The organism is Bradyrhizobium sp. I1.14.4 (assembly GCF_050435825.1).
Lineage (GTDB): Bacteria > Pseudomonadota > Alphaproteobacteria > Rhizobiales > Xanthobacteraceae > Bradyrhizobium.
Genome location: NZ_JBNDLA010000014.1, coordinates 56712 through 110967 on the forward strand (window position 1 = coordinate 56712; position 54256 = coordinate 110967).

Consider the following 54256-nt stretch of genomic DNA (forward strand, 5'->3'; position numbering starts at 1 on the left):
GGAACCGTGTTGGCGCAGAGCTCCGGTCCTTCGGCCGGTTCAGCGGGGGCCGGGCAGGCCGCCAACGTGACCACTACCGGTCAGTCGCTGAACAACAACAAGAAGACCGGAGACAGCGGCCCGCCGATCGAGAAGGCTGCGCGCCCGGCGAAGCCGGATGCCGGCACTCCGGGCAGCACGGTCGGCGCCAGCCGTCCGCAAAAGCCCGACCGGCGCCTCGAGCATTACCCGTAATCGCCATCCGTAACTATCGGTTATCTCTGGGATCTCTTGGAGACCTCCTGGGGATCTCGCCGCGCCCGAACCCGGATCGGGCGGCGCCGGTCATGATATCGTCATGCCACGTCGGTTAGCCAAAGCGTTTGGTTGAAACGCGGTGGGCGGCAACGGCGGTGGCGGACCGGGCACGGTTCCTGGGAATGGACAGGCAGATCGCCGGAGTCCTGCTCGTGCTTGCGATTGCGCAGTTGTTCGGGTGGGGGGCCTCGGCCTGCCGGCGATCGTCGGCAACCGGATCGCAGCCGACCTCCAGATCGCCCCTCCGACCGTCTTTGCGGGCAGCTCGATCCTCTATGTGACGATGGGCCTATGCGGGCCGCTGCTGGCGGGGCCGTTCCGCCGCGTCGGCGCCCGGCACGTCATGATGATTGGCACCGTGATCGCCGCGCTCGGCTTCGTCATGCTGGCCTGCGCCCCTGAGGCAGTGCTGTACTTCATCGCCTGGATGGTCCTCGGTGCCGCCGGAAGCGCCGCGCTGAGCACGGCCGCCTACATTATGCTGAACGAGGTGGCCGGGCGGAACGCGAAGGGCGCGATCGGCGCGCTTATGCTGGTCACCGGACTTTCCAGCAGCATCTTCTGGCCGACGACGGCATTCCTCGCCGAGGCCGTGGGCTGGCGCGGTACCTGTCTGGTCTATGCCGTGGCGATGATCCTCGTCTGCCTGCCGCTCTACACGTTCGGGCTGCCGCGCCGGGCAACCGGCAAAGCCGAAGCAACATCCTCGTCGGCCGGCGCGGCCGCGCCGCCGCGGGCGGGCAGGGGGACGTTCCTTCTAGTGGTCGCGGCGCGGCGCGAGGTCGCGATCACCGCGGGACCTAGGATGGGTCGACCGTGTGCTCCACCCATCCTGGACCTTCTTGCATGCAGCGATGTCAGGCATGCATCTTGCTTCGCACGAGCTGCGCAGTCGCATGACGCATGGGATTGCCATGACCCAACAGACAATCGGCTTTGTCGGCTTCGGAGAAGCGGCCCGGTGCTTCGCTGCACATCTGACGGGCAAGGGTGTTCCGGCGCCGCTGGTGTTTTGCGAGGGAAAGACCAACCGTCCACCCTATTCGGAAGCTTTCCGGGGTCTCGCCGCCACGCACGGCGTCGAGCTGGCGGATAGCCTGCAGGAGCTTATGGCGCGTGCCGACGTCGTGTTTTCGGCGGTCGTGGTCGCAACCGCGGTATCGGTCGGTCAATCGATTGCCGCTCTGGTCCGGCCGGGGATGCTGGTGGTCGACGTCAACGCCTCCACGCCGAGGGCCAAGCGCCTGGTCGGCAATGCCGTCTCGGCGAACGGTGGCAGTTTCGTCGATGCCAATCTGATGGGCGCAGTCAGCATCTACGGCGCGGCGGTGCCGCTGTACTGCTCGGGCGATGGCGCTGAGCGCTTCGCCGCATTGTTCGCGCCCTTGGGCTTCACGATCGAGCATGCCGGTCCCGAGGCGGGCACGGCGGCCGCGGTGAAGATGCTGCGCAGCGTGGTGACGAAGGGCATGGAGGCGCTGATTGTGGAGGCGCTGACCGCCGCCTCGCTCGCGGGGGTTCGTAGCGAAGCGCTGCGCGGCATTTGCGAACCGATGGACGCGACGCGCTACAGCACGTTCGTCGACATGTGCGTGCGCACCGACGTCCTGCACGCCGAGCGCCGCGCGGTCGAAATGGATGGCGTTGCGGAAGGACTGCGCGAGATCGGCCTGCAACCCATCATGACAGAAGCGACCGCCGCGCGGCTCAGGACATCGGCGCGGCTCGGCCTGCGCGATGATTTCGCGGCGCGCCAGACCTACAGCGCCGCCGACGTGCTCGACGCATATGCTGCGAGAATGGCCGATCGGTCACACCCGTAGCTCGCAGCCGTTGGCTCACCCATCCTGCGGCAGCAAAAAGCCGGCGCAGTCGTCGTGACTGCGCCGGCTTGATAGGCCGCGTGCCTTAACTCAGTAGACGAGGCCGGTGCCCGGGGGCTTTTCCAGCGCTGCGGCGAGCGAGCGGTATTCGTCGCTGTTGGTGCCGGCGAGCTGGGCGATGCGGTTCAGATGGTATTGCGCCTGATCGCGATTGCCCTGTTCGACCTGCCAGAGGCCGTAATACTGCCAGGTGCGCACATGGGCCGGGTCGGCCTTGAGCGCGCGCTCGTACCAGACCTGCGAGACCTTGTAGTCGCCGAGCTTGCGATAGGAGTAGCCGATCAGGTTGGCGACATCGGCGCGGTCGTCCTGACCGAGCGCCTTCAGCTGCTCGATCGCGGCGGTATAGTCGTGCTTGTCGTAGATCGTGGCGTAGGCGGCGTGATAGCTGGCCAGGAACTTCTGATCATCGATCGCGGAGCTCTTGTCCTTCTTCGCCTTCTTGCCCTTGCTGCTGCCGCTGTCGGACGCCGGCGGCGAGGGATTGTCGCTGCCTGCGGCGTAGGCCGAGATGACCGGCCCGGCGACGAGCGTCGTCGAGAGCACTGCGAGGCCCAAAAATTTCCAAAGAGACTTCGGCGTCTTGCTCATTCCTGGTTGCTCCTGATCGTTCCTGATCGTGCTCGGCAATCCTACACCGAGGCCTGCTGACTTGAACACCCAGGGCTGTAGAACATTCCCGGCCGATCCCACGATTGCGTGATCCCCGCAATCGGCCGGCCAGCGCGGGCAACATGACAAAGATGTCATTCACATGAATGAATTCCGTCAGGGTCCTTCAGAACGGGTTCAGTGCGCGGCTCCTAAGGTCACGTGCATTGATCGGTGAGGCCGACCATCCGGCCGGAGACCTCTCGATCCCGCAGAGGAGGACCACCATGCTGAAGACGATTTCCGCCGCGCTGCTCGCCGTGTCCGTGATCGCGGCGCCCGCGCTCGCCACTGAGTCCGGCAAGGCCGCAACGCCCGCGCCGGCGACCACGACCGCCCCGGCCAGCAAGGCCGCGCCTGTCATCAAGAGCGAGCAGCTGCCGTCGAAGGCGCGCAACGCCAATGCCAAGATGGGTCACCAAGAGCACTATCGCCATCACCGCCACCACAAGCACATGGGCATGCTGAAGGTGAAGGCGCCGAAGCATGCGACCAAGCACGTCCACGCGAAGGTCGCGATCAAGCACGTCGCGCCGGCCAAGCGCGGCTGAACCTGATCCGAGGGGCGTAGTTCGATCCACATTGCCCCGCTGCGCCCTTGGGATGCAGAACCGGCCCGTCCGTCCATTGCTTCCCCAATGGCGGCGGGCCGGAGTGCGTTCGGGCTTCAGTTGGGACCCGGTCGCCCCGGCGCCCAGGCCTCGCTGGGATAACCGAGTTGCGAATTCCCCGCCGAGCGGTCTATGAGACGCGACCGGGGACTCATGGAACAGCGACGGTTGGCGATTTCAGCGAAACTGGCGGCGATCCTGCTGCTCTCGATTCCGCTCGCCGGCTGCCTCACCAGCGATGACAGCAGCGGTCCGACCACCTTCACGGATGATCGCGGCGTCGCCAACCAGCCGTTTCCGGACCGGTACCGAGACCAGATCCTCGCCTTCATGCGGACTTATCTGAACAACCCGGTCGGGGTCCGCGAGGCTGCGATCGCCGAGCCGGCGCAGCGCACGGTGGGCGGCCGGCTGCGCTACGTGGTGTGCCTGCGCTACAGCGCGAAGGATACAGACGGTAATTACCGGCCGGCCCGGGAGCGCGGTGTCCTGTTCGTCGACGGCCGGCTCGACCGCGTCCTCGACAACGCCGCCGAGCCCTGCGCCGGCGCGTCCTACGCGCCGTTTCCGGATCTGGAAAAGATGTCGCGCTGAAGCGCGTGGCGGCTTGCCGCAACCTGATCGAATCCTTAGCGAACTCCGATCACTTTTCGGGGAGCATTGAACTTCACCTTAGCCGTTTGCGACTTACATACAGCCGAAATGCGGCTGTTTAACCGGTGAAAAAACCTACTGTGCCAAGGAACAAACGGGCGTTGTTGCGACCCTGTCACAGCTCGGAAACATCACAGGTCGGGCATTGCCCCAAAGCAACCTAATTGATGTCACGTTGTTTGGCTTAACAGCGCAGCGTTAGTAACGGGGATCAGAGATGAAGAAGTTTTTGCTCGGCTCAGTCGCGCTGGCTGCTTTTGCGGGCCCGGCGTTCGCGGCTGACATGCCGGCCCGCACCTATACCAAGGCACCGCCGCCCTATACCGCACCCGCGGTCGTCTATAACTGGACCGGTTTCTATATCGGCGGCCATGTCGGCGGCGCGTTCACCGACGGCACCAACTTGATGGGCAGCGATGCGCGCTTCATGGGCGGCGTGCAGGGCGGCTTCGACTATCAGTTCGCCCCCAACTGGGTGATGGGTGTCGAGGCGCAATACTCCTGGCTGCCCAGTTCCTCGAACAATGGCGTGCTGTTCCCCGGCGGAACGCTGGTGACCGGCAACACCGACCAGCTCGGTTCGGTGACCGGCCGCCTCGGCTACACTTGGGGTCCGGCGCTGCTCTACGCCAAGGGCGGTTACGCCTGGCGCGACAACAACAACATCACGGCAACGGTCGGCGGCGTGCCGGCGGCGTTCACCACCGACAGCAACCACAAGGACGGCTATACGGTCGGTGCGGGCCTCGAATACATGTTCGCACCGAACTGGTCGGCCAAGGCCGAATACCAGTACTACAATTTCGGCAAGACCAACGTCACCAGCGGTCCGGCCGACATTGTCGGCGCGAGCTTCCGGAACGACGAGCATACCGTCAAACTCGGGGTCAACTACCGCTTCGGTTGGGGCGGCCCGGTCGGCTCCCGCTACTGATCGCGCGTTCGTTTCATCGAGATCGAAAGGCCGGCCCTCGGGTCGGCTTTTTTTGTTGGCCCGACGTTTGCTTGTTCAGCCGGTATTCACGCCTGATCGTGCAATGCAAATAATAATTCCTGCGTTGCACGGAACTTTCATCGTGATGCGTTATTATGCGATCGCCGGGCTGGTGGACAAACGAACATGCGTAGCTTTGCGTTAGGGCTGATTCTCTCTGCGGTCTCCGTGCCGTGCCTTGCCCAGACGATCCTCAAATCCGAACCCTTGGTCCTTGCGCCTTATGAGGTCGTGTTCGTGCAGGACTCGTCCTGCTCGGCCGGCAAGGTGCTCAAGGTGACCGGTGCGATCCGGGGTCTGCATCGGCGGAAGATCTGCGTCTCGCTCGCCGCCGAACAGGCCTCGCTGGCGACGGCGACGCCGTAGGGTGGGACGACCGCACCTGCAACCGGCCCGCCTGCGCTCGCCGGCCGACCTGCCGTCTTTAGTTCAATCGCGGCTCCAGACGCGCTTCGCGGTCGGCATCGGCTTTGTTCTTGACCGGATCCTCGTTCGGCTCGGGCTGGCACGGCCGGATCTCGTACTCATTATCCAGCACCGGACGGGGCGAAGACTTTTCCGCGTCAGAGACGGCATCCACCACCAGGCCGGATTTCTTGGCGAGCTTCCAGACGTCAGCCTCGGTCGGGTACGCCTTGCTGAGCTTGGCGTCTTGATAGAACAGCGCATACGGCATTCGTCGTTTCCCCAAACAACCGACAACGCCAGGGCCTGTCCCGGGTTTCAGGGCAGATCGCCGTCCGGATCACGGAGCCGTGAGCGGGGATCCGGGCAAGCATCTGAAAACATGAGTCATTTCGGACCTTTCGCCGGAGGGGCCTGAGTCCTTAATGGGCGGTAAACCCCGGAAAAAAGAATCCCCGGGACTCGTTGGATAGAATCGCCGGATGCTCCGAGGCATGAGAGCGATCCACCAGCCCCCCTACGAACGCGTGCAGCTCGCGCTTGCGGTTGCGCTGCTCGTAGCCTGCGCCGCGAACGTGGCGCTGGTCTGGTCCTGGCTTTAGGGAAAATTTGGCTTTAGGGAAATTTGGCTCATAGGGAAATTTGGCTTGGGGGCATTGGCTCCAGCCAAAATCCGTATGTAGCGGCCTGCGAAAACGCCGTGGCCGCGCGACGCCTGTAGCGATTGACGGCCCAGCCATTCCTTCCATCATTGCCGGCAGGACAAATGCCCGCTGCGGCCTGCGCGGACGGGTCGCTATAGGGGGGAGCGAACATGATGGAAACGCTGAAGGAACGGGTCAACGGCGACGCCGGCCTGGTGCGGCGCGGCCGCTATCTCACCACGACCTTCCTGCTCGAGATCGGAAAGACCAACTGGCTGATCGCGATCCATGAGGGCCGGATCGTCGCGGTGACGAAGGGCCCGTTCGTGATGCCGTCGTCGTCGTTCGCGCTGCGCACATCGGAGCAGGAGTGGGACAAGTTCTGCGAGCGGCGGCCGCCGCCGGGCTCAAACGACCTGATGGCGCTGATCAAGCGCCGCGTGCTGAAGGCCGAGGGTGAGCTGCAAATCTTCATGGCGAACCTGCGTTACTTCAAGGAGGCGCTCGGCAAGCTGCGTCGCGAGGGAGCCGCCGCATGAGCGCAAAATTCGAACCGATCATCGGCCGTTACATGCATCTCGAGCTGTCCGGTCGGGCGCACCGTCTCTATGTCGAGGAGGCGGGTGAGGGCACGCCGCTGCTCTGCCTGCACACCGCGGGCGCCGACGGGCGGCAATATCGCGGCCTGATGAACGATCCCCGCGTTACGCACAATCACCGCGTCATCGCCTTCGACATGCCCTGGCACGGCAAGTCGTCGCCGCCCCAGGGATGGCACGACGAGGAGTATCAACTCACCTCGGCGCAATACACGGCGACGATCCTGGCTGTGATGGACGCGCTCGGCCTCGAGCAGCCGATCGTGATCGGCTGCTCGATCGGCGGCCGGATCGCGCTGCATCTCGCGCTCGAGCATCCCGAGCGCTTCCGCGCCATCATCGGCCTACAGGCCGGCGCGCATGTCGATCCCTATTACGACCTGAATTTCCTGCACCGGCCGGATGTGCATGGCGGCGAGGTTGCCGCCGCCATCGTCTCGGGCCTGGTCGGGCCCGACGCGCCCGACAAGGAGAGGTGGGAGACACTGTGGCACTACATGCAGGGCGGGCCCGGCGTGTTCAAGGGCGACCTCTATTTCTACAAGATCGACGGCGATATCCGCTCCCGCGTCGCCGAGATCGACACCAAGCGTTGTCCGCTGTTCCTGCTGTCAGGCGAGTACGATTATTCCTGCACACCCGAGGAGACGCTGGCGGTCGCGAACAGCGTTGCCGGCAGCGAGGCCACCATTATGAAAGGCCTCGGCCATTTCCCGATGAGCGAGAACCCGGGCGAGTTCTTGAAGCATCTGTTGCCGGTGCTGGAGAAGATCGGCGGTCGCTAGAGGCAGCTGCTTTTGTGCTCGCGAGCGTAGCCGCGGTTTGGTCCTCGACCGCGGACGGTGCGGTATGACAGACTGCGCATCCACGCGGTTGGCGTGGACCGGTTGTGCGGGAGGTCTCCATGCTTCCTAAGGCTGAAGCGGCATATTTCGCGATTGCCGATATTTCCGGCTATACCAACTTCCTCGCGGCGGTCGAGCTCGACCACGCGCAGGATATCATCGCCGATTTCATGGACGTGGTGGTGAAAGGGCTGCGCCCGCCATTTCGCCTCGCCAAGTTCGAGGGCGACGCCGCCTTCGTCTACTCGACCGGGACAATCGACGGCTCGCTGCTGCAGGACGCGATCGAGGGCGCCTATTTCAAATTCCGCCGGCGCCTGCGCGACGTCCGCCAAGCCTCGACCTGCGAGTGCAAGGCCTGCGTCGCGATGGGCGATCTCGATTTCAAATTCGTCGTCCATCACGGCGAGATGGTGAAGCAGAAGATGGGCGGCCGGGAAGAGCTCGCCGGGCGCGACGTCATTCTGGTCCACCGGCTGCTCAAGAACACGGTTGGCGAGAAGGTTGGCGGGCGTGCCTACGCGCTCTACAGCGACGCCGCGATCCGTGCCATGGGCGTCGACCCGGTGGCACAAGGTCTGATCCCGCATCAGGAAACCATCGACATCATCGGCGATGTGACGCTGTGGGTGCGCGATCTCGAGGCGGCGTGGCAGCAGGACGACGCGCAAACGCGGCTGGAGGTGACGCGCGAAGACGCCTACGCGATACTGGAGTTCGACATCGCCGCGCCGCGGCAGACGGTGTGGGAGTTCATCACCGTGCCCGGGCAATGGCAGAAATGGTGGGACGCCGACGACATCGTCGAGGAGTCAGGCAAGGGGCGACGCGGTATCGGCACCAAGAATCATTGCGCGCACGGCAACCATACCAACGTCGAGGAGACGCTCGACTGGCGTCCGGTCGATTACTTCACGGTCGGGATCACGCTGCCGGTGCCCGGAGCCCCGCGCATCATCATGACCCGGGCCGTTCTCGACGGCGCAAACGGAACGTCCCGTTTCGAGCTACGGATCGCCAAGCCGAAGCCGAAGGATAGGGCGTTCCTCGATGGCGCCGCGGCCAAATTCGCCGAACGGATGACCCAGGCGGTGGCCGGCCTCCGATCGATGGTGGAAGGCAAGCAGCCCGCCGTTGACGCTGTGGAGGTGGAGGAGCCGACGCCGGCGCGATCGCGCGGACGCTTCCTGAGCGAGCCGGTGAAACCGGGCGCGCGCGGCTGAAGGTCAGCAAACGGTCGGGAGATAAAGGGGGCCGGTTACTTGCCGGAACGCGGCAGCTCGCTGTTGTCGCGGATTGCGGCGCGGACCTTGGCCATGGTCGTGGTGCAATATTCCTCGCGCTCCCTGAGGAAGCGCTGCTGCTGAGCGCGGAAATTCGCGACCCGCTCCCGCACCTCGGATCCGAAGTCACCGCTGATGTCGAGCTTGGCAAATTGCGGCGGCTGGACCGGTGGCGGCGGGACTTCGACGACCGTTACGGTCAAAGGCAAGGGCGCGGGGGGCAGGCCCTCAAGGACGGTCGGCACCGGAAGCGGGGGCGGCATGACCACTCGGGTCTCGGCGGCAGGCGTGATCTCCAAGGCAGCCATTATCTCAAAGGCAGCCCTTGTCTCCAAGGCAGCCTTTATTTCCAAGGCGGCGTTGGCCTCAGTCACGGCCGCCGGGATGGCAGGCGGCGGGGCAGGTGCAGATTCAACGGCAGGTGATGCGGGCGTCCGCTGGGCAGACCTCGGCAACTCGGCGTCGGGCAGCTTGCCCTTCACCGACTGTACGAAAGCCATTGTCTGCGCGATCAGGAGATCGCGTTCCTTCATCCACTTCATGGCGCACCTTGAGCGCGCGGATTGCAGCAGAGCAACCCCGCGGAATCAAGCACTCGTCATCATGATGGTTGACGAAGACGCCTGTTTTGCAGGCGCGGTGACAAAATTGTGACGCGCCCCGGGCGCGAGGACGGTCAGCGCTGGCGGGGATTGGTGTTCGGGACGAACGGGGTACCGACGGTCCGGACCGGCGTCTGACCAAGGTCCGACCTGTGATTCGTGCCCGGCGGGGGCGCGGCGTTGGCTGGCGCGGGCGCCGGATCGAGCAGGGCGACGACGCCGGCAGCGGCCACGCACAGCAGCGTGAAGCTGCTCAGAAGCAGTAAATTGCGGTTGGCTTCGCGTACTCTCATGCGGGGAAAATCGCGTGAGGCGGCAGAATGTTCCGAACAAATCCTCAGGCGTTTTCGCGCCGATTTGGCCTGCGCTTAAGGCACTGCGTCAAGAGCGGACCTGACAGTTCAAGGCGGGTGTCCCTCGCGAGCTTCCTGGCCGCGATCGGGCCCCGGCACGGCGGCGAAATGTTAAGGGGGGGGGGGGAGCCTAGTGGGCGGCCGCGGCCTCGGCGGGCATTCGCTCAGTGCTGCGCGCCTCGATCAGGTCGGCGTAGCGGCCATACTCCTCGGCCATTTCGAGCAGCTTTTCGCGCACCGTGGCGTCGGTGACCTGGCGGGCCAGCCTGCGCGCCTGATCGGACTGGAAGCGGTAATGTGCCGTGTCGGACATGGTGGCTCCTCACACATGTGTAAGGGCCGTCCGGTAAAGGTTCACTGAAGGGTCTGTGAGCGATCGGGAACTGCGCCGGCCTTGTCCTCGCGGACCTCGACCTCGAACCAGCCCATCTCCTTCAGCTCGCGCGCCTTCTTCTCGGCCGCGTCTTCGCTGTCGCGCTTCAGCACGATTTGGCTGGTGCCATCCCGGGCAAGGATCAAATAGGTCATTGGCTTATGTCCCCTCCCGTATTCTGCATACCCCTTTCCGGGCCGCAAGAACAGAAACAAGGCGAAGCATGGGTGATCCTACGGGAATGATCCCACGATTTCTGCCAGGGAGCGGGCGGACACCGAACCGGTCCTGCAGCGCGGGGCCAGTCCGGAACATCATTTGCCCGGCGCTGCGTGCAGACACGTTGTGGGTAAGCCAAGAGAGGCTCTTTGATTGAGCCGCAAATACGTGCTCGGCTAGCGCCCAAGAACAGCGCGCGGCGCAAGCCGTGTCGATCTGGATGGAGGACGCGATGCCCAGGCATTTCGGTTTGAAAGCAACATTGGCGGCAGGACGGTCGGACTACACGGGATCATCAAGGGATTTGCAGGAGCGGACTGCGTCGGCATCGAAGAAACACGGTCCGGCCAGTTCTGCGGCGACAAAGGCTTCGTCGCCATGCTCGGAGTTGCCGTACTCGCCTGCGAGCTGGCGGGGCTGCCGTGGTCGACGGTCGATCTCGGTAAGCTGAAATCCAAACCAATTGGTGCCGGCTGAGGGGATTGAACCCCCGACCTTCAGTTTACAAAACTGCTGCTCTACCGCTGAGCTAAGCCGGCGAAATGGGAATGATTTACGCGCTCGCATAGCAGACTTGGCGGGCGAGAGCCAGAACTTGCACTGTCCGGATCGATCACTCAGCCTGCATCGGCCTGGCAGCAGAAAGATGGCCCGAAAGCCGCCTTTTGCGCCGTCAGCATTTCGCCTGAGCTACTGGCAGGGGTGCTGGCGGCCGTCGCTGCCGCGGAACCAGGTGCCGGGGGTGCAGACGAAGCCGTTCTGCCGCGCATATTCCTCGCCGCCGATTGGGCGGCGGGTGTAGTCGGGACCGCCAAACGGGGCAGTGGCGATCGCAGCCGCCGTGCCGACCGCGCCGCCGACCACACCGGCCGCAGCGTCGACGGGTCCGAACGGGCCGGGGTCATACCGGTTGTAGCTGCCCTGCCAGTCGCGATCACGCCGGTTGGTGCGATGATGATAGGCGGTAGCGGTCGTGCCGGGTGCCATCGTCTGGCATCGGGCGTCCGGAGTGGCGTTCGAGCAGCGCGCGGGCGTGCCGAGCATGGCTACGTCGCGCTCGCGGCCGACATGTTCGGCGAGCGGCGGCAGGCCGCCGATTTGCAGCAGGCGATGACGCTGATCGGCGGCTTGCGCACAAGCCCCGCTATACTGCGCGCGCGGGCCCGCGCGGCGCTCGCGACACTCACGGTACTGCCCGAGGTCGATGCCACCAGATGCGCCGCGATCGGCTTCTGCTTCGGCGGCACCGTCGCGCTCGAGCTCGCGCGTGACGGCGCCGATCTCAGGGCCGCCGTCAGCTTTTACGGCGTGCTCTCGACTGCGCAGCCGGCGGCGGCGAATGCGGTGAAAGCGAGCGTGCTTGTGCTGACCGGCGCCGACGATCCGCTGGCGCCGCCCGACCAGGTTGCGGCCTTCGAGAACGAGATGCGCGCCGCCAAGGTTGCCGACTGGCAGGTGATCAGCTACGGCAACACGCTGCATGGTTTTGCCAACCCGACCGCCGACGGCTCGATCATGAAGTCAGCCCTCTACGATGCACGGGCCGACCGCCGCTCCTGGGCGCCGATGCAAGGCCTGTTTGACGAGGTGCTTGTTTGACGAGGTGCTGGCCTGACAAGATCGGCAATGTGGTGCTTGATCTGCCGTCACGCGCGGGCGAGGAGGATGGATGTTCGGAATCTTGAGTCTTGGCTTTCTGCTCGGCATGCAGCATGCGCTGGAGCCGGATCACATCGCGGCGGTATCGAGCATCGCGGCGCGGCGCACCCATGTTGGTGACATCGTCAAGCACGGCCTGACCTGGGGCCTCGGCCACACGCTCACCTTGTTCATCTTTGCCGGTGCGGCGATCCTGCTCGGGCGCGCGATTCCCGAGACGGTGGCGCAGCCGATCGAGACCGCGGTCGGCCTCATGCTGGTCGGGCTCGGCGCGCACGTTTGGTGGCGGCTGTGGCGCGACCGCGTGCACTTCCACACCCATTCGCACGGCGACGGCACGACGCATTTCCACGCCCACAGCCATGCCGATGAGACCGTCCCGCATGTCCGCGCCGCACATGGCCATGCGCACGGCTTCCGCTGGCGCACGCTGCTGGTCGGCCTGATGCACGGCATGGCTGGCTCGGCGGCGCTCTTGGTGCTGACGGTGTCGCAGGCGCCGAGCCCGGTGATCGGGCTGGGCTATGTCGCGCTGTTCGGCGTCGGCTCGATGATCGGTATGGGCGTGCTGTCCAGCGTGATCGCGGTGCCGCTCGCGGCCTCGGCGCGCTGGCTGACCTGGGCCAATCGCGGCCTGCAAATGGCGGTCGGCGCGGTCACCATTGCGATCGGCATCCACGCGATCATCGAGAACGCCTTCACCTGACGCACAGGCGCCTCCCTAGAGCGCGATGAGACGGTCGAATTGTCATCGCGCTTTAGCTCTTTGTTTGAGCATGATCTTTCCGGAAAACCGCTTCGCACTTTTCCGGATCATGCTCCCGGGCGGCCGTTAACGATTTCTGATCCCGCACGACTGCATTGACCGGATGCCGATGCTTACGCGTTAGGCTTACCGGCAGTTTGGCCCGCGTCCTTAACCCTTCCGGCAAGCCATTGGATTAGGCTGCGGATGGAACAATTCGGGACGCTGGGTGATATGCGCGGAAGTCTTGCGCTGGCGATATTGGCTGCGATGACCTCGACGGCGCTGGCCGGCGGCGGCTTCGACATCGTCGTGCCCGTGCGCCCCGGCGTGCCCATCATCATCAACGGCGTCGACGCTTCCTACGCGGTGGTCGAAAGCGCGATGGGGCTGAACCGCAACGAGTCGATGGTGCCGACCGTCTATGGCGGCCGCCCGATCGACCCCGAGCCGAATGTCGGCCACTATTATCCGAGCCTCGGTCACATGCCGGGTTACGGCCGCCTCGAGATCGAGCCGCCGGCCAATCGCCGCCTGCCCAAGCCGGCCGAGAGCTATCATCAATCCTGGGGGGCGCAATCCGCGCCACTCCCGGCACAGTCCAACGTGCCGGTCGATCCGCCGCCGGTGATCTACGCGCCGCAGTTCAACGGGCCGCGTCCGCTGCCGGGTCCGGTCCCGCGACCGCGTCCACGAGGACCTTAAATCGACTACCCCTAAATCAAGAGCCCCTCGAACGGGGACCTTCATAGCCATCAAGAGCTACGCGACGACAAAGACCTACAGGAGAGAGTAATGCGTCAAATGATCAAAGGACTGATTGCGGCCGTGGCCGTCATGGTGACCGCGCCCGCAATGGCGTGCGGCTTCAACCCTTGCGGCTATTCCGCGCCCGCGGTGACTTACGGGTACGGCTACGGCTATTCGGGCTGCGGCGGCTGCGGTGGCTACTATGGCGGTTACGGTGCGGTCGAACGTCTGCCCGACCCGGATGCGGCCTATCCCGACGCGGCGCAGCAGTACTATTACGCCAACCAGGGACCGACCTACACCGGTCCGGGGAATTGGGCACCGCGTCCGTACTACCGCGAAGGTTATGGCCGCCCGTCCTACGGCTATGGCTATCGCCACTACGGCTATCGCCATCACTATCGGTCCTGGTACCACCGCCCGCACTACGGCTATCGCTATGGCTATGCGCCGCGTCGCGCCTACGCGCCGGCCTATTACGGCCACCGCGTGCTGCGCCGCTACTACTGATCCGACGATCGGTTGAAAACATCAACGCCCGTTCGCGTGAAGCGAGCGGGCGTTCGTGCTACATCAGCCCGAGCCGGCTGGCGCCGATATAGAGCGCGAGCACGGCGGCGTTCGACACATTCAGGCTCTTGATCTCGCCGGGCATGTCGAGGCGGGCGACGACGCGGCAGGTCTCGCGCGTCAATTGCCGCAGGCCCTTGCCTTCGGCGCCGAGCACCAGCGCGAGCGGCTGCTGCAGCTGCACCTTGCCGAGATCCTCCGTGCCTTCGCTGTCGAGGCCGACGGTCTGGAAGCCGTGGTCGTTCAGTTCGTTCAGCGCGCGCGCCAGATTCTGCACGGTGACAACAGGCACCAGCTCGAGCGCGCCGGAGGCGGATTTCGCCAGCACGCCGGTCGCCTCCGGGCTGTGGCGGGCGGTGGTGACGATCGCTTTCACCGCGAACGCCGCCGCCGAGCGCAGGATGGCGCCGACATTATGCGGATCGGTGATCTGGTCGAGCACCAGCACGATGCCTTCCAGCGCCAGCGCGTCGATGCCGGGCGAGGGTAGGGGATCGGCTTCCGCCAGCAGGCCCTGATGCACCGCATCGGGGGTGAGGCGCCGGTCGATGTCGCCGGGCCGGACGAGCTCCGGGGTGACGCGGGTTGCGATGTTTTCCTCGGCGAGCCGCCGGGCCGCGTTCTCGGTGAGGTAAAGCTTGCGGATCTGGCGGTCCGGGTTGGCAAGCGCGGCCGCCACCGTGTGCCAGCCATACAGAATCACCGGCCCGTCGGAACCGGATTCGCGCTCCCGCCGGGCCGCCGGGCGGCCGAATTTCGGCCGTTTTTGGAAGGGTTTACCGCCCTTGCTTCGGAAATTGGGTCTGCGGTCGCGATCGCTCATGTGAGGCTTGTGTCACGGCTCCCGAATATTGGCAATTTAACCGGCAAATAGCCGGCTGGCTTGGTTGACTTTGGGGACCGCCTTCCCCCATAAACGCGCCCGACCGCGCACCCGCTTCGGGTCGGCCGGTTATCAGCGTCATTTCGATGACCGGTCCGCCGCCACTCGCGCGGCCGGTCTGATGCTGTTGGACGGGGGAGTGTCCCGAGTGGCAAAGGGAGCTGACTGTAAATCAGCCGCCTCATGGCTTCGCAGGTTCGAGTCCTGCCTCCCCCACCAGCCTTCGCTCGCTTCGCGAGCTTCGGCTGGGCAAGCCAGCAAAACTCCATCGTAGCGAAATGAGCGAAGGCTGCCGCGCCGAAGCCCGGAGGGCGAAGGCGGGCTGTATGTGACGCGCACCAACTCCTCGCGCCATCTGCGCGAACATCTCCACCAGCCCCTGCGCAACCAGCGATGCGCCGCCGGCAACTCACCCCCGCAAACCGCGCCGCAGCAGTTTCGCAAAATCCTGCGCGATCTGGGACGGCGCCTCGTGCGTCGGGGAGAGGATCGCGATCTGGTACTGGATCTTTGGCTTGAACGGGCGGATGGCGAGGCCTTCGGTGAAGGGCTTGCTCACCACCGGATCGACGATGCCGACGCCGCGGCCCTCGGCGACGAGCTGGCACGCGGTCGAGAAGAATTCGGTCTCCGCGACCACGTTCCAGCGCGCGCGATATTCGGAGAAGGCGGATGCCAGCTGCTGGTAGATCGGGTCGCCGCGAAACAGCGTGACGAAGGGAACGCCGTCGAGGTCGTTCGGGGTAATTTGCGTGAGCTTCGCAAGCGGATGCGCATGCGGCAGCATGCACACGCACTCATACGAGAACATCTCCATGTGCGACGTCGGATAATCGAGCGGTAGCTCGGCGACCGCGAGATCGAATTGCTGCGTCGAGATCAGCTCCCGGACGGTCGCGGAATTCCGCGTGATGATCTTGATCTGCAGCTCGGGCTTATTCCTGGCGAATTGCGACAGCAGGCGCGGCAGCAGATTGATCGAAATGCTCGGATAGGCCGCGATCGCGAGGTGACCGCGCCGCCCGGACCTGATCTCGGCCGCAACGCGCGACGCGTTGTCGGCAGCTTCGAGGGCGCGCGCCGCCTCGACATAGAACAGCTTGGCTTCCGGGGTCGGTTGCAGGCGGCCGCCTCGACGCAGGAAGAGGCTGAGCCCGGTCTCGTGCTCGAGGCCCGCGATCATCGTGCTGATGCCGGGCTGCGACATGCCGAGCAGTTCGGCCGCCCTGGTCATGGTGCCGTGGAGCATCAGGGCGCGGAAACATTCGAGCTGTCTGAGGCGCATGAGTGACTATACGAATCTGCTATAATGGGCACAACTAATATTATTAGAACTACATGACGAGCGGTGCTCCAATGGCGCAACGAGCCATTGAGGAGGCACCACGTGACCGCAGCAACCATCGATCTGACCCGCGCCCGCCTGATTCCAGCCCGCAACGGCGTGGCGGCTCGCCTCGATGCGGGAGAGACGGTCACGGTCGTCAACACCCATGGCAAGCAGGTGGTCGATACCTGGGCCTTCAATGCCCGCGACACCGGCGAGTTCATGTCGATGGAGCACAGCCGTGCATCGATGCTGCGCCTCGTCCCCCGCGTGGGCGACACGCTCACCACCAACAGGCGCCGCGCGATCCTCACCTTCGTCGCCGACACGACGCCGGGAATCCACGACACGTTGATCGCGGCTTGCGACATTCACCGCTATCGTCAGCTCGGTGCCGTCGGCCATCACGACAATTGCACGCAGAATCTGGCGCATGCGCTCGAGGCGGTCGGCCTGTCGGCTGCAGTGACACCGGCTCCGCTCAATCTGTTCATGAATGTACCCGTCACCGACAATGGAAAGCTGGACTTCAAGTCTCCCGTCAGCGAGGCCGGGCAGTATGTGGCGCTGCGCGCCGAGATGGACCTGGTCATCGTGTTCTCCGCCTGTCCGCAGGACATGGTGCCGGTGAACGACATGCGGCCGACCGACGCTCACTTTCTCATCGCCTGATACGGGCAGCGCGGAGAACCGACCATGCGCAAGCTGCCGCCCCTCAATGCCGTCCGCGCGTTCGAAGCGGCGGCGCGTCACGAGAGCTTTACCGCCGCCGCCAATGAACTCTGCGTCACGGTGACGGCGATCAGTCACCAGGTCCGGCAACTCGAGGCGATACTCGGACGCAAGCTGTTCGAGCGCTCCGGCCGCGCGGTCGTGTTGACCGCGGAGGGCCATGCGGTGTTCCCGATGCTGCGCGACGGCTTCGACCGTATGGCGAGCGCCTTCACCGCGATCCGGCCGCCGGCCGATGGCGATGCGATCACTGTATCGACCACACGCGCCTTCGCCGAGCGCTGGCTGATGCCGCGGCTCGCGCGCTTCAACGCGGCGTTTCCTCAACTCGTCGTCCACATCGACGCGACCGAAGAGGTGAGGACGCCGGGCGCCGACGGCGTCGATCTGGCCATCCGGTACGGTCGCGCTGACCGCGCCGGCGAGAAATCGGTGCTGTTCAGCGATCGCTACATTGCGGTTGCGGCGAGCGCGATCTGTCCGCCCGGTTCGCGTCTCACCATCGACGACGTCCGTTCGCGATCGCTGCTGGCCTTCCGCTGGAAGAACGCCACGCTGGATTCGCCGGCATGGTCGGCCTGGCTCGCGGGGGCCGATCATGATCCCGGCGGGGACTTCCGCATCTCATGGTACAGCGAGGAGCCGTTGGCGTTGCATGCCGCCGAACGCGGGCTGGGACCTCTGCTGTGCAGCGATGCGCTGGTGGACGAGCAATTGCGCCAGGGCACGCTGCGTCGGCTCGACGGTCCCGCGCTTGCCGGCTTCGCCTATCGTCTGGTGGATGGGCCAAGCGCTGCCCGGCGCAAATCAGCGACGGCATTCATCGATTGGCTGCGGGGAGAGGCGGCCACATTTCGTGCAACTCCCGAACGGGTCATAACACGGGCTGCGTGAAGTAGGGCAGGGTCTCGACGCGGACCTGGTAGGTGCCTGCCTTGACCAGGCCGTCAACATGGGCGGCGATCGCCTCGAGCGGCGCGAACCAGACCTTGCGTTCGGCGACGACCCGCTCGAGCCAGTGCTCCACCACGCGCCAGCGGGCAAGCCGGCCGGTCAGGAACGGATGCCAGATTCCCATCCAGAATCCGCCGGCCTCATAGGCGGCCTCGAACTCCTCGAAGGAGGCCGCAAGGCCTTCGCTCGGCGATTTGACCGGCATCATGTAGCCGATCTCCGCGTAATGGGCGAAGGGCGGCCAATCGTCCGATCCCCAATGCGGCGGCATCTCGTAGAGCGACCCGCGCGCGGTGCGCATCTGGTACGGGATGTCGTCGGCCATCAGCGACGAATCGTAGACAAAACCGTGCTCGATCAAGAGGTCGATCGTGGCCTGGTTGGCGTTGTAGACCGGCGCGCGGTAGCCGCGCGGCTTGCGCCCGGTCATCGCGACGTGAATGTCGAGGGCGCGTTCGAACGCCTCGCGCTGCTCCGCCGAGGAAATCTCCGTCGGATCTTCGTGGATGTAGCCGTGATGGCCGATCTCGTGGCCATCCCTGAGGATGGCTTCCACCGCATCCGGATAGCGCTGCATGGTCCAGGCCGGCATGAAGAACGACTGTTTCAGCCCGAGGCGCCGATAGGTCTGAAGGATGCGCGGCACGCCGACGGTCGGTCCGTAACGTCCCATCGTGATCGGATAGAGCCGGTCGAACGAATCCTTCGGCCGGGCGATGTGAATGAGACTGTCGGCGTCGACGTCGAACGTGATCGCACAGGCGCAACGCGCCCCGTTCGGCCAGGGGATGGGATTGCGTATCATCGGACTTTCCTCGCACAGCTAGCAGGCGGCTGCGCATCATTCCGCCGCCACATTAACAGGCCCGTCGATCCCAAGACACTGCCGGACCAGCACTGGAATTGCGGCGAAGGCGTCCGCGACCGACCGCTGATAGCGTTCATCGTTGAACTCCTGGTAGTCGACCGCGATCAGATGGCTCTCCTGCACCCCGAGATAGTGGGCGCAGGTGAAGATGTGGGTCTCCAAATGGTTCATGGCCTCTCGCACCCCGCCGGGGCCAAAGCCGAATTCGCCGCGCGAACTCAGCACCACCAGCGTCTTGCCGCGCATGATCGGCTCGAGCGGAAAGTCGCCGCGCGCGAGATCGAAGGTGAAGGTCTTGTCGATGCGGATCACCTTGTCGAACCATGACTTCAACGCAGCCGGCATGCCGTAATTGTGCATCGGCGCCCCGATGACGATCACGTTGGCGCGTTCAAGCTCGTCGATCAATTCGTCGGAGAGACAAAGCTCGTCGTGCTGCTCGGCCGTGCGGTCGCCGGGCGCGGTGAAGGCAGCGGCTACCCACGCCTCTGATATAAGGGGCGGCGGGTTGCAGCCGACGTCACGCGAGATCACCGTGGCGCCGGGCTCGTGCGTGAGCCAGTGCTCGACAAACGACTTGGAGAGCTTCCGGCTGACCGAACGGTCGCCGCGCGGACTGGCATCGATATGCAGAAGTGTCGTCATCCCTGACCTCGGCTGATTGGGGAGCAGTGCGTCGGCCGCACAATGACCCAGTGCCCGGGCCGGCGTGATTGACGAATCCGGCAGGTGAGTTGAGAAAATCTCAATAGTGAAGCGGCGCGCCCTGGTGGTGCGGCTTGGGAGCCTGGTCGCGGCACGATCTGTCGATTTTCGGCGCGCAAACTTCACTCTCGAAGTCGTCTCAACCCGGCTTGAGGATTTCTCATTATCGCCTCGCAGCTGCCTGCTGCTCAGATGCCCCATCCCGGCCCAAGCCAATGCGCCGGACAACGGGGGAAACATGTTGCTCAAGCAGACACAGCTTCCGGCGCAGGATGAGGCCGGCTTCGATGCCCACGGAATTGAACCGGTACCGGCGGCACACCGCACGTCGTCATCGTTCGATCAGTTCTGGATCTGGACCGGCGCGAACATCGCGCCGATCAATTGGGTGCTGGGCGCGCTCGGAATCCAGCTCGGCCTCAGCCTGCTGCAAACGCTTGCCGTCATCGTTGTCGGGAACCTGTTCGGCGCGGCGTTGTTTGCCGCCTTCTGCCTGATGGGTCATCGCACCGGCGTGCCGCAGATGGTGCTGGGCCGGCTGGCGTTCGGCCGCCGCGGTGCCTATCTGCCGGCGCTGGCGCAGGTGCTGATGCCGATGGGATGGGTTGCGGTCAACACCTGGATCGTGCTCGACCTCTGTATGGCGGCGCTCGAACGGATGGGAGTTGGCGGCGGTGTCGAGCTCAAATACGCGATCGCGGTGCTGGTGATGCTGTTCCAGGTCGGCATCGCGGCCTGGGGCTTCAATGCCATCAAGGTGTTCGAGCGCTACACCATGCCGTTCATCCTGCTGATCATGGCTGTCATGACCGCGCTCGCTTTCTTGCGCGTCGATATCAGGTGGCAGTCCGCGACCGTCACCGGCATGCCGGCATTCGCCGCGGCGACGCAACTGATGACCGCGATCGGGATCGGCTGGGGCATTTCATGGCTCACCTATGCCTCCGACTATACCCGCTTCACCCGGCCCTCGCTCGGCGCCGCAAAGGTGTTTCGGGCGACATTCCTCGGCATGTTCCTGCCGACGGTCTGGCTCGCTTTTCTCGGTGCGGCCATTGCATCCGCCGGCGCCGGTTCCGATCCGTCGAAGCTGATCATCGCAGCTTTTGGTGCGATGGCGCTGCCGGTGCTGCTGGTGCTGCTCCATGGCCCGATCGCGACCAACATCGTCGTGATCTATTCGGCGGCGCTGTCGTCGCTCGCGCTCGATCTGCGGCGGCCGCGTTGGGTGATCTCGGTGGTGTCCGGCCTGATCGCCACCGCGATCCTCTACGGGTTCCTGCAATCGGGCGATTTTGCCCATGCCTTCGACAATTTCATGGTCGCCTTGATCGTCTGGATCAGCCCATGGGCCGGAGTCACGCTCGCCGATTTCTTCCTCGTCAGACGCGGCCGGATCGACATCCCGTCGCTGTACGAGGAGCCGGGTCGAGATCGTGATTTCAACTGGGCGGGGCTGATCGCATTTGCTGCCGGTTTCGCAGCGGCGTGGGCCTTCCAGATGGGCACGATCAAGGCCATGCAAGGTCCGCTTGCATTGGCGACCGGCGGGGTTGACCTGTCGTGGCTCACCGGCATCGGTGTTGCGATGACGAGCTACCTTGCGCTGCATCGGCTATTTGGACGTCCGCTGGCGCGGAGCGGTCAGCCGTCGAGCGCGGACACGGCGTCGATCGAACCCGCGCCCACGTCGACCTGACAGGGACGCGCCGTGCGCCTGTTCACTCCATCCGCGCAAACATCTCCACCAGCGTGTCGCGCAGCCAGCGTTGCGCGGGGACGGTGTCATTACGCTGGTGCCAGAACAGGCTGACGATGCGCGGCGGCGCCGGCAGCGGGACGGGCATCATGTGTAGGAACGGTGCGTGGCGAGACTGTGCGCTGAGATCGCGCGGCAGCACCGCGATCAGGTCGGACTGCCGCACGATCTCGTAGGCGGCGTTGTAATGATTGACGGTCGCGACCAGATTGCGCGACAGCCCGCGCGAGGCGAGAAACTGGTCGTAGGTCGGCAGCGTCTTGCCGGCGAGGCTGACATCGACGTGCTTGGCGTTGAGGAAGCTGCGGGTGTTGAGCCGCTTTCTGGCGGCGAGCGGATGATCCCGCCGCATCATGCAGGCATACTCCACGGTCCATAACGAGCGTGAGCGGATTGCGGCCGGCGGCTGCTGCGCCTCATTGACATAGACGCTCAGCACGCAATCGACCCGGTTGTCCTCGAGCCGGTCGCCGATCTCCAGGATGGTGTTGGGCACGGTGTGGATGCGCGCCGAGGGCGCCATTTCGCTGAAGCGGTTGAGCAGCCGCGGCATCACCAGCGAGGATACGTAGTCCGACATCGACAGGCTGAATTCGGCCTCGGTGCGCCGCAGATCGAAGGTGTCCTCGTCGAGTGCGTGGCGCACGTGCTCCAGCGCATCGCCGATCGGCTGCCACAGTGCCACGGCGCGCTGCGTCGGCCGGATGCCGCTGGCTGATCGCACGAACAGGGGATCGCCGAGCGCGTCGCGCAAGCGGGCGAGCGCGTTGCTGACGGCGGGCTGCGTCATCGTCAGCGCGCTCGCGGCGCGGGTGACGCTGCCCTCGGTCATCAGCGCCTCGAAGACTTTCAGCAGGTTGAGGTCGAGCGTGCGGAACGACACGAGCTATATTCACAATGGTGATGTACCAGATAACGATTATAAATTATTCCCATAATATTGATTTGTCTATCATTCCCCAGGCTGACCTCGCGGCGCGTGCCGACCGTGGGGCGGAGGGGGCTTTTCATGTCAATGATCTCGGCGCGCATCGAGCGCCTGCCTTTCGCGCGTTTCCATGCGCACCTGCTGCTGATGGGCGGCCTGGGCTATCTGTTCGACGCAATGGATGCCGCCGTGCTGGCCTTCATCCTGCCGGTGCTGCGCACTGCCTGGGGGCTTACCAATGTCGAGACCGGCGTGCTCGGCAGCAGCACCTTCGTCGGTTATCTCTTTGGCGCGCTGCTCGCGGGGACGCTGGGCGACCTGATCGGCCGCCGCGCGGTGATGATGTCCGCGCTCGCGCTCTACAGTGCGGCCTCGCTGGTGAGCGCGGCGGTGGATAGCTGGCCGTCGTTCTTCGCCGCCCGCGTCGTCGCCGGCATGGGCACTGGCGCGGAGAGCGCGATCATCGCGCCATACCTCGCGGAGTTCGTGGCGCGGCGTTACCGCGGCGCGTTCACGGGCGCGCTCGCAGGCTTCTTTTCGTTCGGTTTCGTCGCCGCCGCGCTGCTCGGCTATTTCATTGTGCCCGCTTACGAGAACGGCTGGCGTATCGTGCTCGTCATCACCGCCGTGCCGGTCGTGATGCTGCTGTGGTGGCGCCGGTCGCTGCCGGAATCGCCGCGCTGGCTGGAAAGCCGGGGCAGATCCAAGGAGGCCGAAGCGGTGCTCGACAAGATCGAGGCCGGCTTCGCGCGCGAGGGCCGCGTGCTGCCGGCTCCAATCGCCGAGCCAGCTGCGCCCGCTGTCTCGACGGGAACGCTAGCGAGCAATTTTGCCGCGCTGCTGGCGGGACGACAGGCGCGGATCACCACCATGACCTGGATCATGTGGCTGTCGATCACGTTCAGCTACTATTCCTTCTTCGTCTGGATTCCCGGCCTGCTGGTGCAGAACGGCATGAGCATCACCAAGAGTTTTGGCTATTCGCTAGCGATGTATTGCGCGCAGGTCCCGGGCTATTTCACCGCTGCCTGGTTCAACGAGCAGATCGGAAGGCAAGCCACGATCGCCTCCTACATGGTGCTCGGGGGAGCCAGCGCGCTGGGGCTCGCCTTCGCCAAGAGTGACGGAGAGATCATGGCGGCTGGCCTGCTGCTGTCCTTCTTCATGAACGGCACCTATGCGGGTGTCTATGCCTACACTGCGGAGGTGTTTCCGACGGCGATCCGGACCACGGGGGCAGGGCTTGCGTCCGCAATCGGCCGCATCGGTGCGATCGCAGCGCCGATCCTGGTCGGCTATCTCTATCCCAAGTTCGGTTTTGCCGGCGTGTTCGGCGTCACCACGTCAGTGCTGTTGATCGGCGCTCTTACCGTCGTCCTGATGGGCGTGCCGACGCGCGGACGTTCGCTGGAAGACATCGCAAGCGAAGCCGCGTAATCACCCCGCTGCATCCCGACAGGAGACCATCATGTCCACCATCCTCTTCAAGAATGCCGCGCTGCTTGATCCGCTGCGAGCCGATCTCCTCGAAGGGCATCACGTGCTGGTCGAGGATCGCCTGATCAAGGAGGTGTCCGATCGGCCGATCGAGGCTTCAGCCGACCGGGTCATCGATCTCAGGGGCAAGACCCTGATGCCCGGCCTGATCGACCTGCATGTCCATGCGGTTGCCGTCGAGCTCGACCTGTCGCAGCAGGCGAGGATGGCGAACGTGCTGGTGACGCTGCGCTCGACCATGCTGCTGCGCGGCATGCTGAAGCGCGGCTTCACCACCGTCCGTGATGCCGGCGGCGCGGGTTACGCGCTGAAGCAGGCGATCGACACCGGCCTCACCGACGGCCCGAGGCTGTTCGTCTCCGGCCGCGCGCTGAGCCAGACCGGCGGTCACGGTGACGGGCGTGCTCGCTCGGATTATCTGAGCGATCCGACCTGCTCCTGCTGCGTGCGGGTCGGCGCGATCGCGCGCGTCGTCGACGGCGTTGATGCCGTGCGCAAGGCGGTGCGCGAGGAGCTGCAGATGGGCGCCGACCAGATCAAGATCATGGCCTCAGGCGGCGTCGCGTCGCCCACCGATCCGATCGGCACGTTCGGCTACTCCGAGGACGAGATCCGCGCCATCGTCGCCGAGGCGAAGGCGCGGCACACCTACGTGCTGGCCCATGCCTACACCGCCGAGGCGATCGAACGCGCGGTGCGCTGCGGCGTGCGCACCATCGAGCACGGCAATCTGGTTGATCTTCCAACCGCGCGGCTGATGGCCGAGCAGGGCGCCTATGTGGTGCCGACGCTCGTCACCTATGAGGCGCTGGCCAATGAGGGCGCGAAATACGGCCTGCCTGCGGCGAGCGTCGCCAAGATCGCCGACGTGCGCGATGCCGGCCTGCGCTCGCTCGCGATCTATCGCGAGGCCGGCGTCAAGATGGGATTCGGTACCGACCTGCTTGGACCATCGCAGCGCTTGCAGAGCGAGGAGTTCCGGATCCGTGCCGAATTGTTGGGCCCGCAGCCGGTGATCGCGAGCGCGACCATTGTCGGCGCCGAGGTGCTCGGCATGGAAGGCAAGCTCGGCCGGATCGCGCCGGAGGCTTTTGCCGACCTCCTAGTGGTGGAGGGAAATCCGCTGCGCGACGTGGCGTGCCTGCTCGGCCAGGGCGAGCACATCCCGCTGGTGATGAAGGCCGGCAAGGCCGAGGTCGACAGGCTGGGCGGTTAGCCGCCTGAGCACGGTCGGGGGCAGAGCGCTCGTCCTCACGGCGTCACGCGGAGGCAGGCCGGGCCGATTTGCCCGATCACATAGCTGCTGGCAGCGTTGACGCGGCCGGGCGGAAGCACGACATATCGGCTGCCCGATCCAACTCGCTGCTCCGGAGCAAGAAATGAACGCGCCGCCCAACATCGATCGCGTCACGCCGCAGTCCGACGGCGACATTGTGAGCTGGCTGACCAACGAAACCCGCGACCAGCGCTTCATCGACAATATCTTCGCCGAGCTCTGCATCCGGCTGCAGGGCACGGGCATCCCGCTCAAGCGGGCGACGATGAATCTTCTGATCCAGCATCCGCAATGGCTTGGCGCCCGGATCATCTGGGCCGACGGCAAGCGCGAGGCCGAGATCACGCGGGTCGATTATGAGGTCAGGGAGCGCTCGGAATATATCGGCAGTCCGGTCTACGAAATCCATCAGGGCGCGGCCGAAGTGCGCGAGCGGCTCGAACGGGAGCCCGGCCGCAAGCACGCGCTCTATGACGAGATGCGCGCGCAAGGCCTGACCGACTACGTGGCATGGCCGCTGCTGCATACGCTCGGCAAGCGCCACGTCGTGACCTTTGCGACCGACCGTCCCGGCGGTTTCGACGATGCGCATATCGCCGAGCTATCAAGGGTGTTGCCGGTGCTGGCGCTGGTCAGCGAGATCCGGATGAAGAACCGGCTGGCGCGAACGCTGCTCGAGACCTATGTCGGCTCCCATGCCGGCGAACTCATCCTGGCGGGTGCGACGCGGCGGGGCAGCGGGACCACGGTCAGCGCCGCGATCATGATCTGCGATCTCAGGGATTTCACCCGGATCTCGGACTCTTGGCCGCGCGATGACGTCATCGATCTCCTCAACGACTATTTCGACGCCATGTCGGAGCCGATTGCGCGGCATGGGGGGGAAATCCTGAAATTCATCGGCGACGGCCTGCTGGCGATTTTCCCGCTCAGCGAGCCCAAGGCCTGCGCCAACCTGCTGCACGCCGTGTCCGAGGCGCGGCTGGCGATGGCGGCGCTGGGCGAAAAGAACAGCATGATGGGCAAGGCGCCGATGAATTACGGCATCGGCGTCCATGTCGGCGACGTCATGTACGGCAATATCGGATCGCGCACCCGGCTCGACTTCACCGTCATCGGCCCTGCGGTGAACATGGCCTCGCGCCTTGAAGCCCTCACCAAGCAGTTGAAAAAGACGGTGCTGCTGTCCCGCGCCTTTGCAGACCTGGTCGAACGCGATTTCGCCCTCGAACATGTCGGCGAGCATCCGGTACGCGGTTTCAGCGAGCCGATCGAGTTGTTTGCCTACAACGGCTGAAGCATGACCAGTCGGAAATATCAGGCCGGCGGCGTCTTCTGCGTCGATGGAGCCCGCTCGACGAATCCCTTGGCGAGGGCGTGATACACGCCTTCCTTGCAGATCAGGCGCGAACTCGCGTGGGCGATCAGGGCCGCGGCCATCAGCGGCACGACCATCGCGTGATTGTCGGTCATCTCGGTGACGATGACGAAGGCCGTGATCGGCGCCTGAACTACGCCGGCGAAATACGAAACCATGCCGAGCAGGATGATAGCCGGCAGCGGAGCGCCGTGAAACAGCGGCGCGATGTTGGAGCCGAGCCCGGCGCCGACCGCGAGCGAAGGCGCGAAAATGCCGCCCGGCATGCCGCTGATCGAGGCAAATGCGGTCGCCAGGAATTTCCACACGCTGAAGCTCGCAGGCAGTTGTGATCCGGCTTCGAGCGCGGATTTGACCTGCTGATATCCCGTACCGTAGATCGCGCCGTCGGAAGCAATCCCGCAGATCGCAGCGGCAAACCCGCAGATCGCCGCAAAGCCGACCGGATAGCGCTTGATCGTGCGTCCGACCGGATTGGCAAATCCGCGCGCCATTGCGATCAGAATGCGACTGAACAAACCACCCGCCAGACCTCCGGCAACGCCGCAGAGCGGGACCGCGAGCCAGTCGGTCCCGTTGCGCAGGGACGTCGCGCTGGTGCCGAAATAAGTGTAGTTGCCCATCAAAGCGAGCGAGGTGAGACCAGCGGCGATCACTGCGCCGATGATCAGGCTGCTGGTTCGCGTCTCGAAGGCGCGGCTCATTTCCTCGATGCCGAACACGATCCCGGCTAGCGGGGTGTTGAAGGCTGCGGCGACACCCGCGGCTGCACCGGCAAGGATCAAGCCCGGTTGACGGCGGGGCGAGAAGCGGCCGAGCGCAAACATGATCGACGCGCCGATCTGCACCGTCGGCCCCTCGCGCCCGACCGACGCGCCACATAGCAGGCCGAACAGGGTCAGCAGAATCTTGCCGGCCGCAATGCGCAGCGACACCAGGCTTTCGCGGGCGGTCTGGTCGGTCAGATGGCGTGCAGCGATGGCCTGCGGGATGCCGCTGCCTTGCGCGTTCTGGAAAAAGCGATTGGTCAGGAAGACCGACAGGGCGAAGCCCACGGGCGTCACCACCAGAGAGGCATAACGGACATGCGACACCAGCGCGGAGAAGGCAATCTGCGCCAGATCGGCGAGTTGTGCGAGCGCGACGGCTGCCGCACCGACGGCGATGCCGCCCAACAGGAAGATGGCCCGACGTTGCCAACGTGTGGAGACAATTCTGAACAGCCGCCGCTGGCGGTTGGAAGGGAAGGTCATTCTGGCGGTAGTCTGGCTGATGTCATGGTCCGATACGGACGGATCACGTCGTTCTTAGCGCTTGGCCGGGCACGCGTCGATGGTGTGCGAAGCCCAAGAAATCGGCAAGGTGTGCCGACGCAGACGCCAAATTGCAAAGTGCAAGTTTGCTTGCAAGATGCAAGTCTGCGCTTCTCCGCTAGCAGCGAATATCCGTCCGTCTATCTCCGGCGTCGCTGCTTTCCCGGAAACAGCCGATCGCGGATGTAGCGCGAGGTCGGCGTCAGGCGAAGTCCGCGAGGCTTCTGCCAGGCGGCGCGGTCGATCTCCTTCTTGTCGCCGATCGCCAGCCTTCCCTTGGCGTTCTTGGCGATGAAGATCGCATCGCTCATCCTGCGGCCGGAACGCTTGTTCTTGGCCGTCACTTCCTTCCAGAGGCTGAGCCTGCCGAGCTTGAGCTTCGGCAGCTCTTCCTTGATCTCGCGCTTGAGACAATCCTTCCCGGTCTCTCGCGCGCGCCTGCGGCCGCCGGGAAACATCCACAACCCGTCAGATCGGCGTCGAACCAGAAGAACCTTGCCGCGCTTCGCGGCGACCAGCTTGGAAGACTTGGGCATGTACTGTGCAATAATCGAAGGCAGAATCGTGCGTATTTTAACTTGTCTAATCGAGTAGACAAGTTTGAAGGGCGTATTGTTCCACAGTCATATGTCGGCCGTTTGTCTCTCATGGACAGCTGCGGCGGACTGCTGTGACTTCACTCGGCTTGACGCTTGCTCGCGTCCGCCGTGATCCTTCGCGATACGCGCTTGCCCCGCGGCTCGATTGAGCCTGCTTCATCCGGCACCCCCACGTTGAATCGTGAAAACCGCTGCCCCAATGGTTCCCGCGGCGGGAACTTACCCAATCGCGTTTCGACGACAAAGTGCATGACCGGGGGGCTCGGCCGCTTGACTCTGTGTTCTTGTTTTGTTCTAATTGCCTTCCACCGTGAATAGGAGCCGCCATGGATAACCGTATCAGCGAAATTCGAAGGCAGATCAGGGCGCTGCGCGTCAGCATGCTCGAGGCCGAAGCCATCATGCGGGGGCAAATCAACCGGGATGAGGACTGCGCCTTCGTCGCCGGGGACCTCCTGAAGATGCGCCTCGTCATGAGCCGCCTGGTCGAGGAGCGGGGCGTCCTGGGCGACCGCGAGCCGATCATCGTGCATGCGAGCGTTGCTCCGCGCCGCCGCGCCACGGCACCCATCTTCCTTCGCGCGGCGAAGCGCGAGCTCGCCGCCGGCGAAGCGCGAGCGTGATGACGCGGTCGGGATGCAGCGGCTGCGCGCCGAATTGCGCGCGCTAGCATTTCGGTTCTGATTGAATCGGAATCGAAATGCTCCCGCGGTGAACCAGCTCAGGCGGACCGGGCGCGACAGTGCGGCGGCACAGCTGCTGCTGTCGCGTAAGTGCGCCGGGCTGGAAGACGTGATCTGCCGGAGGAAAGATGAGAGAGCCGCTTCGGTATTTCCACGACAGCGATGATCATGCGCCCTGGATCAAGGCGCTGGCCGAGGTCCGGCACATGGCGACGCGGGAAGGCTGGTGCTTTCACCACGTGCAGGCGATCATCGTGGCGATCGACCAATATGCGGAGGCCGCACTCGGCAACCGCGAGTTCTTCCTCAACCGGCCGCAAACCGTTGGTCCGGTGAGGCGGGGCGAGGTGCCCTAGCGGGCAGCTGATCTGCAGGCATCAAAGCGATACCCCACCGCATCTCGCGATTCTGGCGCGCGATCCGCATCGTCGCACATCGTGTTCGTTGTCATGCGCCTTCAGGGCGCCGGGGCCAAATGTCCCGGTCTGCCTGATGTGGCCGGGATGGCCAATCAGCCGCTGGCGACATATCGTGACGGTCTGCGGCCGAATCTGAGGCGGATCGTTCATCGCCGGGTCATGTGCATCCGGCCATCGTCAGCGCCGCGCCCGCAGGGGCGGCGGCACATTTTTCGGAGGAGGTCTCGGATGATCAGGGGCTGGCAGATTGCGACGTCGGCGCTCGCCATCGTCGTGATGGTTGCAACGCTGGGCGCCGAGGCGAAGGCGGCGCAGTGCGGCAACGGGCCGGGCGGCTTCGAAGCCTGGAAGGAGCAATTCGCAGGCGAGGCGAGGGCCAAAGGCATCGGGTCCACGGCGATCGACGCGCTGATGCAGGCGCATTACGCCAGCGCGACGATTGCCGCGGATCGCGGCCAGCGCAGCTTCGGCCTGTCGCTCGAGCAGTTCATGGCCAAGCGCGGATCTGCGACCATCGTGGCGCGCGGCCGTTCGCTGAAGCAGTCGCAAGCGGCAATGTTCGCCTCGATCCAGCAACGCTACGGCGTGCCGCCGGGACCGCTGATCGCGATCTGGGGCATGGAGAGCGGCTTCGGCAGCCAGCGCGGCAACCAGAACATGCTGTCGTCGATCGCGACGCTTGCCTATGACTGCCGCCGTCCGGAGTTCTTCACCGACCAGCTCTATGCGGCATTGAAGCTGATCGACCGCGGCTCGCTCTCGGGAAGCACGCGCGGCTCGATGCATGGCGAGATCGGCCAGACCCAGTTCATGCCGAAGAACGTCCTCGCCTATGGTAGCGGCAATCTCGACGTCGCCGCCAACGCGCTGAGCTCGACGGCAAACTTCCTGCGCGCCCATGGCTGGCGCGCCGGCGCCGGCTATCAGCCCGGGGAACCCAACTTCGCCGCGATCGAGGCGTGGAACGGAGCGCAGGTTTATCAGAAGGCGATCGCCATCATGGGACGACAGATCGACGGCCAATGAGCCCAAGGCTGGATTTCGGGGCCGGATTTCCGGCCGGATTTCTTCACCCCCTGTTAACGCAACGGTGCCCAGATCGTTGGCTGTGAAACGGAGCAAGTGGAGACGGGCTCCATGCTCAAGAACGGTACGTATGCGGCGTGGTTTCGCACGTCGCTCGCGGACGGCACCGGCATCGTGCACATGGTCGACGGCAGGCTGTGGGGCAGCGACGCCATCATGCTTTACAGCGGCACCTATGAGGTCGACGGCGAGCGCTTCTCCGCCGTGCTCACCGCCAGGCGGCACTCCGAGGGACATGCGACCGTGTTCGGCACCGACGACCTCGTGGTGCGGCTCGAAGGCGTCTGGAGCGGCGCGATCGCGACCGCCGCGGGCAGGGCGGATGCCGTGCCCGATCTCGCCTTCGAGGTGACGCTGATTCCAAGCAACGAGGTGGCGCCCACACCGCCGCCGGATCTGCCGCTGCCGAAGTTCGATCCGAGCAGGCTGCCGAAGCTGCCGAAACGCTCCAGCCGCTAAGGCGTTTTCGAGCGAAGCGGGCCCGTTCGCGCGAAGACAACGCGTCAAAAAGCATCGGAGGCCCACTCGGATTCCATTGGACTGGGGGCTATGCGTCGCTCGGGCCAGCGGTCTCCGGAAACGGCGCGCCGGGGATATAGAGCTTCAGCGCGCGGATCTCGTAGACCGCAGACGGGTTGACGCTGCGCAGGTCGCGCGCCGCGGCGATCGCCTCGGCTTCATCGGCGCAATCGATCACGTAGAAGCCGAGCAGTTGCTCCTTGGTTTCCGAAAACGGGCCGTCGATCACCATGCCGTGGCCCGGCCCACGCAGGGTGCTGGCCTTGCGGGTGTCGCCGAGCCGTGCGGCCGGGCCGAGCCGACCCTTCAGCCGTTGATGGACCTCGCGCAGACCCGTCATCACGGCTGCGTCCTCTTCGGCGTTCCACGATTTGACCTCGGCTTCGACGTGATAGGCCAGGATGGCATAAAGCATCTGATGTGCTCCTCATTTCTGATGCGGCAGGCCCAAGGACGTCTCGCGGCCACCCTCGCCGACATTTCATGTGTAGCGGATCGGACCGTTTTTGTGTTGCGACAAGGTATCCCGCCGGTGGCATGACGGCAGCGAGCAGCGCAGCCCGCAACAGCAAAAAGGCGCGGCGGAATCGCTTCCGCCGCGCCCCCGATTTTGATGTCTCGCTGGTCCAGGGCTGAGAGCGCCCCGATGCCAGGCTGATTGCTCAAGGCCTAGCGGGCGATCCCAGCGAGGTGACAGCGCTTGAGACAAGACACTGGATCACCTCCTTTCTTTGTTGATGGGACCAACAATATAGGTGACGGATCCGCTGCTGTTAAGGCCGCCGTCCGGCCCCTCCGGGCCAGGAACCGGGCCGGATTGCGCGGAAACATGTTCGTTTACCGGAGAAGAAGGACGCCCGCCGGGGCAGTTGAGACGGCCGTCCGGCCGTGTTAGGGGATCATCGACGCGGGTGTAGCTCAATGGTAGAGCAGCAGCCTTCCAAGCTGAATACGAGGGTTCGATTCCCTTCACCCGCTCCATTCCACGATTTTTGACGCCATCCTGCGATTTTTTGCGATCGCGTCCCCTGGATGGTCGCGCTCGGGCAACCCTGGCTCAATGAACGCACGACTCCAGCAGATTGAAACGTCCCGCGCGGTGAGCGGCAATGGTACGGAAGCCACATTCGGCCAGGAGCCGCCGGTATTCCGTTTCGGTCCGTTCCCGGCCGCCTGGACCGCGCAACATATTCAAATCGCTCATCGCACACGATTTGTCCCCGTCGTTGACACCGGGCCATTCCGGCATCGAGCGTTCGACCAGCAGCAGCCTGCCATTTGGGAGAAGCGCTTGACGGCAATTTCGCAAGATGATGCAGCTACGCTCATCATCCCAGTCGTGAATAATGCTCTTCAAGATGATCGCATCGGCCATCGCAGGCACCGAGTGAAAGAAATCACCTGCGACAAAGGCAACGCGGTCGGAGAGTCCTAGGCGGGCGAAGTGCCGGTTGGCAGCGTCAGCGCACCTCGGCAGATCGAAAACCGTTCCTCTTATGTTTGAACATCCTCTTGCCACGGCGCCCATGAGTTCACCGGAGCCGCCTCCGACATCCATCAAGTGGGAGATGGCGCCAAAGTCGTAGGCCTGCAGCACATCCGGGGTGACCAACCGCGTGAGCTCGGTCATTGCAGCATTGAACATATGCACATGCTCTGGTGTGCGCGCCATCAGGTCGAAATTGTCATCGACATTCTGAAGCTCGGCAGCGGTCTTGCCAGATATGATCGAATCCAGCAGACCATCCCACCTCTTCGTAAGCATGCAGCCTTCAAAGATGGCCCAGTTCTTGAACGAGTGTTCAGCAGCACCGTCGAGGCCCGACCCCAGTTCGGTTAGCGAGTAGCGGCCTTCGCTGACCGCTGAGCAGATGCCGACTGTCGAAAGAGCGACGAGCAAGCGATCCAGTGCATCTCTATCGGCGCCAGTAGCCTGCGCCAGCTCATCGCTGGTTTGCGGTCCGTCGCGCAGGAGCTCCGCAAGGCCCAGCCTGGCGGCGACATGGATCACAGCCGTCACGCGGTGTGATTGAATAAGATCCAACAATTTTTCGGGGGCTTCGGTGGTCATGTGCCGCTCTAGTCTTCGATCGGGAATCCTGACGCCTTCACGATCGACCCCCAGCGTTCGAAGTCGGCGCGTTCGATCCTTCTCAGCTCTTCTGACGTCGTTCCTGTCGGCTCGCAGCCCATGGCACGAATCTTCGCGCGCAGTTCGAGATCGCTTCCGATCGCAATGATCTCCTTTCCAAGGCGCTCAACGAACTGACGGGAAGAAGGCGCGGGGGCATAGAATGCAAACCATCCGGACGCGTCGACATCGATCCCAATTTCTTTGAGGGTCGCGGTTTGGGGTAGGAAAGTAGATCGCGCGCTGCCTGCGGTCGCGATGATCCGTATGCCGCCGTCCCGGTGCTGTTCCAACAATTCGGAAACAAATGCCATGTACATCGGGACCCGGCCAGCCAGCAGGTCCGGGAGAGCGGCAGGCGTACCCTTATAGGGCGCGTGGCGCAGATTGAGTCCTATGATCCGACCAAACTCGTTACAGATGAAATGAGGTGCAGTTCCTGCTCCGGGTGAGCCGTACACCGCCTGCGCGGGATTGGCCTTCATCCAGTCGATCAGTTCCTGCGCCGAATGGATGGGGAGTTTTCCGCTGACTGCCAGAGCCAGATCGACCGCCATCACCTGCGAGAGGGGTACAAAATCAAGCTCCGGATCGTATCCCACGTTCCTGAAGAGGTGCGGCTGAAGCGTGAACTGCGAGGCCGACGCAAACAGCAATGTCTCCTCGCCCGGCGCGGCATTCTTGACGGCCTGAGCGCCGATTCGTCCGCCGGCGCCTGCAAGGTTCTCAACAATCGCCACCCTGCCAAACCTGGTATGGAGCTGTTCGGCAAACAGCCGGGCGATCGAATCTCCCGATCCGCCTGGCGCGAACGGAAACACGATTCTAAGCGGCCGGTCGGACGCAACAGCGCGCAACGGAAGAGCCAGAACCGAAAGTCCGCCCAATATGGTGCGACGCGAGCAAAGCTGCATGGTGCTCTCCCGGTGCTCTTGGACGCAACGCATGATCCGGCCGGCTTTCACCTCGCTATCCTGCAGCGAGAGCGCTATAACCCAAAATCGCATTTAGCTATCGGGCTATAACGCGGGGTGAATGCATATGGAGTGGTATGATCGCATCGGCCGACGCCTGCGCCTCAAGGATCTGCATACGCTCCAGACCGTCGCAGAGGTCGGCAGCATGGCCAAAGCGTCTCACCGTCTTGGGTTGTCGCAGCCGGCGATCTCCAAGGCCATCACCGACATGGAGCACGCCGTCGGGGCTGCGCTGCTGGATCGCACGTCGCGTGGGGTTGAACTCACTGAGTGCGGTCGTATTCTTGTCGATCGCACGCGCGTTGTTTTCGACGAAATAAAGCTGGGTGTTACCGACATTGTGCAAAGGTCAGATCCGGCGCAAGGGCTCGTTACGATCGGTACGACCGAGCCGGTCACCGCGATCGTTACAGAAATCATCGGTCATCTCGTTCGCAGGTATCCAGGCATCGGGTATCATATCACGATAGGCGACCGGGATGCGCTGGAGCATGCTCTGCGTCAGAGAACGCTTGATCTGGCCATAACGCGTTGGGCGCCGTTGCCGGTCGCGGATGATTTTTCTGCGGAGGTGCTGTTCAGATCCTCTCTTGCGGTGATGGCGGAGCGACGACATCCGCTCCTGCGATCGAGGAAGAAGTTGAAGCTCGGAGAACTTATGCAAGAGCAATGGACGCTCTCGCCGCCCGATTCTTTTCTGGGGCGTACCGGTGTCGAGCTCTTTCGGCGACATAACCTGCCGCTTCCGCCAACGACCGTTACCACGATTTCAATCTACATGCGGCTGAATCTGTTGGCGAGCAGCCGGTTCATAACCCTGTTGCCCATGCAGATACTCAGAATGCGATCGAGCAGCGCATGGCTGCGTGCGCTGAACGTTGACCTTGGCGATACTTCCGCTCCGATAGCCTCGATCACCTTGAAGGGACGGCGGGCGGGAGGTGCGGTCCAGTTATTTCAACAGGCCAGTCGCGAGGTCTGTAAGGCATTGGTTGGAGTGAGCTGAGCGATCCGATCGGAGTCCAATAGAACGTCCAACAAAGCGTCCAACACAAAAATCCGCTATTTCTCTAGGCCACGGATACTCCGAGCAAAATTCGATCGGAAATCTTGAACCGGCGCGCTTCACCCGCTCCAATACTTTCAACCACTTGTCGGACTTCCTGATTTTCATTCCGACAAGGCGGCTGAATCCATTCCGACAAATGTTCGCTTTCTGGCCGCCTGCTTGCGCCGCTTGATGCGCTTTATCTGTGCGTCCTGCTTGGCCTCGTCGTCATGATGAAGGTAGTGCGCCATCGCTTTCTGCGAGATACGCATCCATCCGACCGGGCATCGCCCGAATGGGCACCAAAAGTCAGGGCCAGGGTGCGCTTCGCCGCAAACATGTGCCCAGGCAAGGGAATCATGGATATCTTCATCGAGCCGGTGCTGCCGCATCCTACAAGCGCGAGCGAATGCTTTGCTGACTGAACGGTGGTAATGCCGAAATACGCGACCCGGACCTCTGGTGATGATGCGCTGCTGGAGCATGATCTCCCAGGCATCGTAGCCTGTCAGGTTGAGAAGCGAGACTTTCTGGTATGAGCTCGGCTCTACACCATTCCCTTGCCTGCGTCCGATCCGTGACGTCTTTGCCGGGCCTGAAGCACAAGAATGACACCCAGCGCCAGGAAAATGACGAGAAAGGAAACGGCGCTCGTCAGTGTTCCAAGCGCATAAATGTCTGGCTTCGTAACCGTGGTCGTCAGGCCCTGTAGATCAAGGGGTAGCGTGTTGACGGAGCCGATGGTCTGGCTTGAGCGTGCGAGTTCATCCCAGGACAAGGTAAATCCAAACAGACCGATGCCGACGACAGACGGCAATATGATCGGCAGCACGACGTGACGAAATGTCTGCCATGGCGTTGCGCCAAGGTCGCGTGCCGCCTCTTCGAGGCGGCCGTCGAATCTGTTGAAGATCGCAAACATGATCAGAAGGCCAAATGGCAAGGTCCAGGTCAGATGCGCGCCAAGGCCCGACGTAAACAGCCCCATGGCCGTTGTCCAATCCCCAACCCCGCTCTTGATGATGAAATCGTCAAGCAGGCGGAATTCCAGGGCGATGCCGAGGGAGGTGATGATCGACGGCATGATCAGGCTTGCGATGGCAACATAAAACAGGAGGGTCGCGCCGCGGAACGATCTGCGGAAGGCCATGCCCGCTGACACGGAGAGAACGACTGTGAGCACCATGACGACGAGACCGAGCTGAAGCGATCGCTTGAAGGATGCCCCGATGTCGACGATGCCCGAGCCGGAGAACACCTTGCCGAACCACACAAGGGACACGCCATTCATGGGAAAGGTCAGGCCACCATCGGGTCCCTGAAACGACAAGATGTAGATCGCGAACATCGGCCCATAGAGAAACAGGACGTAGGCGGTGAAAAATGCAGCGAGGAGATAGAAGGATCGCGGTCGCTTTTCGCCCATCTCATAATTCCCTGCGAACATCGACGATTCGGGTCAGCGCCGAAATGATCAGGATTGTGATGCCGAGCAGGATGACCGCATTGGCTGCGGCTGCCGGGAATTGCAGCGCGTTCAGGCGGGCCTCGATGATCTTGCCTGCAGATGCAATCTGTTGGCCGCCCATCACCCCTATCGTGACAAAATCACCCATCACGATCGTGATCACGAAGATCGAGCCGATCACGATTCCGGGCTTTGCCAGGGGAATAACGATGTTCACCAGGGTCTGCCACCCGGTGGCACCGGCATCATAGGCGGCTTCGATCAACCGCTTGTCGATGCGGATCATCGAGTTGAAGATCGGCACCACCATAAAGAATGTGAAGAGGTGCACGAGGGCAAGTACGACGGAAAACTCCGAGAACAGCAGCCACTCCAGCGGTTGGTGGATCAACCCCGCGCCCTCGAGGCCTCTGTTGACCAATCCATTCCGGCCAAGAAGCGGAATCCACGCAATCATGCGGATGACGTTCGACGTCCAGAACGGGATGGTGCAAAGCAGGGTGAGCACGATCTGCCAGGTTTTCGACCGGACGTGGAACGCAAGAAAATAGGCGACGGTAAACCCGATCAGAAGGGTCAGGACCCAGGTCAGCAGACATAATTTCAGGGTCTTCAGATAGGTCTTCAGAATGGTGCAGAGATTGGGCAGTTCGGCAATGCATCCCTCGAACGTATCGCTGTAGCCACGCAGGCTGAACGCCGGGATCATTTCATATTCATTGTAGTCCCACGCGCTGACAATCGTCACAAACAGCAACGGCAGCAGAAAGAACAGCGCGAAAACGAGCATCATCGGTGTGGCCTGAAGCCACGCAACGAAGGTCTTGCGGTCTTGCATCATTGAACGGCCGATCGCAGTGGTGGCGAAAAAGGACCTGCGATGCGCTTTTTTGGCCGGCAGGTCCTTTGGATTGCTTCAAGCGGCGATAAATGCATTCCACTTGCGCACCATGTAGTCGTTTTCGTCCATAACGGCGTTCCAGCAGGCGACGGCGCCCATGCGGTCATCGTAGGAACCCCCGTCGCGCGTGGCGCCGGCCTTCTCGAGGATCGTGCCGTCGGGCGCCTTGATGTCGCCGACAGCGGCCTTGCCTTCCATCCAGTAGCCCCACTCGTCCGCCGTCATGTTGGCCTTGGCAGTGGACAGCACTGCCGAATAATAGCCCTGCCGATTGAGATAGGCGCCGGCCCAGCCCGACAGGTACCAGTTCACGAATTCATAGGCCCAGTCGAGCTTCGGTCCCGAGACCGCCTTGGATACGCAGAACCCTGACGCCCAGGAGCGATAGCCTTCCTTGAGCGGCTGGAACGTGCAGGCGATTCCCATCGAGCGCACCTTGGTGACCGCGGGCGACCACATCGACTGGATGACGGTTTCACCCGATGCCATCAGGTTGACGGATTCGTTGAAATCCTTCCAGAATGCGCGGAACTGGCCGGCCTTTTTGGCCTCCGTCATGATCTTCATGGTGAGATCAATTTCGGCCTTCGTCATGTTGCCCTTGTCGGCATATTTGTGCTGACCGCCGGCTTCGACCACCATCGCGGCATCCATGATTCCGATCGACGGAATGTTGAGGATCGAGGCCTTGCCCTTGAACTCGGGATTGAGCAGTTCGGTCCACGATGAAATGGGTCGCTTGATCAGATCGGGCCGGATGCCGAGCGTGTCGGCGTTGTAGACCGTGGGGATCAACGTCACGAATTCGGTCGGCGTCCTGGAGAACGTCTTGGAGTTTGCTCCCTCAAGATAGAGCACCTTCCACGGCGCGGTGCCCTGGTCGCCGATCTTCTTGCCGTTCGGCAATTGACCCTTGGTGAACACCGGCGTGATGTTGTCGAATTCCTTGATCTTCCTGGCGTCGAGGGCAAAGATATTACCCGACGGCACAAGCTTCTTCAGCGAGAAATACTCCGTGTCCAGCACATCGAACGAGTTCGGCTGGGTGATCACACGTTTGGTCACGTCGTCGGTGGTTGCCGTGATGTATTCGATCTTGATCCCGGTATCCGCCAGACATTTCTTCGAGATCTCGTCACCTTCGTTCACTGCTGTTCCGAGATAACGCAGCACTTTCGGATCGGCTGCATGGACATAGGGAAATCCGGTAATTGCGCCTGAACCTGCCGCGAGGCCGGCGACTCCGGCCGCGCCCTTCAGCACAGCGCGACGGCTGACGCGACTATTCAATTTCGAAGATTTGCTCATGTTGATCTCCCTCGGGTGTCACGCCGCCTTTTCAGGCGAACGCGCGGTTACTGAACTGGTGGTCTTGAGGAGGTGGGCATGCGTCGGGTCCCACGTGGCGAGAATGCGCTCGCCGACAGCGTAGTTGGCCGCGTCGAATTGGGTTTCCGTGATTTGGGCCGAGATCTCGGATCGATCCTCGACGGCAATGACGACCCGGACATAGGTTCCCTGGTATTCGACCTCGCTGATGGTGCCTGCAATCGATGGACCGGCGACGGGTTCGTTCGGTCTTTTCAGCATCAGCCGGTCAACCCGAACGGCGAAAGTTTCGGGGCCTACGGCAATGACGTTGTGGCCGCCGATGAATCTCGCCGTGAACTCCGTTCGGGGGTGGTTGAAGATTTCGCGCGGCGAACCCTGCTGTTCGATCCGGCCGCCATTCATAAGGACCACGATATCGGCCAGGGCCATCGCCTCGTCCTGGCCATGCGTCACATGGATAAAGGTAAGCCCGAGCTCGCGCTGCAGCTTCTTCAATTCCGCCCGCATCCGCAGCCGCAAGAACGGATCGAGCGCCGAAAGCGGCTCGTCCAGCAGCAGGATTTGGGGCGAGGTGATCAGCGCGCGCGCGAGGGCGACGCGCTGCTGCTGGCCTCCGGAAAGCTGGGCTGGCAGCCTCGCCGCATAGGGCTGCATATCGACGAGCTCCAGCAACTTGTTCGCTTCGGCATAGCGTGCAGCCTTGGCGACGCCCTTCATTTTCAAGGCGAAACCAACGTTGTCGATAACGGAGAGGTGCGGGAACAGCGCGTAAGACTGAAACATCATCGCCGTGCTTCGATCGGCAGGGGGTAGGTCGGTCACATTCTTCGGACCGACAAGGATATCGCCTGAAGTCGCCGATTCATGGCCGGCAACCATGCGCAGCGTGGATGTCTTGCCGCAGCCAGACGGCCCGAGCAGGCAACAGTAGGTGCCGGCGGGAATCTTGAGGTTGATGGCGTCAACGGCGGTGACACCGCCGTACATCTTCGTCAATTGCACGAGTTCGAGCGCCGCCGTCGTTGTCATTCGCACCATTCCGCATAGGCTACCGAGCCCCCTGGGCAACCTTGTCGCCCTGGGACGTCATCCGCAGTTGGATGCAACAGATGTGCCAAAAATTGCGACAGCTGAGACAAAAGTGGGCAAATCCCGCCGTTCGACGAGGTCGACGGCGCCATTCCGACCAAAGTCGGAGTTCAGTTGCCCCCGTTACCCGGCTTCCTCAGCTTTAAGCCTGAACGGAAGTGATCAGACGGTGTTAGAAATTGTCCCATCGCCAAAGCCATCTGATGCAATCAAAGTCTTTCCGCGCCCGCAGGCGCCGGCAGTCGCTATGGCCTGTCCGATTTTTTCGTCGGCCCGAAGATATGTGAGGGGAGAGCATGCGCACAAAATCGGTCAATGTCGTTCGCATTTCCACCAAAGGGCCCGGTGATGTCTCGGGCCTGCTGAGTCTGATCCAGCAAGGCAAAATCGATCCAAGGTCGATCGTCGCGATCTTGGGCAAAACCGAGGGCAATGGTGGCGTCAACGATTTCACGCGCGAATACGCCGTTTCGGCTCTCAGCGTCGCCCTGGCGCCTTACGTCGATCTGCCGCCGCAGCGCGTTGAGCAACGGATAGCGTTCGTGATGTCGGGTGGTACGGAGGGTGTGCTCAGTCCACACATCACCGTCTTCACACACAGCGCCGCTGGCGATCGGGCTTCCGCAGACATTTCCGGGAAGCGCCTCAGCATTGGGATGGCGCACACCCGGGATTTCTTGCCCGAGGAGATCGGGCGCGGTGTGCAGATCAGGGAAACGGCAAGGGCGGTGGCCGCCGCCATGGCCGAGGCTGCTATCGTCGATCCACAGGACGTCCATTTTGTACAGATCAAGTGTCCGCTTCTGACAAGCGACCGTATCGAGGCAGCGACGGCACGGGGCACCGAGACCGTGACCAACAGCGCATACGGCTCGATGGCGTATTCGCGTGGCGCATCGGCATTGGGCGTGGGCGTCGCGCTCGGCGAGATTAAAGGCAAAATTGAGGACAAAGACGTGCTTCGGCGGTTCGATCTGTTTTCGTCGGTCGCGTCCACGTCGGCGGGCATCGAGCTGATGCATAACGTGGTCATTGTGCTGGGCAATTCGGCGTCATCGGCCGCCCCGTTCGAGATCGGGCACGCCGTGATGCACGACGCCATTGATTCCGCAGCCGTGATCGATGCATTGAAGAGCGTGGGACTGCACACCGAGTACGGCTCCACGCCGCCGACGGCGGCCCGCGAGTTGGTCAACATCTTTGCCAAGGCGGAAGCCTCGCCAAGCGGCAGCATCCGCGGATTTCGTCACATCATGCTCGAAGACACCGACATCAGTTCAACCCGGCACGCCCGTGCTGCCGTCGGCGGATTGATCGGTGGCTTGTCGGGGACCGGCGCCGTCTATGTTTCCGGCGGAGCCGAACATCAGGGCCCGCCTGGCGGTGGACCGGTGGCTGTGATCGCTCGACTGTTGGACAACTAATCCGGCTGAGGAGCGGGCTGCTCTTGCCGCTATGCGCGTCAACTTCGATTCATGGCTTCGATTCATGGTCGCCTCAATGCGAAGGCGCCGCCGCACACTTACCTGGTGCCGAACATTCTGTCTCCGGCATCGCCCAAGCCTGGCACGATATAGCCGTGATCATTCAGTCTCTCGTCGATAGCGGCGGTCCAGATCGGGACGTCAGGACACTCATCCTGAAACCGGGCAATCCCCTCGGGGGCCGCAAGCAGGCAGACGAACCGAATGTCTCGCGCACCTCGCGATTTGAGCAGACTGACCGCGGCGCAGGCCGAATTTCCGGTGGCCAGCATCGGGTCCAACAGGATCACGATGCGATCCGAGACATCCTGCGGTGCTTTGAAGAAATACTCCACGGCTCGAAGCGTTTCCGGGTCGCGGTACAGGCCGATATGCGCAACGCGCGCTGACGGAACGAGCGCCAGCATTCCGTCGAGGAAGCCGACACCCGCCCGCAAGATCGGAGCGAGCGTGAGCTTCTTGCCTGCGATTTTTGGTGCCTTCATTGCTGCGACCGGCGTCTTGATGTCGACCATCTCCAATGGCAGGTCCCGGGTGACCTCATAGCAGAGGAGCATTCCGATCTCGCTCAGAAGCTCGCGAAACCCCTTGGTTGAGCGATCCTTGTCGCGCATCAGGGAGAGCTTGTGCTGGACCAGGGGATGGCTGACGAGATTCACGCTTTGCTTGGTCATGCGATCGCTCTATCCGGGGGTGGCGCGTGGGACGTTGCAAGCAGCGTGCCCCATGCCGCGAGCGCCGCTTCGTTCACTCGGCGGGCCAATAGAGGCGGCTCGGCTGTGCACGGGTCATGATCGCGTCGTAAACCCTAAGGTTAATGCGCCGACCGTTCGAAACGGCCGTTGTGTTCAGCCGCAATTCGGCCATACTGGAGAATCCTTCGATTGCCGGCAACGGGGTTTGTCCGCCCGCCCGGCCGGCAGTCGACATTTATTGGTGCGTGATGACTCGTTCTAATCGAACCGATCATATTCGGATTACCTCCCATCCGGCGCCGGGCGCCAAGATTGATTTCCCAATTCACTGGGGGGCGGCCACGGCGCGCGAACGCGGGCCGGTGATCGGGACGGTTTCGCGCCCCCAGCAGCGCAATGTCATCGGCACCCATAGCGGCTCCTATTCGATCTATCGCGCGCTGGCGGTCTCGTCGGGCGCGCTCGATCCGATCCGGCGTCCGGACCTGACCAACACGCAACCTGCGGCCACGATTGGGCCGTTCCCGCAATGGGCGGATCCGAACCGGATCGTCTCGCTTGATCCGTGGGGGCACCTGGCTGCGGAGGCATTCTCGAAAGAGATCGCGGAGGGTGTCGATATCCGTCCGAGCATTGCGATCACCCGCGCCCGGCTCGATTTGCCCGAATTGCAAGCTGCGATATCAGCCGGTCGACTCAAGCGCGACGGAGCTGTCGTTCACGAGGGGGGAAGCATCTCCGTCGTCAAGATCGCGATCGACCCGGTCTGGTATCTCCCGGGAATCGCAGCGCGCTTCGCCACGACTGAAAGCAATCTGCGCAGGCAGTTGTTCGACCAGACGGCCGGAATGTTTCCGGAGCTGGTGACACGGCCTGACCTCCATGTCTTCCTGCCGCCGATTGGCGGCACCACGGCCTATCTGTTCGGCGATGTCGCCAAACTGCCGGATCATCGCACCAGTATCACTTGCCGCGTGCATGACGAATGCAACGGCTCCGACGTGTTCGGCTCGGACATCTGCACCTGCCGGCCATACCTGCTGCACGGTATCGAGGAATGCGTGCGCGCCGGACAGACCGGCGGGCTCGGCATCATCATCTATAACCGCAAGGAAGGCCGCGCCCTCGGTGAGGTGACCAAATTCCTGGTCTACAATGCGCGCAAGCGGCAGGAAGGCGGCGATGCCGCCGCCCAGTATTTTGAGCGCACCGAATGCGTTGCGGGTGTCCAGGATGCCCGATTCCAGCAGTTGATGCCGGACGTCGTGCACTGGCTCGGACTGAAACGCATCGACCGCTTCGTCTCAATGAGCGACATGAAGTATGACGCGCTGGTGAGCCAGGGCATCGACATCGTCGAACGCGTACCGATCCCCGACGATCTGGTGCCGGCCGACGCCCTGGTCGAGATCGCAGCCAAGAAGGCTGCCGGCTACTACTCGCCGGAGGAGCCCGCCCAGCGCGACTTCGTCGGCCGTTCGCTCGACAAATATTGAGCGCGGCCATGTCCTCCGTGAGGTCCGAGACGGCGGCGGCCCTGTCATTGCTCAATGCCGGGGCGGTGCGGGAGCGCGCGCACCGGCTTCTTGCCATCGGCCTTGAGGACCAGCTCCCGAACTTCCGCGTCCACCTCGACCGCATGGACGCGACGGCCGAACTGGTGGTGCAGACCACGCGAGAGGCGTATCCCTCGCTGGCCGTGCCGTTTCATTCGCGGTGGCGGCATTTCTCCATGAATGGTGTCGATCGCTGGGCGGGCCTGGCCAGCCGGATCGCATGGCCGGATCGCGCGACACGGGCGCGTGCCGAATTCGATCTGGCCATGGTGAGCGTCTTTCTGGACGCCGGCGCCGGGCCGTCATGGCGTTACAGCGACCCGGAGACCGGATCGGCCATTGGCCGTTCGGAGGGATTGGGACTGGCCAGCCTTGCGATGTTCGCCGGCGGCGCATTCTCGTCGGATCCGCGACAGCCGCTTCGAGCCGATGCAGATGTGCTGGCGAATTTGTCTGCGACGGAGCTTATACGCGGCATGCAGGTTTCGGATACCAATCCGCTGGTCGGCATTGAAGGCCGGGTGAATTTGTTGCGCAGCGTCGGCCGGCTGGTGGCCTCGAAGCCGGCTGTCTTCGGACGCTTCGATACACCGCGGCCCGGCGGGCTATTCGACCGGCTGGCATCGCTTGCTGATGATCGCAGGCTCCAGGCCCCCACGATATTGTCGGAGCTGCTAAGGGAGCTCGGCCCGATCTGGCCGTCGCGGCTGACGCTTGGCGGAATCGCACTCGGTGATTGCTGGAAGCATCCGATGCTGACGACCGGGGAGGCGACCAGCCACCTCATGCCATTGCACAAGCTCTCGCAATGGCTGGCTTATTCGCTGATCGAGCCGCTGCAGAATTCCGGCATTGCTGTGACCGACATCGACGGGCTGACCGGCCTTGCCGAGTATCGAAACGGCGGTCTCTTCATCGACAATGGTGTGCTGACGTTCCGCGACGACGGCGATGCGTTCCAGGAGCATGACGTTGCTTCGCCGCTTGTCGTGGAGTGGCGGGGGCTGACGGTGGCGCTGCTCGACGGCGTCGCGGAGAATGTGCGGCACCGCCTCGGACTCGACGCAACCGCACTGCCGCTGGCGAAAATCCTCGAAGGTGGAACCTGGGCCGCGGGCCGGCGGCTGGCGCGTGAACGCCGCGCCGACGCGTCGCCTCCGGTCAAAATTATCAGCGACGGCACGGTATTTTAGGGCGGAGACTCGGCATGGAAGGCGTCACGATCGTTGGCCATCCGCTGGTGCAGCACAAGCTGACATTGTTGCGCAAGAAGGACACCTCGACCAAGTCGTTTCGCGAACTCCTCAAGGAGATCGGGATGCTGCTATGTTACGAGGTGACCCGCGATCTGCCGCTGGCCGATGTCGATATCGAGACGCCGCTGGCGAAAATGAAATCGCCGGAGATATCTGGCAAAAAGCTGGTGTTCGCACCGGTGCTGCGTGCCGGCGTTACCTTTGCGGAGGGCATGCTTGACCTCGTGCCGACAGCGCGTGTCGCCCATATCGGCCTTTATCGCGAACCCGAGACATTCGTGGCCGTGGAGTATTTTTTCAAAGCCCCGAGCGATCTGCACGAGAGGCTCGTGATCGTGATTTCCCCGGTGCTGGCGACAGCCAATCTGTCGGTCGCGGCGGTCGATCGGCTGAAGGAGCGCGGTGCCAATGACGTCCGGTTGGTCAGTCTGATCGCCGCCCCCGAAGGGATCGAGCGCATGCGTGGCATTCACCCGGATGTTCCGATCTGGCTTGCGGCGATCGACGAAGGGTTGGACGAAAACGCCTTCATCCTGCCGGGCCTTGGCGATGCGGGTGACCGTGCCTACGGGACTCGATAGTCGAGGCTGGTGGTCATATCGGAAGGCTGAGTGATCAATCGTCTTCTTCGGATACATCCGGCAGCTCTGCGAGCCTCGGTATGAATCGGACCACGACGTTTGCTTCCTTCAGCATCGTGCCGGCAATCGCAAAATCCTGAGCCCAATTGGAGTTGGGCTGGTCGGGTTCATAACCAACGACCTCCGATATGCCCGATTGAATAATCGCCTTCGTGCATTCCACGCAGGGGAACCAGGGAACGTAGATCGTGCAGCCCTTGAGCGCTATCCCAACGCGTGCAGCACTGAAAATAGCATTCTGCTCGGCGTGGCAGCTCCAGATGTACTTTGCGCCGGTTATGCGGGAGTGTCGCTCTTCTACCGCATCGTTGACCCCGCGTGGCAAGCCGTTATATCCGGTCGAGCGTATCTCACTATCGGGTCCGACCACGACGGCGCCTACACGGCGTCCCTTTTCAATACTCCAATGCGCCAAATGATGCGCCAGGAGCATGAACCGCTCATCCCATTTTCTATCGCGCAATTCGTCCAACCTTGTTATCGCGTGCCCAGCATCAAATAGGCGCGAAAAACAGTCAATAGCCAACTTCCTGGAGCATTTTCGCGTTTTCTTCTCGCGAACCGGCGTCCACTTCGCTCCGTCAGAATGAGCGCGCGTGGCATCGAGCCAGCCTGAGGCGACGGCATCCACCGCGTCTCGAATGCCTTGGACGCAGATTTGCGGATCGCGCTCATGCGCGTTGATCACAGCCAATCCCAGAGCCGCATGTTCACCTGTCGCGGCCCGTCCTGGTGACATCCGGCAATCATGAGCCGGCCCCCCTCGCGCGTCAGCTCGGCCGCGAGAATCTGGCGGCAGCGGTGGTGTCGTTACCCGGCGCAAGCTTCATTGTCGATGGCGCTCGGCCGGCGAGCGACGCCGCGCGGATCAGGTGCCGGCGCGCAGCTCGCACTGACGCGCAACGCGGCGTTGTTTGCCAACTTCGAGGGCGAGTTTTCCAATGTGACCCGGAATTACGCCGGGAAGGGTGGCGTGCAGGTTGGTTGGGCAGCCGATTTCCCGACCATGGAATCCTGCTGCTGATTTGCCCGACGTGTCAAGCGGTTTCGGAAAATGCGTAACGTTCAGCCTGACCGTCGTCGGCTACTGTGCATGGGGTTGTTTTCGATATTCCTGAGTCAAGTCCTCAGGACGAACGAAGCCAGGGACCAGCCTAGTGTCCGGCCGGCGCCGAATACCCGCCGGTATAGTAGGACGGAGCGGGACTGCTCATCCTGGAAAGCCGCCATGCCGCATAGGCGTCGGCGGGACGTGCCTGCGATTGATGTGTCGGTGCAGCCTGGGGCTTGCGGTGACGCTCTGTGGCTGCAGCGCTCTGCAGCGTCAATGCAAGCAGTAGACCTGCCGCGAAAGCGTAAACGTTCTTCCTCATTGGGACATCTCCCTTGCGCTTTTTTAGCCGGTGGTAGGCGGCTCGTTCCTGAGCAAATAGTGCTTGCAAGGGCGTTCCTCAGGGCGGGTACGATCACGAAGCGGTGCGCAAAATAATTGGGCGCGACTAAATTTTTGGCAGGGTTTATCGTCGGTCGACACCATTCAGTAACAATCCTCGGACGTACCATCCAAGAAGGCAGCCGATGCGAACGAAAATCCTTCTGGTCATGCTGTTGGCGGTTTCGCCGGCATCGGCAGAGACGCGGCCGACGCCCAAGACCCTCCCAAAAGCCGCGGCCGTACCGGCGGACGTTTGCGCTCCGATTGGCCGCACCGCGAGAGGCGACCTGGTCTACTCGATGAAATGCGAGGATTTGCCGCCGCCACCGCCCGCCGCGCCGGCGGCCGAGGCCAAGCAAGCGGCGCCGCCGCCCGAGCCGGAAACGCAGCGGACTGGATTGTTCGGCTGGTCCTACGATCGGCGGTAGCAGGGGGACCGGCACGCTACAGCGGCGCGTATCACCTTGAACGACAGTCCGGCGCACTCCAGGTCGAAGTGTCATCCATCGAATGGACAATCGGACCACCCATGACGACATTGCCCGATCTCAACAACGCCAGCCGAGATGATTTTGTCGCGGCTCTCGCCAACGTCTTCGAACATTCGCCCTGGGTTGCGGAGCAAGTTTCGATGAAGCGGCCGTATGCCGGCATCACTCAATTGTTCATGGCGATGAAAGCCGCCGTCGAGCGGGCGCCGGCTGAACTACGATTGGCACTGATCAAGGCGCATCCCGATCTCGCGGACAAGACGCAGCGTGCGGCGGGCCTCACCATCGAGTCCGATGCCGAGCAAAACAGCGTGGGGCTCGATCGGCTGTCCGAGGCGGAGTACGATGCGTTTCAACGCGTCAATAGTGCCTATCGCGCCAAGTTCGGCTTCCCCTACATCGTCTGCGTGCGCCGCCACACCAAGGATTCCATCCTGCGTGACTTCGCGCGCCGACTGCCGAACGACGCCGCCGTCGAGATGCAAACCTCCGTGGAAGAGATCTGCCGCATCGCCGCGCTGAGGCTCGACCAGACGGTGACGGCTGACGACAGGCTTGCCGTGCATGGGCGTCTTTCGACCCATGTGCTGGATACTCACAGCGGCAAGCCCGCGGCGGGGGTTACGGTCGAACTGATCGAACTCGCTGAACTCGGCGCGAGCCGCACGGTGACGCGTACCGCGACGAACGCCGACGGACGCACCGATCACCCCTTGATCGGTGGACGTCCCGTTCCCGCGGGACAATACGAGTTGCTGTTCGAGGTCGGCGATTACTTCGCCAAGCGTGGCGTGCCCTTGTCCAATCCGCCGTTCCTGGACAAGATACCGTTGCGCTTTTCGGTCAGCGAACCCGAAGGCCATTTGCATGTACCGCTCCTCGTGACGCCATGGAGCTACGCGACCTATCGCGGAAGCTAGGTATGGAGTCGCAAGCGGCTGATGACTGCTGAAAGGTGCGGCAGGAGTGGTGAAGATTCCGGCAGCGAGGCCCTACCGTGAGTGCCGCTTCCGGTGATCGAACCTGGCCTATCCATGAGGCGGTGGGCGGCGCGAGCTTGCCGATGGCACAAACGTTGCTCAATACTGGCCACGACGGGCGTCGGGCCATGCCAGTCCCGGGGCCATAGCTGGAGGCTTTGACGTGCCGCTGATCAAGAACCGATATGGAAAGGGCCGCGTGCGCGTGATGCGGATTCACCGCGACGGGGAATGGCAGGAGGTCAGTCAGCTCAACATCAAGGCGATGGTCGAAGGTGACTTCGCCCGCACCTATACCGATGCCGACAATGCGATGACGGTCTCGACCGACACCATCAAGAACATCGTCAATGTCGTCGCGCGCGAAAACTCCGGACTTTGTGCCGAGGAGTTCTGCCAGGCGTTGGCGATGAAATATCTCGACACTTATCCGCAGATATCATCCGTCGCACTCACTTCGCACGAGACCAAATGGGCTCGCCTGAGTTTCGACGGCAAGCCGCATCCACACAGCTTTGTGCTCGACGGCAACGGCCGTCCGACGGTCGAGGTCACGATGACGCGGGACGGCGCGTCGACGCTGGCTTCGGGCGTCGACGGGTTCGCATTCATGAAGTCGACCCAGTCGGGCTGGGAGAGCTATGTCAAGGATCGCTACACGACGATCCCGGAGACCGCGGATCGCATATGTGCGACCAGCATGGTCGCGTCGTGGGCATGGTCCGCAAAGCCCATGAGCTATCCGGCGACGAATGCAAAGATCCTCGATACCTTGCTGAGGGTGTTTTCGACGACCTACAGCAAGAGCGTGCAAGACAGTCTTTACCGCATGGGCGAGGCGGCGCTTGCCGAGATCCCTGAGATATCGGAGATCAGCATGGCCTGCCCCAACATGCACTTCATCCCGATCAATCTCTCGGCCTTCGGACTGGACAACAACAACGACGTGTTCCTGCCGACCGACGAGCCCCATGGGCAGATCGAGTGTACGGTGGGGCGGGGGTAGGCCGATCGCGCTCCCGCCGGTGCGGGATCGATCCCGGCGGCATGAGACGCTAGCCAAATTTCCTAAGCAGCGCCGGAAACAGCCGGTCGGGCTTGAAGGGAACGTCAGTAAAGCGGATACCGGTCGCGTCGGCGATGGCGTTGCCGAGCGCGGCGGCGACGGGGTTGTAGGGGCTCTCGCTCATCGATTTCGCCCCCATCGGGCCGACACTGTCTGATGTGTCGGCGAAATAGACTTCGGTGCGCGGCACGTCTGCGAGGGACGGTACGTGATAATCCCGGAACCTTGGGTTGATCACGTGGCCGCTTTCGTCAATCACCAGTTCCTCGTAGAGCGCCGCGCCGAGCGATTGTGCGACGCCGCCCTCCACCTGACCGCGGCACTGCATCGGGTTGGCGACGCGGCCTGCGTCCGCGGCCTGCACGCTCTTCAGGATCTTCAGCGCGCCGGTGCCCTTGTTCACGGCGACGCGAAACCCCTGCACGTTGAAGGCAACCGAACGCGGCGTTCCGCCCGACGTACCGCTTGCTTGCAGGATCCGACCACCGGCACGCGCCGATCGCGCAAGCTCGGCGTAGGGCAGTCGTCGCCTGCCGCAAACGGCGTGATCGGCCTCCAGCACGCAGACGTCCGGATCACTTCCGGTCATCTGGCAGGCCAGCGCCCTCAGATCGCGCGCCAGGTTTTCGGCAGCCGCTTGCGTTGCACTGCCGGCGACGAAGATTCCGGCGCTGCCGTAGGCACCAGTGTCGTGGCCGCCATGCGCGGTGTCGGACTGTCGCAGGAGGATGTGGTCGACCGACGTTGCGAGCGCGGTCGCAGCGATCTGACGATGGACCGTACTGGTGCCGTTGCCGAATTCGGCGGTGCCGACGGTCAGCTCGAAGCGCCCGTCGTCGCATAGCCTGATCCCGCAGTCCGCGATGTGGCCAGCCGGTGGCACGGTGTCGATCATGGTCAGTGCGATGCCATCGCCGATCAGCCAGTCGGTGGAGAGTTGGGGCTGGGGTGCATCCGCCGTCATCGCGCGCTCGACCAGATCGAGACACTGGTCGAGACCATAGGAGCCGTACGTCACGTCATGATATTTGGAGCCAGGCGGCGAGAGCATGGGATCGCCTGGCCTTACCATATTGCGACGGCGCATATCGTACGGCGAGATGCCGAGTTGCTTGGCTAACTCGTCAATCGCGGCCTCGACGGCGATCAGCGTCTGGGGCAGTCCATAGCCGCGGAAGGCGCCTGCCGGCAGCGTGTTGGTGTAGCAGGCGACGGCGTCGACCTTCTTGTTCGGGCAATTGTAAACGCTGATGCATTCGCTGACGGAATGGAACAGCACCGGACCAGCATGATTGCCGTAGGCACCGGTGTTTGAGAGCACGTCGAGTTGCAACGCGGTCAGCCTGCCGTCACTGTCTGCTCCGGCCTTTACGGTGACGCGCATCGGGTGCCGCGTCGAGGTGGCGATGAATTGCTCCTCGCGCGTGAACTCGAGCTTGACCGGCCGGCCGGTGCGCAGCGCGGCGAGCGCCAGGATATCCTCGACGAGCATCTCCTGCTTTCCACCAAAGCCGCCGCCGACACGCTCGCAGAACACCCGGACCTTGTCGGGCGGCAGCTTGAAAATACCGGCGAGCGCGCGGCGGGTGAGGAATGGGACCTGTGTACTGGAGCGGACGTTGAGAACACCCGAGGCGTCAAGCCATGCCAGCCCGCCGTGGGTCTCCAGCGCCGCATGCTGGACGCGCTGGGTGGTGAAGGTGCCTTCATAAGTGACGGCCGCGTCTGCGAGGCCTTGCGCGACATCGCCAAATTCGCCGTGCGTTTCGGCGACGATGTTGCGTGCGGCATTGGCGACGCGGTGCATGGTCGTCTTGTCGCCGTGAATCGGCGGGGCGCCGTCAGCGATCGCCGCGATTGGATCGAATACAGCGGGAAGGATCTCGTAGTCGACCTTGAGGCGGCGGCATGCGTCCTCTGCGGCAGCTTCGCTCTCCGCAACCACCGCGGCTACTCTTTGACCGACAAAGCGAACAATCGTGTCGAGCACCCTGGTGTCGTCGGGATCCATCCAGTCGCGCTCGTGCCGCGCAGTCGAGAACAGGCAGCCGGGCGCATCCTCATGCGTCAGCACCGCATGGACGCCAGCGACCTTCATTGCGTCCGTCTTGTCGATCGCGACGATTCTTGCGTGGGCGTGAGGTGAACGCAAGAGCTTGATGTGGAGCAGGCCGTCGATCGCTGTATCGAAGGTGTAAGGCGCGGCACCGCGTACGATGAGCGGACCTGCCGGGTCGGGGAGGCTGCGGCCAAAGGCCGGGCCGACCGCCGCATCCTCGATGTTGGTCTTGCCCTCGAGTGCGTCCTGGATCGAACGATAACCGGTGCAGCGACAGATATTGCCCTTCAGCGCAGCGTCCAGATCCTGTCTTTGTGCCTGATTGAGCGAGGCGCAGGTCAGGATCATGCCGGCGGTGCAGAAGCCGCACTGAAACCCTTGCGCATCGACGAACGCCCGCTGCAGCGGATGCGTATCATCGATGCCGGAAAAACCCTCGATGGTAGTCACCGCATGGCCATCGGCGCGGAATGCCGGGATCAGGCAGCTATGGACCGGCTCGCCGTCGAGCAGCGCCGTGCAGGCGCCGCAGTCGCCGGCATCGCAGCCCTTCTTGACGCCGAGATAACCGAGCTCGCGCAGGAACGTGCGCAGGCATTGTCCGGGACGCGGTAGATTTGAGAACGTCTTGCCGTTGATCTCGAACGTCATGGGCGTGCCTGCAATTCGTCGCGGATCTCCTCGGCAAGCCGCAACGTCATGTGCTTGCGCCACAGCCGTCTGCCGTGGACGTCGGAGTGGTAGAGGCCATCCGCAATGCGCTGCTGGATCGTGTCACGGAGTTCGTCGGCAGGAGGAATGGCTGGGAACGACAATTGCACCGGCCGGACGGTCGAGGCGGTGACGGTCAGTGTGAAGATGCCGTCATTGTCGAGGCTGCCGATCAGCAGCGCGGCTGAGCGGCCGACCGGCGTCAACGAAATCTGGCGGAACGCCGAACGCCGCTTCAGGGCAGCGATCGGGATATCGATTTGCCGCAGCAGGTCACCGGGGGCCAGCACGTTTGCATGATCACCAGTCACGAATTCCGCAACCGGGATGGTTCGTTCGCCGCCGCGGGCTGGCCAGATCGTGCACACGCCATCGAGTGCCGAGGTCAGTGAAATCATCGGTCCGGCCGGGAGCGACATGCAGATGTTGCCGCCAACGGTCGCGGTCTTCCAGATCTTGAATGAAGCGAGAAAAGCACGGCAGCACTGGTTGATCAGCGGCGCGGCCATCCAGTCCGGCGGGCAGGCCAAGGCATCGAGCTGCGCGACCGTGCAGGTCGCCGCAATGCTCAGATGCGTGTCACCAATCGTAAGAGCCGGCCAATGCAGGTCAGCGAGATCGATCAGGCGGGTGAGATGCACCTGGGGCTCCGAGAACAGCCAGGTCCCGCCCGCGAGCCAGGCATCGCCTGCCGTCCAAACGGGCAGTTGCGCCCGCGAGAGCGGATGGACAACCTCGGTGATGGTGTTCAAGTCCATGGATACGCCAGCGCTTTCAACCAGATGCATCATTGACTATGAAGTCTTGCAAGAGCAACGCCAAGTCTCCGGGACTGGGATGGTCCTTGCAGGCCAGGAATGGCGTTCGCCGGCTCTGGAGACGAAAATGATGGATCAAATGCAGACAATCTGGATCAAGGATCCCCTGTCGATTCTGGCCAACGGAGCCGAACGCGGCGTTGTGGTCCGTGGCGGCAAGGTCGTCGAATGCGTGGGCGCAGGGCATGAGCCGTCGATGGCGAATGTTGCGGTCTATGACGCGAGCGCCCATGTCGTGCTGCCCGGTCTGATCAATACCCACCATCATTTCTATCAGACGCTGACGCGGGTGCTGCCCGCTGCGATGGATCGCGAGCTGTTTCCCTGGTTGCAGGCGCTGTATCCGGTATGGGCGCGACTGACCCCGCAGTCGCTCGAACTCGGCGTCAGCGTCGCGATGTCCGAGTTGCTGCTATCTGGTTGTACCACGACCACGGATCACCACTACGTCTTTCCGGCGGGCCTCGAAGAGGCGATCGACATCGAGGTCGAGGTGGCCAGGCGGCTGGGTATCCGCGTGCTGCTCACACGCGGATCGATGAACCTCTCGCAGCGCGACGGCGGATTGCCGCCAGACAGTGTGGTGCAGGATGAGGATGCGATCCTTGCCGACAGCGAGCGGCTGGTGTCGAAACATCATGAGCGCGGCGAGGATGCGATGGTGCAGATCGCCCTGGCGCCGTGTTCACCGTTCTCGGTGACGTCGTCGCTGATGCGCTCGACCGCCGATCTCGCGCGCAAGTTCGACGTCCGGCTGCACACGCATCTTGCCGAGACCGAGGACGAGAACAGGTTTTGCCAGCAGATGTATGGCTGTCGCCCGCTCGATTACCTCGAGCAATGCGGCTGGTTGAATGCTCGGACCTGGCTGGCCCACGGCATCTTCTTCGAGGCGGAAGAGATGAAACGGCTCGCCGCGGCCGGAACGACCGTCAGCCATTGTGCCTGCAGCAACCAGATCCTGGCCTCGGGGTGTTGTCCGGTCTGCGAGATGGAGAAGGCCGGCGTCGCGATCGGGCTCGGTGTCGACGGCTCTGCGTCGAACGACGGGTCGA

The 54256-nt window shown here is 63.3% G+C and carries 60 protein-coding genes, 3 tRNA genes and 1 pseudogene (2 of these 64 only partly in view); 36 read left to right on the top strand and 28 right to left on the bottom strand.

The genetic code is table 11. The features are described 5' to 3' along the window. The 3 genes from ABIB78_RS25180 to ABIB78_RS25190 form a co-directional block, all read left to right on the top strand. A protein-coding gene (locus ABIB78_RS25180) for a hypothetical protein (protein ID WP_429029284.1) crosses the window boundary here: on the top strand, positions 1-234 show its 3' portion. 45 nt of this gene lie to the left of the window's left edge; only the last 234 of its 279 coding nucleotides appear in the window; its start codon lies off the left edge, out of view; its stop codon occupies positions 232-234. Between the two features lie 241 nt (positions 235-475). Then, positions 476-1393 carry an MFS transporter gene (locus ABIB78_RS25185; RefSeq protein ID WP_429029285.1) on the top strand — a complete coding sequence of 306 codons (918 nt, stop codon included), beginning with the start codon at positions 476-478 and terminating at the stop codon, positions 1391-1393. Next, positions 1275-2120 (top strand): DUF1932 domain-containing protein, encoded by an 846-nt coding sequence (locus ABIB78_RS25190; protein ID WP_429029390.1) that lies wholly within the window; start codon positions 1275-1277, stop codon positions 2118-2120. Before ABIB78_RS25185 ends, ABIB78_RS25190 begins: the two co-directional genes overlap by 119 nt. A gap of 90 nt (positions 2121-2210) precedes the next feature. On the opposite strand, the gene ABIB78_RS25195 is transcribed toward ABIB78_RS25190, so the two are convergent. After that, entirely contained in the window at positions 2211-2771 is a 561-nt protein-coding gene (locus tag ABIB78_RS25195) for a tetratricopeptide repeat protein (RefSeq protein ID WP_429029286.1), read from the bottom strand. A 287-nt stretch (positions 2772-3058) separates the two neighbouring features. Between ABIB78_RS25195 and ABIB78_RS25200 the strand changes: the two genes are divergently transcribed. The 4 genes from ABIB78_RS25200 to ABIB78_RS25215 all read left to right on the top strand — a co-directional run bounded on the left by ABIB78_RS25200 (position 3059) and on the right by ABIB78_RS25215 (position 5456). Continuing rightward, a complete protein-coding gene (locus ABIB78_RS25200) occupies positions 3059-3382 on the top strand; it encodes a His-rich protein BRANT (protein ID WP_429029287.1) in 324 nt (107 codons plus the stop codon). A 228-nt stretch (positions 3383-3610) separates the two neighbouring features. Next, entirely contained in the window at positions 3611-4036 is a 426-nt protein-coding gene (locus ABIB78_RS25205; protein WP_429029288.1) for a hypothetical protein, read from the top strand. A gap of 277 nt (positions 4037-4313) precedes the next feature. After that, on the top strand, positions 4314-5030 hold the full coding sequence (locus ABIB78_RS25210) for an outer membrane protein (RefSeq protein ID WP_429029289.1): 717 nt from the start codon (positions 4314-4316) through the stop codon (positions 5028-5030). Between the two features lie 186 nt (positions 5031-5216). Next, positions 5217-5456, top strand: a complete 240-nt coding sequence (locus ABIB78_RS25215; protein WP_429029290.1) for a hypothetical protein — start codon at positions 5217-5219, stop codon at positions 5454-5456. A 58-nt stretch (positions 5457-5514) separates the two neighbouring features. Here ABIB78_RS25215 and ABIB78_RS25220 read toward each other — a convergent pair whose 3' ends face one another. Beyond that, complete coding sequence (locus ABIB78_RS25220) at positions 5515-5766, bottom strand: hypothetical protein (protein ID WP_429029291.1); 252 nt, start codon at positions 5764-5766, stop codon at positions 5515-5517. A 543-nt stretch (positions 5767-6309) separates the two neighbouring features. On the opposite strand from ABIB78_RS25220, the gene ABIB78_RS25225 reads away from it, so the two are divergent. The 3 genes from ABIB78_RS25225 (at position 6310) to ABIB78_RS25235 (ending at position 8806) form a co-directional block, all read left to right on the top strand. Continuing rightward, positions 6310-6678, top strand: a complete 369-nt coding sequence (locus ABIB78_RS25225; protein WP_429029292.1) for a hypothetical protein — start codon at positions 6310-6312, stop codon at positions 6676-6678. Further along, positions 6675-7523, top strand: coding sequence for an alpha/beta fold hydrolase (locus ABIB78_RS25230; RefSeq protein WP_429029293.1), 849 nt, complete (start codon positions 6675-6677; stop codon positions 7521-7523). The genes ABIB78_RS25225 and ABIB78_RS25230 overlap by 4 nt, the downstream gene beginning before the upstream one ends. A gap of 119 nt (positions 7524-7642) precedes the next feature. Continuing rightward, positions 7643-8806 (top strand): DUF2652 domain-containing protein, encoded by a 1164-nt coding sequence (locus ABIB78_RS25235; protein ID WP_429029294.1) that lies wholly within the window; start codon positions 7643-7645, stop codon positions 8804-8806. 35 nt (positions 8807-8841) lie between these two features. Here the strand turns inward: ABIB78_RS25235 and ABIB78_RS25240 are convergent, their stop codons facing one another. From ABIB78_RS25240 to ABIB78_RS25265, 6 genes are all read right to left on the bottom strand, one after another. After that, positions 8842-9408: a hypothetical protein gene (locus ABIB78_RS25240; protein ID WP_429029295.1), complete on the bottom strand. Its 567-nt coding sequence runs from the start codon at positions 9406-9408 to the stop codon at positions 8842-8844. 134 nt (positions 9409-9542) lie between these two features. After that, complete coding sequence (locus tag ABIB78_RS25245; RefSeq protein WP_429029296.1) at positions 9543-9761, bottom strand: hypothetical protein; 219 nt, start codon at positions 9759-9761, stop codon at positions 9543-9545. Between the two features lie 190 nt (positions 9762-9951). Further along, positions 9952-10134 carry a hypothetical protein gene (locus ABIB78_RS25250; RefSeq protein WP_429029297.1) on the bottom strand — a complete coding sequence of 61 codons (183 nt, stop codon included), beginning with the start codon at positions 10132-10134 and terminating at the stop codon, positions 9952-9954. A gap of 41 nt (positions 10135-10175) precedes the next feature. Further along, the gene (locus ABIB78_RS25255) at positions 10176-10349 is read right to left on the bottom strand and encodes a hypothetical protein (RefSeq protein WP_429029298.1); all 174 of its coding nucleotides are present in this window, start codon (positions 10347-10349) and stop codon (positions 10176-10178) included. Between the two features lie 528 nt (positions 10350-10877). Then, positions 10878-10952 (bottom strand) — tRNA-Thr (locus tag ABIB78_RS25260). 151 nt (positions 10953-11103) lie between these two features. Next, positions 11104-11400, bottom strand: coding sequence for a hypothetical protein (locus ABIB78_RS25265; protein WP_429029299.1), 297 nt, complete (start codon positions 11398-11400; stop codon positions 11104-11106). Here ABIB78_RS25265 and ABIB78_RS25270 point away from each other — a divergent pair. From ABIB78_RS25270 to ABIB78_RS25285, 4 genes are all read left to right on the top strand, one after another. Further along, positions 11368-12012, top strand: coding sequence for a dienelactone hydrolase family protein (locus ABIB78_RS25270; RefSeq protein WP_429029391.1), 645 nt, complete (start codon positions 11368-11370; stop codon positions 12010-12012). The genes ABIB78_RS25265 and ABIB78_RS25270 overlap by 33 nt on opposite strands. Positions 12013-12082: 70 nt before the next feature. Further along, positions 12083-12778: an urease accessory protein gene (locus ABIB78_RS25275; protein ID WP_429029300.1), complete on the top strand. Its 696-nt coding sequence runs from the start codon at positions 12083-12085 to the stop codon at positions 12776-12778. 273 nt (positions 12779-13051) lie between these two features. Continuing rightward, positions 13052-13522: a hypothetical protein gene (locus ABIB78_RS25280; protein WP_429029301.1), complete on the top strand. Its 471-nt coding sequence runs from the start codon at positions 13052-13054 to the stop codon at positions 13520-13522. Between the two features lie 90 nt (positions 13523-13612). Next, complete coding sequence (locus ABIB78_RS25285) at positions 13613-14077, top strand: hypothetical protein (RefSeq protein ID WP_429029302.1); 465 nt, start codon at positions 13613-13615, stop codon at positions 14075-14077. Positions 14078-14135: 58 nt separating this feature from the next. On the opposite strand, the gene rlmB is transcribed toward ABIB78_RS25285, so the two are convergent. Next, on the bottom strand, positions 14136-14960 hold the full coding sequence (gene rlmB, locus ABIB78_RS25290; protein ID WP_429029303.1) for a 23S rRNA (guanosine(2251)-2'-O)-methyltransferase RlmB: 825 nt from the start codon (positions 14958-14960) through the stop codon (positions 14136-14138). A gap of 193 nt (positions 14961-15153) precedes the next feature. On the opposite strand from rlmB, the gene ABIB78_RS25295 reads away from it, so the two are divergent. Then, a tRNA-Tyr gene (locus ABIB78_RS25295) sits at positions 15154-15239 on the top strand. A gap of 190 nt (positions 15240-15429) precedes the next feature. On the opposite strand, the gene ABIB78_RS25300 is transcribed toward ABIB78_RS25295, so the two are convergent. Further along, a complete protein-coding gene (locus ABIB78_RS25300) occupies positions 15430-16305 on the bottom strand; it encodes a LysR family transcriptional regulator (protein WP_429029304.1) in 876 nt (291 codons plus the stop codon). A gap of 102 nt (positions 16306-16407) precedes the next feature. Here ABIB78_RS25300 and ABIB78_RS25305 point away from each other — a divergent pair, with 102 nt between their 5' ends. Together ABIB78_RS25305 and ABIB78_RS25310 are read left to right on the top strand one after the other, a co-directional pair. Then, on the top strand, positions 16408-17019 hold the full coding sequence (locus ABIB78_RS25305) for a DUF1989 domain-containing protein (protein WP_429029305.1): 612 nt from the start codon (positions 16408-16410) through the stop codon (positions 17017-17019). A 24-nt stretch (positions 17020-17043) separates the two neighbouring features. Continuing rightward, complete coding sequence (locus ABIB78_RS25310; protein WP_429029306.1) at positions 17044-17973, top strand: LysR substrate-binding domain-containing protein; 930 nt, start codon at positions 17044-17046, stop codon at positions 17971-17973. Here ABIB78_RS25310 and ABIB78_RS25315 read toward each other — a convergent pair. Both ABIB78_RS25315 and ABIB78_RS25320 read right to left on the bottom strand, forming a co-directional pair. After that, positions 17954-18838, bottom strand: coding sequence for a polysaccharide deacetylase family protein (locus ABIB78_RS25315; RefSeq protein ID WP_429029307.1), 885 nt, complete (start codon positions 18836-18838; stop codon positions 17954-17956). The genes ABIB78_RS25310 and ABIB78_RS25315 overlap by 20 nt on opposite strands. Positions 18839-18874: 36 nt before the next feature. Continuing rightward, a complete protein-coding gene (locus tag ABIB78_RS25320; protein ID WP_429029308.1) occupies positions 18875-19546 on the bottom strand; it encodes an FMN-dependent NADH-azoreductase in 672 nt (223 codons plus the stop codon). 298 nt (positions 19547-19844) lie between these two features. On the opposite strand from ABIB78_RS25320, the gene ABIB78_RS25325 reads away from it, so the two are divergent. Next, complete coding sequence (locus ABIB78_RS25325; RefSeq protein WP_429029309.1) at positions 19845-21305, top strand: purine-cytosine permease family protein; 1461 nt, start codon at positions 19845-19847, stop codon at positions 21303-21305. Positions 21306-21327: 22 nt separating this feature from the next. Here the strand turns inward: ABIB78_RS25325 and ABIB78_RS25330 are convergent, their stop codons facing one another. Next, positions 21328-22248, bottom strand: a complete 921-nt coding sequence (locus tag ABIB78_RS25330; RefSeq protein WP_429029310.1) for a LysR family transcriptional regulator — start codon at positions 22246-22248, stop codon at positions 21328-21330. Positions 22249-22374: 126 nt separating this feature from the next. Here ABIB78_RS25330 and ABIB78_RS25335 point away from each other — a divergent pair, with 126 nt between their 5' ends. The 3 genes from ABIB78_RS25335 to ABIB78_RS25345 all read left to right on the top strand — a co-directional run bounded on the left by ABIB78_RS25335 (position 22375) and on the right by ABIB78_RS25345 (position 26363). After that, positions 22375-23730: an MFS transporter gene (locus ABIB78_RS25335; protein WP_429029311.1), complete on the top strand. Its 1356-nt coding sequence runs from the start codon at positions 22375-22377 to the stop codon at positions 23728-23730. Positions 23731-23761: 31 nt separating this feature from the next. Continuing rightward, positions 23762-25006, top strand: coding sequence for an amidohydrolase family protein (locus tag ABIB78_RS25340; protein ID WP_429029312.1), 1245 nt, complete (start codon positions 23762-23764; stop codon positions 25004-25006). A gap of 163 nt (positions 25007-25169) precedes the next feature. Next, the gene (locus ABIB78_RS25345; protein WP_429029313.1) at positions 25170-26363 is read left to right on the top strand and encodes an adenylate/guanylate cyclase domain-containing protein; all 1194 of its coding nucleotides are present in this window, start codon (positions 25170-25172) and stop codon (positions 26361-26363) included. 20 nt (positions 26364-26383) lie between these two features. On the opposite strand, the gene ABIB78_RS25350 is transcribed toward ABIB78_RS25345, so the two are convergent. Then, the gene (locus ABIB78_RS25350; protein ID WP_429029314.1) at positions 26384-27697 is read right to left on the bottom strand and encodes a chloride channel protein; all 1314 of its coding nucleotides are present in this window, start codon (positions 27695-27697) and stop codon (positions 26384-26386) included. Positions 27698-27897: 200 nt separating this feature from the next. Then, entirely contained in the window at positions 27898-28293 is a 396-nt protein-coding gene (locus ABIB78_RS25355; protein ID WP_429029315.1) for an NUDIX hydrolase, read from the bottom strand. A gap of 389 nt (positions 28294-28682) precedes the next feature. On the opposite strand from ABIB78_RS25355, the gene ABIB78_RS25360 reads away from it, so the two are divergent. The 4 genes from ABIB78_RS25360 to ABIB78_RS25375 all read left to right on the top strand — a co-directional run bounded on the left by ABIB78_RS25360 (position 28683) and on the right by ABIB78_RS25375 (position 31003). Next, on the top strand, positions 28683-28979 hold the full coding sequence (locus tag ABIB78_RS25360; RefSeq protein WP_429029316.1) for a hypothetical protein: 297 nt from the start codon (positions 28683-28685) through the stop codon (positions 28977-28979). A gap of 188 nt (positions 28980-29167) precedes the next feature. Then, a complete protein-coding gene (locus ABIB78_RS25365; protein WP_429029317.1) occupies positions 29168-29395 on the top strand; it encodes a hypothetical protein in 228 nt (75 codons plus the stop codon). A 291-nt stretch (positions 29396-29686) separates the two neighbouring features. Beyond that, positions 29687-30484: a lytic murein transglycosylase gene (locus ABIB78_RS25370; protein WP_429029318.1), complete on the top strand. Its 798-nt coding sequence runs from the start codon at positions 29687-29689 to the stop codon at positions 30482-30484. 111 nt (positions 30485-30595) lie between these two features. Continuing rightward, a complete protein-coding gene (locus ABIB78_RS25375; protein ID WP_429029319.1) occupies positions 30596-31003 on the top strand; it encodes a hypothetical protein in 408 nt (135 codons plus the stop codon). Between the two features lie 88 nt (positions 31004-31091). Here the strand turns inward: ABIB78_RS25375 and ABIB78_RS25380 are convergent, their stop codons facing one another. After that, positions 31092-31478: a YciI family protein gene (locus tag ABIB78_RS25380; RefSeq protein WP_429029320.1), complete on the bottom strand. Its 387-nt coding sequence runs from the start codon at positions 31476-31478 to the stop codon at positions 31092-31094. A gap of 492 nt (positions 31479-31970) precedes the next feature. Here ABIB78_RS25380 and ABIB78_RS25385 point away from each other — a divergent pair. Next, a tRNA-Gly gene (locus tag ABIB78_RS25385) sits at positions 31971-32044 on the top strand. A 76-nt stretch (positions 32045-32120) separates the two neighbouring features. On the opposite strand, the gene ABIB78_RS25390 is transcribed toward ABIB78_RS25385, so the two are convergent. Together ABIB78_RS25390 and ABIB78_RS25395 are read right to left on the bottom strand one after the other, a co-directional pair. Further along, positions 32121-33134, bottom strand: coding sequence for a methyltransferase (locus tag ABIB78_RS25390; RefSeq protein WP_429029321.1), 1014 nt, complete (start codon positions 33132-33134; stop codon positions 32121-32123). 8 nt (positions 33135-33142) lie between these two features. Then, complete coding sequence (locus tag ABIB78_RS25395; RefSeq protein ID WP_429029322.1) at positions 33143-34201, bottom strand: Bug family tripartite tricarboxylate transporter substrate binding protein; 1059 nt, start codon at positions 34199-34201, stop codon at positions 33143-33145. 34 nt (positions 34202-34235) lie between these two features. Between ABIB78_RS25395 and ABIB78_RS25400 the strand changes: the two genes are divergently transcribed. Beyond that, positions 34236-35177, top strand: a complete 942-nt coding sequence (locus tag ABIB78_RS25400) for a LysR family transcriptional regulator (protein WP_429029323.1) — start codon at positions 34236-34238, stop codon at positions 35175-35177. A 164-nt stretch (positions 35178-35341) separates the two neighbouring features. Here ABIB78_RS25400 and ABIB78_RS25405 read toward each other — a convergent pair whose 3' ends face one another. The 5 genes from ABIB78_RS25405 to ABIB78_RS25425 form a co-directional block, all read right to left on the bottom strand. Next, complete coding sequence (locus tag ABIB78_RS25405) at positions 35342-35470, bottom strand: hypothetical protein (protein WP_429029400.1); 129 nt, start codon at positions 35468-35470, stop codon at positions 35342-35344. Between the two features lie 296 nt (positions 35471-35766). Continuing rightward, complete coding sequence (locus tag ABIB78_RS25410) at positions 35767-36645, bottom strand: ABC transporter permease (RefSeq protein WP_429029324.1); 879 nt, start codon at positions 36643-36645, stop codon at positions 35767-35769. A gap of 1 nt (position 36646) precedes the next feature. Then, positions 36647-37528 (bottom strand): ABC transporter permease, encoded by an 882-nt coding sequence (locus tag ABIB78_RS25415; RefSeq protein WP_429029325.1) that lies wholly within the window; start codon positions 37526-37528, stop codon positions 36647-36649. Positions 37529-37603: 75 nt separating this feature from the next. Then, on the bottom strand, positions 37604-38896 hold the full coding sequence (locus ABIB78_RS25420) for an ABC transporter substrate-binding protein (RefSeq protein ID WP_429029326.1): 1293 nt from the start codon (positions 38894-38896) through the stop codon (positions 37604-37606). 18 nt (positions 38897-38914) lie between these two features. Then, positions 38915-39949: an ABC transporter ATP-binding protein gene (locus tag ABIB78_RS25425; RefSeq protein ID WP_429029327.1), complete on the bottom strand. Its 1035-nt coding sequence runs from the start codon at positions 39947-39949 to the stop codon at positions 38915-38917. Positions 39950-40305: 356 nt separating this feature from the next. On the opposite strand from ABIB78_RS25425, the gene ABIB78_RS25430 reads away from it, so the two are divergent. Then, a complete protein-coding gene (locus ABIB78_RS25430) occupies positions 40306-41433 on the top strand; it encodes a ring-opening amidohydrolase (protein ID WP_429029328.1) in 1128 nt (375 codons plus the stop codon). A 98-nt stretch (positions 41434-41531) separates the two neighbouring features. Here the strand turns inward: ABIB78_RS25430 and upp (ABIB78_RS25435) are convergent, their stop codons facing one another. Then, the gene (upp, locus tag ABIB78_RS25435) at positions 41532-42167 is read right to left on the bottom strand and encodes a uracil phosphoribosyltransferase (protein ID WP_429029329.1); all 636 of its coding nucleotides are present in this window, start codon (positions 42165-42167) and stop codon (positions 41532-41534) included. 269 nt (positions 42168-42436) lie between these two features. Between upp (ABIB78_RS25435) and ABIB78_RS25440 the strand changes: the two genes are divergently transcribed. Genes ABIB78_RS25440 through upp (ABIB78_RS25450) form a run of 3 tightly spaced genes read left to right on the top strand, consistent with a single transcriptional unit; the run spans position 42437 to position 45581 of the window. Beyond that, the gene (locus ABIB78_RS25440; protein WP_429029330.1) at positions 42437-43684 is read left to right on the top strand and encodes a GTP cyclohydrolase II; all 1248 of its coding nucleotides are present in this window, start codon (positions 42437-42439) and stop codon (positions 43682-43684) included. Between the two features lie 8 nt (positions 43685-43692). Next, on the top strand, positions 43693-44937 hold the full coding sequence (locus ABIB78_RS25445) for a URC4/urg3 family protein (protein ID WP_429029392.1): 1245 nt from the start codon (positions 43693-43695) through the stop codon (positions 44935-44937). A 14-nt stretch (positions 44938-44951) separates the two neighbouring features. Beyond that, positions 44952-45581 (top strand): uracil phosphoribosyltransferase, encoded by a 630-nt coding sequence (upp, locus tag ABIB78_RS25450; protein ID WP_429029331.1) that lies wholly within the window; start codon positions 44952-44954, stop codon positions 45579-45581. Between the two features lie 34 nt (positions 45582-45615). Here the strand turns inward: upp (ABIB78_RS25450) and ABIB78_RS25455 are convergent, their stop codons facing one another. Then, on the bottom strand, positions 45616-46167 hold the full coding sequence (locus ABIB78_RS25455) for a deoxycytidylate deaminase (RefSeq protein WP_429029393.1): 552 nt from the start codon (positions 46165-46167) through the stop codon (positions 45616-45618). A 75-nt stretch (positions 46168-46242) separates the two neighbouring features. Further along, positions 46243-46427: pseudogene (locus tag ABIB78_RS25460) on the bottom strand (L-iditol 2-dehydrogenase); the annotation flags it as partial. A gap of 49 nt (positions 46428-46476) precedes the next feature. Between ABIB78_RS25460 and ABIB78_RS25465 the strand changes: the two are divergent. The 4 genes from ABIB78_RS25465 to pucL all read left to right on the top strand — a co-directional run bounded on the left by ABIB78_RS25465 (position 46477) and on the right by pucL (position 49553). Beyond that, positions 46477-46665 carry a hypothetical protein gene (locus tag ABIB78_RS25465; protein ID WP_429029332.1) on the top strand — a complete coding sequence of 63 codons (189 nt, stop codon included), beginning with the start codon at positions 46477-46479 and terminating at the stop codon, positions 46663-46665. A 554-nt stretch (positions 46666-47219) separates the two neighbouring features. Continuing rightward, positions 47220-47504, top strand: a complete 285-nt coding sequence (locus ABIB78_RS25470) for a hypothetical protein (protein ID WP_429029333.1) — start codon at positions 47220-47222, stop codon at positions 47502-47504. Between the two features lie 101 nt (positions 47505-47605). After that, on the top strand, positions 47606-48487 hold the full coding sequence (gene uraD, locus ABIB78_RS25475) for a 2-oxo-4-hydroxy-4-carboxy-5-ureidoimidazoline decarboxylase (protein WP_429029394.1): 882 nt from the start codon (positions 47606-47608) through the stop codon (positions 48485-48487). A gap of 223 nt (positions 48488-48710) precedes the next feature. After that, positions 48711-49553 carry a factor-independent urate hydroxylase gene (gene pucL / locus ABIB78_RS25480; RefSeq protein WP_429029334.1) on the top strand — a complete coding sequence of 281 codons (843 nt, stop codon included), beginning with the start codon at positions 48711-48713 and terminating at the stop codon, positions 49551-49553. A 49-nt stretch (positions 49554-49602) separates the two neighbouring features. Here pucL and ABIB78_RS25485 read toward each other — a convergent pair whose 3' ends face one another. Further along, complete coding sequence (locus ABIB78_RS25485) at positions 49603-52323, bottom strand: molybdopterin-dependent oxidoreductase (RefSeq protein WP_429029335.1); 2721 nt, start codon at positions 52321-52323, stop codon at positions 49603-49605. Continuing rightward, complete coding sequence (locus ABIB78_RS25490) at positions 52320-53141, bottom strand: FAD binding domain-containing protein (protein WP_429029336.1); 822 nt, start codon at positions 53139-53141, stop codon at positions 52320-52322. Before ABIB78_RS25490 ends, ABIB78_RS25485 begins: the two co-directional genes overlap by 4 nt. Positions 53142-53271: 130 nt before the next feature. On the opposite strand from ABIB78_RS25490, the gene ABIB78_RS25495 reads away from it, so the two are divergent. Then, on the top strand, positions 53272-54256 hold the 5' portion of the coding sequence (locus ABIB78_RS25495; RefSeq protein WP_429029395.1) for an 8-oxoguanine deaminase. 365 nt of this gene lie beyond the right edge of the window; only the first 985 of its 1350 coding nucleotides appear in the window; it begins with the start codon at positions 53272-53274; its stop codon lies off the right edge, out of view.

Coding starts and splice junctions, on each gene's coding strand:
- ABIB78_RS25265 (WP_429029299.1), bottom strand. CDS start 11,400: ATGGCACCCGGCACGACCGCTACCGCCTATCATCATCGCACCAACCGG.
- ABIB78_RS25270 (WP_429029391.1), top strand. CDS start 11,368: ATGATAGGCGGTAGCGGTCGTGCCGGGTGCCATCGTCTGGCATCGGGC.
- ABIB78_RS25220 (WP_429029291.1), bottom strand. CDS start 5,766: ATGCCGTATGCGCTGTTCTATCAAGACGCCAAGCTCAGCAAGGCGTAC.
- ABIB78_RS25490 (WP_429029336.1), bottom strand. CDS start 53,141: ATGGACTTGAACACCATCACCGAGGTTGTCCATCCGCTCTCGCGGGCG.
- ABIB78_RS25350 (WP_429029314.1), bottom strand. CDS start 27,697: ATGACCTTCCCTTCCAACCGCCAGCGGCGGCTGTTCAGAATTGTCTCC.
- ABIB78_RS25430 (WP_429029328.1), top strand. CDS start 40,306: ATGCGCACAAAATCGGTCAATGTCGTTCGCATTTCCACCAAAGGGCCC.
- ABIB78_RS25225 (WP_429029292.1), top strand. CDS start 6,310: ATGATGGAAACGCTGAAGGAACGGGTCAACGGCGACGCCGGCCTGGTG.
- ABIB78_RS25325 (WP_429029309.1), top strand. CDS start 19,845: ATGTTGCTCAAGCAGACACAGCTTCCGGCGCAGGATGAGGCCGGCTTC.
- ABIB78_RS25370 (WP_429029318.1), top strand. CDS start 29,687: ATGATCAGGGGCTGGCAGATTGCGACGTCGGCGCTCGCCATCGTCGTG.
- ABIB78_RS25195 (WP_429029286.1), bottom strand. CDS start 2,771: ATGAGCAAGACGCCGAAGTCTCTTTGGAAATTTTTGGGCCTCGCAGTG.
- ABIB78_RS25425 (WP_429029327.1), bottom strand. CDS start 39,949: ATGACAACGACGGCGGCGCTCGAACTCGTGCAATTGACGAAGATGTAC.
- ABIB78_RS25275 (WP_429029300.1), top strand. CDS start 12,083: ATGTTCGGAATCTTGAGTCTTGGCTTTCTGCTCGGCATGCAGCATGCG.
- ABIB78_RS25345 (WP_429029313.1), top strand. CDS start 25,170: ATGAACGCGCCGCCCAACATCGATCGCGTCACGCCGCAGTCCGACGGC.
- ABIB78_RS25315 (WP_429029307.1), bottom strand. CDS start 18,838: ATGATACGCAATCCCATCCCCTGGCCGAACGGGGCGCGTTGCGCCTGT.
- ABIB78_RS25420 (WP_429029326.1), bottom strand. CDS start 38,896: ATGAGCAAATCTTCGAAATTGAATAGTCGCGTCAGCCGTCGCGCTGTG.
- ABIB78_RS25355 (WP_429029315.1), bottom strand. CDS start 28,293: ATGCCCAAGTCTTCCAAGCTGGTCGCCGCGAAGCGCGGCAAGGTTCTT.
- ABIB78_RS25215 (WP_429029290.1), top strand. CDS start 5,217: ATGCGTAGCTTTGCGTTAGGGCTGATTCTCTCTGCGGTCTCCGTGCCG.
- ABIB78_RS25375 (WP_429029319.1), top strand. CDS start 30,596: ATGCTCAAGAACGGTACGTATGCGGCGTGGTTTCGCACGTCGCTCGCG.
- uraD (WP_429029394.1), top strand. CDS start 47,606: ATGACGACATTGCCCGATCTCAACAACGCCAGCCGAGATGATTTTGTC.
- ABIB78_RS25210 (WP_429029289.1), top strand. CDS start 4,314: ATGAAGAAGTTTTTGCTCGGCTCAGTCGCGCTGGCTGCTTTTGCGGGC.
- ABIB78_RS25340 (WP_429029312.1), top strand. CDS start 23,762: ATGTCCACCATCCTCTTCAAGAATGCCGCGCTGCTTGATCCGCTGCGA.
- ABIB78_RS25390 (WP_429029321.1), bottom strand. CDS start 33,134: ATGACCACCGAAGCCCCCGAAAAATTGTTGGATCTTATTCAATCACAC.
- ABIB78_RS25365 (WP_429029317.1), top strand. CDS start 29,168: ATGAGAGAGCCGCTTCGGTATTTCCACGACAGCGATGATCATGCGCCC.
- ABIB78_RS25410 (WP_429029324.1), bottom strand. CDS start 36,645: ATGGGCGAAAAGCGACCGCGATCCTTCTATCTCCTCGCTGCATTTTTC.
- ABIB78_RS25465 (WP_429029332.1), top strand. CDS start 46,477: ATGGCGCTCGGCCGGCGAGCGACGCCGCGCGGATCAGGTGCCGGCGCG.
- ABIB78_RS25445 (WP_429029392.1), top strand. CDS start 43,693: ATGTCCTCCGTGAGGTCCGAGACGGCGGCGGCCCTGTCATTGCTCAAT.
- ABIB78_RS25360 (WP_429029316.1), top strand. CDS start 28,683: ATGGATAACCGTATCAGCGAAATTCGAAGGCAGATCAGGGCGCTGCGC.
- ABIB78_RS25235 (WP_429029294.1), top strand. CDS start 7,643: ATGCTTCCTAAGGCTGAAGCGGCATATTTCGCGATTGCCGATATTTCC.
- ABIB78_RS25300 (WP_429029304.1), bottom strand. CDS start 16,305: ATGCGCCTCAGACAGCTCGAATGTTTCCGCGCCCTGATGCTCCACGGC.
- ABIB78_RS25400 (WP_429029323.1), top strand. CDS start 34,236: ATGGAGTGGTATGATCGCATCGGCCGACGCCTGCGCCTCAAGGATCTG.
- ABIB78_RS25255 (WP_429029298.1), bottom strand. CDS start 10,349: ATGACCTATTTGATCCTTGCCCGGGATGGCACCAGCCAAATCGTGCTG.
- ABIB78_RS25380 (WP_429029320.1), bottom strand. CDS start 31,478: ATGCTTTATGCCATCCTGGCCTATCACGTCGAAGCCGAGGTCAAATCG.
- ABIB78_RS25440 (WP_429029330.1), top strand. CDS start 42,437: ATGACTCGTTCTAATCGAACCGATCATATTCGGATTACCTCCCATCCG.
- upp (WP_429029329.1), bottom strand. CDS start 42,167: ATGACCAAGCAAAGCGTGAATCTCGTCAGCCATCCCCTGGTCCAGCAC.
- ABIB78_RS25485 (WP_429029335.1), bottom strand. CDS start 52,323: ATGACGTTCGAGATCAACGGCAAGACGTTCTCAAATCTACCGCGTCCC.
- ABIB78_RS25320 (WP_429029308.1), bottom strand. CDS start 19,546: ATGACGACACTTCTGCATATCGATGCCAGTCCGCGCGGCGACCGTTCG.
- rlmB (WP_429029303.1), bottom strand. CDS start 14,960: ATGAGCGATCGCGACCGCAGACCCAATTTCCGAAGCAAGGGCGGTAAA.
- ABIB78_RS25280 (WP_429029301.1), top strand. CDS start 13,052: ATGCGCGGAAGTCTTGCGCTGGCGATATTGGCTGCGATGACCTCGACG.
- ABIB78_RS25285 (WP_429029302.1), top strand. CDS start 13,613: ATGCGTCAAATGATCAAAGGACTGATTGCGGCCGTGGCCGTCATGGTG.
- ABIB78_RS25335 (WP_429029311.1), top strand. CDS start 22,375: ATGTCAATGATCTCGGCGCGCATCGAGCGCCTGCCTTTCGCGCGTTTC.
- ABIB78_RS25250 (WP_429029297.1), bottom strand. CDS start 10,134: ATGTCCGACACGGCACATTACCGCTTCCAGTCCGATCAGGCGCGCAGG.
- ABIB78_RS25245 (WP_429029296.1), bottom strand. CDS start 9,761: ATGAGAGTACGCGAAGCCAACCGCAATTTACTGCTTCTGAGCAGCTTC.
- ABIB78_RS25470 (WP_429029333.1), top strand. CDS start 47,220: ATGCGAACGAAAATCCTTCTGGTCATGCTGTTGGCGGTTTCGCCGGCA.
- upp (WP_429029331.1), top strand. CDS start 44,952: ATGGAAGGCGTCACGATCGTTGGCCATCCGCTGGTGCAGCACAAGCTG.
- ABIB78_RS25200 (WP_429029287.1), top strand. CDS start 3,059: ATGCTGAAGACGATTTCCGCCGCGCTGCTCGCCGTGTCCGTGATCGCG.
- ABIB78_RS25240 (WP_429029295.1), bottom strand. CDS start 9,408: ATGAAGTGGATGAAGGAACGCGATCTCCTGATCGCGCAGACAATGGCT.
- ABIB78_RS25310 (WP_429029306.1), top strand. CDS start 17,044: ATGCGCAAGCTGCCGCCCCTCAATGCCGTCCGCGCGTTCGAAGCGGCG.
- ABIB78_RS25405 (WP_429029400.1), bottom strand. CDS start 35,470: ATGGCGCACTACCTTCATCATGACGACGAGGCCAAGCAGGACGCACAG.
- ABIB78_RS25415 (WP_429029325.1), bottom strand. CDS start 37,528: ATGATGCAAGACCGCAAGACCTTCGTTGCGTGGCTTCAGGCCACACCG.
- ABIB78_RS25395 (WP_429029322.1), bottom strand. CDS start 34,201: ATGCGATTTTGGGTTATAGCGCTCTCGCTGCAGGATAGCGAGGTGAAA.
- ABIB78_RS25230 (WP_429029293.1), top strand. CDS start 6,675: ATGAGCGCAAAATTCGAACCGATCATCGGCCGTTACATGCATCTCGAG.